The organism is Marinobacter sp. P4B1, assembly GCF_001447135.1.
Taxonomy (GTDB): Bacteria; Pseudomonadota; Gammaproteobacteria; order Pseudomonadales; family Oleiphilaceae; genus Marinobacter; species Marinobacter vinifirmus.
Genome location: NZ_LLXM01000006.1, coordinates 114,882 through 172,552, shown reverse-complemented (window position 1 = coordinate 172,552; position 57,671 = coordinate 114,882). Strand labels below are relative to the sequence as shown.

General features: G+C 58.1%; 44 protein-coding genes and 3 tRNA genes (2 of these 47 cut by a window edge). 16 read left to right on the top strand and 31 right to left on the bottom strand.

Annotation, left to right across the window (positions count from 1 at the left end):
- A protein-coding gene (locus AQ621_RS05220) for a c-type cytochrome (RefSeq protein ID WP_058340565.1) crosses the window boundary here: on the top strand, positions 1-717 show its 3' portion. The gene continues 297 nt to the left of window position 1, outside the view; 717 of the gene's 1,014 nt are visible here — the last part of the coding sequence; its start codon lies off the left edge, out of view; it ends in the stop codon at positions 715-717.
- Positions 718-806: 89 nt separating this feature from the next.
- Positions 807-1,748 carry an AEC family transporter gene (locus AQ621_RS05215; RefSeq protein WP_227508246.1) on the top strand — a complete coding sequence of 314 codons (942 nt, stop codon included), beginning with the start codon at positions 807-809 and terminating at the stop codon, positions 1,746-1,748.
- A gap of 32 nt (positions 1,749-1,780) precedes the next feature.
- Here AQ621_RS05215 and AQ621_RS05210 read toward each other — a convergent pair whose 3' ends face one another.
- The gene (locus tag AQ621_RS05210; protein ID WP_058340564.1) at positions 1,781-2,899 is read right to left on the bottom strand and encodes a porin; all 1,119 of its coding nucleotides are present in this window, start codon (positions 2,897-2,899) and stop codon (positions 1,781-1,783) included.
- Between the two features lie 193 nt (positions 2,900-3,092).
- Positions 3,093-3,183: transfer RNA gene (locus AQ621_RS05205), tRNA-Ser, on the bottom strand.
- 189 nt (positions 3,184-3,372) lie between these two features.
- Between AQ621_RS05205 and AQ621_RS05200 the strand changes: the two genes are divergently transcribed.
- Together AQ621_RS05200 and AQ621_RS05195 are read left to right on the top strand one after the other, a co-directional pair.
- Positions 3,373-3,903, top strand: a complete 531-nt coding sequence (locus tag AQ621_RS05200) for an isochorismatase family protein (protein WP_022989254.1) — start codon at positions 3,373-3,375, stop codon at positions 3,901-3,903.
- Between the two features lie 19 nt (positions 3,904-3,922).
- Entirely contained in the window at positions 3,923-4,585 is a 663-nt protein-coding gene (locus tag AQ621_RS05195; RefSeq protein WP_058340563.1) for a cupin domain-containing protein, read from the top strand.
- Here the strand turns inward: AQ621_RS05195 and AQ621_RS05190 are convergent.
- The 3 genes from AQ621_RS05190 to AQ621_RS05180 form a co-directional block, all read right to left on the bottom strand.
- The gene (locus AQ621_RS05190; RefSeq protein ID WP_022989252.1) at positions 4,539-5,738 is read right to left on the bottom strand and encodes an MFS transporter; all 1,200 of its coding nucleotides are present in this window, start codon (positions 5,736-5,738) and stop codon (positions 4,539-4,541) included. The genes AQ621_RS05195 and AQ621_RS05190 overlap by 47 nt on opposite strands.
- Before the next feature lie 84 nt (positions 5,739-5,822).
- The gene (locus AQ621_RS05185) at positions 5,823-6,527 is read right to left on the bottom strand and encodes a cyclic di-GMP-binding domain-containing protein, MshE-related (RefSeq protein ID WP_058340595.1); all 705 of its coding nucleotides are present in this window, start codon (positions 6,525-6,527) and stop codon (positions 5,823-5,825) included.
- Between the two features lie 75 nt (positions 6,528-6,602).
- Positions 6,603-7,184 carry a hypothetical protein gene (locus AQ621_RS05180; protein ID WP_145840249.1) on the bottom strand — a complete coding sequence of 194 codons (582 nt, stop codon included), beginning with the start codon at positions 7,182-7,184 and terminating at the stop codon, positions 6,603-6,605.
- 213 nt (positions 7,185-7,397) lie between these two features.
- Between AQ621_RS05180 and AQ621_RS05175 the strand changes: the two genes are divergently transcribed.
- Entirely contained in the window at positions 7,398-8,006 is a 609-nt protein-coding gene (locus tag AQ621_RS05175; protein WP_058340594.1) for a peptidylprolyl isomerase, read from the top strand.
- Between the two features lie 4 nt (positions 8,007-8,010).
- Positions 8,011-9,888 carry a bifunctional tRNA (5-methylaminomethyl-2-thiouridine)(34)-methyltransferase MnmC2/FAD-dependent 5-carboxymethylaminomethyl-2-thiouridine(34) oxidoreductase MnmC1 gene (mnmC, locus tag AQ621_RS05170; RefSeq protein ID WP_058340561.1) on the top strand — a complete coding sequence of 626 codons (1,878 nt, stop codon included), beginning with the start codon at positions 8,011-8,013 and terminating at the stop codon, positions 9,886-9,888.
- Between the two features lie 44 nt (positions 9,889-9,932).
- Here mnmC and AQ621_RS05165 read toward each other — a convergent pair whose 3' ends face one another.
- From AQ621_RS05165 to sdhC, 18 genes are all read right to left on the bottom strand, one after another.
- Complete coding sequence (locus tag AQ621_RS05165) at positions 9,933-12,581, bottom strand: hypothetical protein (RefSeq protein WP_058340560.1); 2,649 nt, start codon at positions 12,579-12,581, stop codon at positions 9,933-9,935.
- A 150-nt stretch (positions 12,582-12,731) separates the two neighbouring features.
- A complete protein-coding gene (gene ligA / locus AQ621_RS05160; protein ID WP_058340559.1) occupies positions 12,732-14,768 on the bottom strand; it encodes an NAD-dependent DNA ligase LigA in 2,037 nt (678 codons plus the stop codon).
- A 24-nt stretch (positions 14,769-14,792) separates the two neighbouring features.
- Entirely contained in the window at positions 14,793-15,791 is a 999-nt protein-coding gene (gene zipA / locus AQ621_RS05155; RefSeq protein WP_058340558.1) for a cell division protein ZipA, read from the bottom strand.
- A gap of 121 nt (positions 15,792-15,912) precedes the next feature.
- Positions 15,913-19,407: a chromosome segregation protein SMC gene (smc, locus tag AQ621_RS05150; RefSeq protein ID WP_058340557.1), complete on the bottom strand. Its 3,495-nt coding sequence runs from the start codon at positions 19,405-19,407 to the stop codon at positions 15,913-15,915.
- A gap of 1 nt (position 19,408) precedes the next feature.
- Positions 19,409-20,089: a GntR family transcriptional regulator gene (locus tag AQ621_RS05145; RefSeq protein WP_058340556.1), complete on the bottom strand. Its 681-nt coding sequence runs from the start codon at positions 20,087-20,089 to the stop codon at positions 19,409-19,411.
- A gap of 127 nt (positions 20,090-20,216) precedes the next feature.
- The gene (gene rluB / locus AQ621_RS05140; protein WP_058340555.1) at positions 20,217-21,179 is read right to left on the bottom strand and encodes a 23S rRNA pseudouridine(2605) synthase RluB; all 963 of its coding nucleotides are present in this window, start codon (positions 21,177-21,179) and stop codon (positions 20,217-20,219) included.
- Between the two features lie 37 nt (positions 21,180-21,216).
- Positions 21,217-21,828: an SMC-Scp complex subunit ScpB gene (gene scpB, locus AQ621_RS05135; RefSeq protein WP_058340554.1), complete on the bottom strand. Its 612-nt coding sequence runs from the start codon at positions 21,826-21,828 to the stop codon at positions 21,217-21,219.
- Between the two features lie 15 nt (positions 21,829-21,843).
- Positions 21,844-22,671 (bottom strand): segregation and condensation protein A, encoded by an 828-nt coding sequence (locus AQ621_RS05130; RefSeq protein WP_058340553.1) that lies wholly within the window; start codon positions 22,669-22,671, stop codon positions 21,844-21,846.
- Between the two features lie 36 nt (positions 22,672-22,707).
- The gene (locus tag AQ621_RS05125; protein ID WP_082640904.1) at positions 22,708-23,922 is read right to left on the bottom strand and encodes a tryptophan--tRNA ligase; all 1,215 of its coding nucleotides are present in this window, start codon (positions 23,920-23,922) and stop codon (positions 22,708-22,710) included.
- A 202-nt stretch (positions 23,923-24,124) separates the two neighbouring features.
- The gene (gene sucD, locus AQ621_RS05120; RefSeq protein WP_058340552.1) at positions 24,125-24,997 is read right to left on the bottom strand and encodes a succinate--CoA ligase subunit alpha; all 873 of its coding nucleotides are present in this window, start codon (positions 24,995-24,997) and stop codon (positions 24,125-24,127) included.
- Positions 24,997-26,163 carry an ADP-forming succinate--CoA ligase subunit beta gene (gene sucC, locus AQ621_RS05115; RefSeq protein ID WP_058340551.1) on the bottom strand — a complete coding sequence of 389 codons (1,167 nt, stop codon included), beginning with the start codon at positions 26,161-26,163 and terminating at the stop codon, positions 24,997-24,999. The genes sucD and sucC overlap by 1 nt, the downstream gene beginning before the upstream one ends.
- Before the next feature lie 94 nt (positions 26,164-26,257).
- The gene (gene lpdA, locus AQ621_RS05110; RefSeq protein WP_058340550.1) at positions 26,258-27,700 is read right to left on the bottom strand and encodes a dihydrolipoyl dehydrogenase; all 1,443 of its coding nucleotides are present in this window, start codon (positions 27,698-27,700) and stop codon (positions 26,258-26,260) included.
- A gap of 35 nt (positions 27,701-27,735) precedes the next feature.
- The gene (gene odhB / locus AQ621_RS05105; RefSeq protein ID WP_058340549.1) at positions 27,736-28,950 is read right to left on the bottom strand and encodes a 2-oxoglutarate dehydrogenase complex dihydrolipoyllysine-residue succinyltransferase; all 1,215 of its coding nucleotides are present in this window, start codon (positions 28,948-28,950) and stop codon (positions 27,736-27,738) included.
- 25 nt (positions 28,951-28,975) lie between these two features.
- Positions 28,976-31,813 carry a 2-oxoglutarate dehydrogenase E1 component gene (locus AQ621_RS05100; RefSeq protein ID WP_058340548.1) on the bottom strand — a complete coding sequence of 946 codons (2,838 nt, stop codon included), beginning with the start codon at positions 31,811-31,813 and terminating at the stop codon, positions 28,976-28,978.
- Between the two features lie 318 nt (positions 31,814-32,131).
- The gene (locus AQ621_RS05095) at positions 32,132-32,836 is read right to left on the bottom strand and encodes a succinate dehydrogenase iron-sulfur subunit (RefSeq protein WP_058340547.1); all 705 of its coding nucleotides are present in this window, start codon (positions 32,834-32,836) and stop codon (positions 32,132-32,134) included.
- 15 nt (positions 32,837-32,851) lie between these two features.
- The gene (gene sdhA, locus AQ621_RS05090) at positions 32,852-34,624 is read right to left on the bottom strand and encodes a succinate dehydrogenase flavoprotein subunit (protein ID WP_058340546.1); all 1,773 of its coding nucleotides are present in this window, start codon (positions 34,622-34,624) and stop codon (positions 32,852-32,854) included.
- Positions 34,625-34,627: 3 nt separating this feature from the next.
- The gene (sdhD, locus tag AQ621_RS05085; RefSeq protein WP_082640909.1) at positions 34,628-34,969 is read right to left on the bottom strand and encodes a succinate dehydrogenase, hydrophobic membrane anchor protein; all 342 of its coding nucleotides are present in this window, start codon (positions 34,967-34,969) and stop codon (positions 34,628-34,630) included.
- A complete protein-coding gene (sdhC, locus tag AQ621_RS05080; RefSeq protein WP_058340544.1) occupies positions 34,966-35,343 on the bottom strand; it encodes a succinate dehydrogenase, cytochrome b556 subunit in 378 nt (125 codons plus the stop codon). Before sdhC ends, sdhD begins: the two co-directional genes overlap by 4 nt.
- Positions 35,344-35,824: 481 nt before the next feature.
- On the opposite strand from sdhC, the gene gltA reads away from it, so the two are divergent.
- Together gltA and AQ621_RS05070 are read left to right on the top strand one after the other, a co-directional pair.
- Positions 35,825-37,099, top strand: coding sequence for a citrate synthase (gene gltA, locus AQ621_RS05075; RefSeq protein ID WP_058340543.1), 1,275 nt, complete (start codon positions 35,825-35,827; stop codon positions 37,097-37,099).
- 104 nt (positions 37,100-37,203) lie between these two features.
- The gene (locus tag AQ621_RS05070) at positions 37,204-38,073 is read left to right on the top strand and encodes an NAD(P)-dependent oxidoreductase (protein WP_058340542.1); all 870 of its coding nucleotides are present in this window, start codon (positions 37,204-37,206) and stop codon (positions 38,071-38,073) included.
- A 125-nt stretch (positions 38,074-38,198) separates the two neighbouring features.
- On the opposite strand, the gene topA is transcribed toward AQ621_RS05070, so the two are convergent.
- The 3 genes from topA to fadB form a co-directional block, all read right to left on the bottom strand.
- Positions 38,199-40,838, bottom strand: a complete 2,640-nt coding sequence (gene topA, locus AQ621_RS05065) for a type I DNA topoisomerase (protein ID WP_058340541.1) — start codon at positions 40,836-40,838, stop codon at positions 38,199-38,201.
- Positions 40,839-41,105: 267 nt separating this feature from the next.
- Positions 41,106-42,281, bottom strand: a complete 1,176-nt coding sequence (gene fadA / locus AQ621_RS05060; protein ID WP_036219550.1) for an acetyl-CoA C-acyltransferase FadA — start codon at positions 42,279-42,281, stop codon at positions 41,106-41,108.
- A 32-nt stretch (positions 42,282-42,313) separates the two neighbouring features.
- Positions 42,314-44,461 carry a fatty acid oxidation complex subunit alpha FadB gene (gene fadB, locus AQ621_RS05055; protein ID WP_058340540.1) on the bottom strand — a complete coding sequence of 716 codons (2,148 nt, stop codon included), beginning with the start codon at positions 44,459-44,461 and terminating at the stop codon, positions 42,314-42,316.
- A 326-nt stretch (positions 44,462-44,787) separates the two neighbouring features.
- Here fadB and AQ621_RS05050 point away from each other — a divergent pair, with 326 nt between their 5' ends.
- Positions 44,788-45,606 (top strand): hypothetical protein, encoded by an 819-nt coding sequence (locus AQ621_RS05050; RefSeq protein ID WP_022989224.1) that lies wholly within the window; start codon positions 44,788-44,790, stop codon positions 45,604-45,606.
- 148 nt (positions 45,607-45,754) lie between these two features.
- The gene (locus tag AQ621_RS05045; RefSeq protein ID WP_022989223.1) at positions 45,755-46,186 is read left to right on the top strand and encodes a universal stress protein; all 432 of its coding nucleotides are present in this window, start codon (positions 45,755-45,757) and stop codon (positions 46,184-46,186) included.
- Between the two features lie 21 nt (positions 46,187-46,207).
- Here AQ621_RS05045 and AQ621_RS05040 read toward each other — a convergent pair whose 3' ends face one another.
- The 4 genes from AQ621_RS05040 to AQ621_RS05025 form a co-directional block, all read right to left on the bottom strand.
- Positions 46,208-48,136: an ATP-binding cassette domain-containing protein gene (locus tag AQ621_RS05040; protein ID WP_058340592.1), complete on the bottom strand. Its 1,929-nt coding sequence runs from the start codon at positions 48,134-48,136 to the stop codon at positions 46,208-46,210.
- 5 nt (positions 48,137-48,141) lie between these two features.
- Positions 48,142-48,939 carry an MOSC domain-containing protein gene (locus tag AQ621_RS05035; protein ID WP_058340539.1) on the bottom strand — a complete coding sequence of 266 codons (798 nt, stop codon included), beginning with the start codon at positions 48,937-48,939 and terminating at the stop codon, positions 48,142-48,144.
- Positions 48,940-49,067: 128 nt separating this feature from the next.
- Positions 49,068-49,143, bottom strand: a tRNA-Gly gene (locus AQ621_RS05030).
- A 94-nt stretch (positions 49,144-49,237) separates the two neighbouring features.
- A complete protein-coding gene (locus tag AQ621_RS05025; protein ID WP_058340538.1) occupies positions 49,238-49,840 on the bottom strand; it encodes a DUF924 family protein in 603 nt (200 codons plus the stop codon).
- A gap of 93 nt (positions 49,841-49,933) precedes the next feature.
- On the opposite strand from AQ621_RS05025, the gene AQ621_RS05020 reads away from it, so the two are divergent.
- From AQ621_RS05020 to AQ621_RS05010, 3 genes are all read left to right on the top strand, one after another.
- Positions 49,934-50,311 carry a sirohydrochlorin chelatase gene (locus AQ621_RS05020; protein ID WP_058340537.1) on the top strand — a complete coding sequence of 126 codons (378 nt, stop codon included), beginning with the start codon at positions 49,934-49,936 and terminating at the stop codon, positions 50,309-50,311.
- A gap of 29 nt (positions 50,312-50,340) precedes the next feature.
- On the top strand, positions 50,341-51,243 hold the full coding sequence (locus tag AQ621_RS05015) for a TIGR01777 family oxidoreductase (protein WP_058340536.1): 903 nt from the start codon (positions 50,341-50,343) through the stop codon (positions 51,241-51,243).
- 87 nt (positions 51,244-51,330) lie between these two features.
- Positions 51,331-51,406 (top strand) — tRNA-Glu (locus AQ621_RS05010).
- A gap of 33 nt (positions 51,407-51,439) precedes the next feature.
- On the opposite strand, the gene AQ621_RS17975 is transcribed toward AQ621_RS05010, so the two are convergent.
- Positions 51,440-51,544: a hypothetical protein gene (locus AQ621_RS17975; protein WP_413772289.1), complete on the bottom strand. Its 105-nt coding sequence runs from the start codon at positions 51,542-51,544 to the stop codon at positions 51,440-51,442.
- A 290-nt stretch (positions 51,545-51,834) separates the two neighbouring features.
- Here AQ621_RS17975 and AQ621_RS05005 point away from each other — a divergent pair, with 290 nt between their 5' ends.
- The 3 genes in view from AQ621_RS05005 to pta are tightly spaced (at most 33 nt apart) and all read left to right on the top strand, a layout consistent with a single transcriptional unit that may run on beyond the window.
- Positions 51,835-54,285 carry a bifunctional diguanylate cyclase/phosphodiesterase gene (locus AQ621_RS05005; RefSeq protein ID WP_082640908.1) on the top strand — a complete coding sequence of 817 codons (2,451 nt, stop codon included), beginning with the start codon at positions 51,835-51,837 and terminating at the stop codon, positions 54,283-54,285.
- An 18-nt stretch (positions 54,286-54,303) separates the two neighbouring features.
- Positions 54,304-55,488, top strand: a complete 1,185-nt coding sequence (locus AQ621_RS05000; protein ID WP_058340535.1) for an acetate kinase — start codon at positions 54,304-54,306, stop codon at positions 55,486-55,488.
- A gap of 33 nt (positions 55,489-55,521) precedes the next feature.
- A protein-coding gene (pta, locus tag AQ621_RS04995; protein WP_058340534.1) for a phosphate acetyltransferase crosses the window boundary here: on the top strand, positions 55,522-57,671 show its 5' portion. 4 nt of this gene lie beyond the right edge of the window; 2,150 of the gene's 2,154 nt are visible here — the first part of the coding sequence; the start codon lies at positions 55,522-55,524; its stop codon lies off the right edge, out of view.

The window sequence follows — 57,671 nt, the reverse complement described above, 5'->3', positions numbered from 1 at the left end:
GGTGAAGGCCGTATGCCGTTCAGCGCGCCGATCTGGCCAGCAGCCGTTACCCTGCCCGGTTACCGGGGCAAGAATGGCCATGTAAACAACCTGGAAGAACGTATTGCCGGTTGTTTTACTTACTCCATGAATGGCAAGCCGCTGGAATACGGCAGTGACAACATGCTGGCACTGTCTGCCTACCACCAGTGGCTGGCCACCGGCGTGGAAATGTACCCGAAGCAGCCCATTTACGGCCGCGGCTTCCCGGCACCAGAGCGCCCGGCGGAACTCAGCTACGCTAACGGTGAAAAGCTGTACGAGGAAAACTGTGCCGTTTGCCACCAGGAAGATGGCTCTGGCCTGCGCGTAGATGGCCACACCGTATTCCCGGCACCCTGGGGCGATATGTCCAACAACTGGGGTGCGGGCATTGTGCGCCTGTTCACCGCAGCCGGCTTTATCAAGAACAACATGCCTCTGGGCCAGCCCAACTCCCTGAGTGACCAGGAAGCCTGGGACATCGCCTTCTACATGGACAGCCAGGAGCGCCCGCAAGACCCGCGCTACACCGGCGACGTGAAAGAAACCCTGGAGCAATTCGGGCCTACCTTCCACAAGCACTCCATGTACGGCCAGGTTCGCGAGCACGACGGCAAGGTGCTGGCTGACCACGACAATACCGGCGAAAAGCCTTTCCTGAAGCCTGATACCATCCGCTCAAGGAACTTCGACTGAAAGACCGGTTATAATGCCGACACAAGGCCTCCCTAGCGGAGGCCTTTTTCGTTGATTGTTCCAGAGGAGTACGTTGTCCCTTGAGCGGCCTGTTAGCAACCTTCGCCCACACCCTTGAAACCACCCTGCCGGTTTTTGCCATGGTCTTTATCGGCATCGGCCTGCGCCGGATTGGCTGGATAGACCAGAACTTTGTCAGCACCGCTTCCGCCTTGGTGTTCAAGGCCACGCTGCCAACCCTGGTGTTCCTCAGCATCATCCGGGCAGATCTGACGACGGCATTCAACGTCAAACTGCTGCTGTTCTACCTGGCGGCAACACTGGCCAGCTTCGGCGCCGTCTGGTTCTGGGCAATCCGGCGAGTGAGCAAAGATGACAGGGGCGTCTATGTGCAAGGTGCGTTCCGGGGTAATTGCGGGATTGTCGGCCTGGCCTTGGCGGCCAACCTTTATGGCGATTACGGCTTGTCTGCCGGCGGCATATTGCTGGGGCTGGTGATTATTTCCTACAACGTGCTGTCTGTTGTGGTATTGCTGGCGTATCAGCCGGGTAAAAGCATGAGCTTCTCGAACACCGTTAAAGACGTGGTTCGCAATCCGCTGATTATTGCCGTGGTTATCGCCATTCCCTTCGCAGCCTGGGAGGTCACCCTTCCACAATGGGTGATGACCAGCGGTAATTACTTTGCCTCTCTCACCTTGCCACTGGCCCTGCTCTGCATTGGCGCCACCGTTTCCCTGAAAGCCATCAGAACGGACAGCGGCCCGGCGCTGGGAGCGTCGGTATGGAAAATGGTGAGTTTGCCGGCCCTGTGCACACTGGCGGCCTGGTTGGCGGGATTCGAAGGCCGGGAACTGGGCCTGATGTTCCTGTTCTTCGCCAGCCCGACGGCAGCGGCGAGTTTTGTCATGGTGAAGGCTTTGGGCGGGAACGACCGCATGGCGGCCAATATCATTGCACTGACCACCTTACTGGCCAGCGTAACGGTAACAGCGGGGGTATTCATACTGCAGTCCACCGGGCTGGCGTAATGCCCTGCCCGGTTGACTGAGGTTTCAGGCGATCAGAACTTCAGGCGGCTGCCGATCATGGCGATGTTTACATCGTCATAGTCGCCGTTGTCAGCATCCAGCGCGAAGTTGTTGTAGGCGAAGTATACGTCCAGGCGCTTGATGGGCTGGTAGACGTAGGCGGCGCCGTAGATTTCTACGTCGGAGCCGATGACTTTATGCTCAACAACACCATCAGCATCCTTGAAAACCGGGTCAAAATCCTGGCCCTCAGCACGGTGTACTGTGAAGGAATGTTTGCCGGTCTTGTAGCCCACCTTGAACATATTGAAATCAGAATCGCGACCGGCATCGTTCTCGACATTGGAATATACGGCCGTCATGTTCACACCGGTATCATGCAACCAGGAAACTGAGCCGCCAATATTTTCAACATCGCCTGCTGCGCCTCCAACATCTTTTGTGGAGTAACCAACAGCTGCTGACAAGCGGCCAAGGCCGTCAATCGCGGTGTTATAGGTGGCAGCAACTTCCGTAATATCCTGGTCACCCTTATAGCCCTGACTTACTGCCAGTTTGACCGGGCCAAAGGCGGGTGCGTCGTAGCGTACCCGGTCATAACGTGCCTCAAAGTCCTGGTTACGCACAGACTGGAACAGAGTCGGGTTCCAGCCGCTGTCATTCTTATCGATAAACTTCTGTGCACCACCTACCAACGCCAGATCCGGGAAGGAGGCCACCTTGGTGCCAGACAGATCAGATTCGGTTGCCCCGTCGGCCGCACCTGAACCCTGCCCTACAGAGATTTTGCCATAACGGCCTGCAGCAAACAGGTTAATGTGCCGCTCGTCCCAGTTACCCTTGATGGAACGTTTATCGGGCGTGACCAGATTCGAAGGATTGTGCTGATACTCAAATTCAACGTGCGCACCCACCTTCAGGTCGATGTCTTTCAGGTCAGTGCTGATGCGAGCACCTACACGGCTGGAGGCATAGTCGTTGTCCACGATGTACTGCTCGGAGCCTTCGCCAGTATCGGCGTGCATAACCGCCATGTTGATGTGGCCGTAGAAATCCACGTCCAGCTCAGGGACTTCAGCCTTCTGGGCAAAGGCCGGTGTAGAGGCCAGGCCGGCAGCAGCGACGAACAATGCAAGTTGGTGTTTTTTCATTCTGATTCTCCGGTTTTGGAAGATATTTCATTTCCGTGGCATGGAGAACAAGTTAGGAAGTTCAGGGAGGTGGCGATTTGACTGATGTCAGTTTTGTGGGGGCGTTTGGTGTGGCGTAGCGGTTAATGCTTACGGCTGGAGGGATTATTCAGCCCAATAAAAAACCCCGGCATGTCTGCCGGGGTTCTTTTATTGGCGGAGAGGGAGGGATTCGAACCCTCGATACGCTATTAACGTATACACACTTTCCAGGCGTGCGCCTTCAGCCACTCGGCCACCTCTCCAATAAACTGTTTCAAATCAGCTACGTTGTCGCTCATTTGAGGGCGCAAACTTTAATAGTTTTGCTGGCGTTTGGCAACCGCAATGAAGCGATTCCTTTAAAAAAATCCTGAAAATCCGTGTTGGCGGATTTCCGGCGACTAAATTGGCTATCCTTGTCATCAAACACCCACAATATCCGGAGCCTCTTTATGTTAATGAAAGCCGAACAGTCCACCCTGCTTCTTGTCGATGTACAGGCCAGGCTGATGCCTGCAATCAGTCAGGGAATGGAGGTGGTCGACCGCTGCACCCTGCTGGCGACAATTGCGGGCTTGCTGGAGGTGCCGGTCATCGCCACGGAGCAGGTTCCGGACAAGCTGGGGCCGAATGTGGAAAGTGTTCGGGAGCTTTGCCACCACACCGTCAGCAAATACCATTTCGATGCCTGTCCGGACGGGCTGATCGATGCCCTGCCGGAGGGCCGCCAGCATATTGTCATCGGAGGCTGCGAAACCCACGTATGTATGCTGCAAACGGCCCTGAGCCTTCTGGATGCCGGTTACAAGGTCTGGGTGGTTGCGGATGCAACCGGTTCCCGAAATGATTTCGACCGGGACGTAGCGCTGGACCGCCTGCACCAGAGTGGCGCCCGGATAGTTACCACAGAGATGGTAGCGTTCGAGTGGATGGTAGACTGCCGCCATCCGAGGTTCCGGGACGTTCAGGCACTGATCAAATAGCACTTATTCGAGGTTTTTCATGCTGAATATGGATTTCTCCCAGCGAGTGGTTGTTCATACCCGCGAACAGGAATGGCAACCCAGCCCGGCGGCGGGCGTGGAGCGCAAGCCGCTGGCACGGGAAGAGGCCGAACGGGGCCATGCCACCAGCATAGTTCGCTACAAACCCGGTTCTTCCTTCAAGCGGCATGAGCACCCACTGGGCGAGGAAATCCTGGTATTGGAGGGGGTATTCTCCGACGAGACCGGCCATTACCCGGCCGGCACCTACCTCCGGAACCCGCCCGGCACTGGCCACGCGCCCTTCAGCGAAGAAGGTTGCACCCTGTTGGTGAAGCTGCACCAGTTTGATCCGAAGGACACCGCAACCGTTCGTGTCGATACCAATCAGGCTGAATGGTTGCCGGGCATTGGCGGGCTGCAGGTAATGCCCCTGCACGATTTCGAGCATGAGCATGTGGCCCTGGTGAAATGGCCGGCCAATGAGGCCTTCCAGCCCCACCGGCACTTCGGTGGCGAGGAAACCCTGGTGCTGTCCGGCGAGTTCTGCGATGAACACGGCCGTTACCCGGAAGGCACCTGGATGCGCAGCCCGCACCTGAGCCAGCATCACCCGTTCGTAGACCAGGAAACCGTTATCTGGGTGAAGACCGGCCACCTGCCCCTGCCGGCTGGCGCCTGAGCAGCCAGGCTGCCATCAACAAAGCGTGCAGCACCAGCAGCGGCACGGCAACCATTAACAGCGAAGCCCAGCCCAGGGCTGTCAGCACGGCTCCGGCACTCAGCGCCGCCGTGGCCTGGGCGCTGAATACCATGATGTCATTGAGGCCCTGTACCCGGAATCGCTCTGAATCCCGATAGCCCTGAGGCAACAGGGTGGTGCCGCCAACAAACAGGAAGTTCCAGCCCACCCCGAGCAGGATCAGGGCCCATAAATAATGGTGGAAGCTGATGCCTGCCGCGGCCAACAGAATACACCCCAGATAGGCCAGCAAGCCGACAGTCATCATCAAGGGGATGCCCACCACCCGGATCAGCCGTCCGGAGATAAGAGACGGCAGGTACATGGCCATGATGTGCAGCTGGATTACCCGCTTGGCGTCGTCAAAATCGTGCCCGGCCATTTCCGTCATGCTCAGGGGCGTTGCAGTCATGATAAAACTCATCACCGCATAACCAATGGCTGCACCACTGATCGCGGTCCAGACCAGGGGATTGGCGAGAATCTCACGCATGGGGCGACCACCACCCACGACAGTCTCGGCCACCCGTTCCCCGGAAGGCCGATAACCGACCGCCACCACAACCAGGGCCATGGCTTGCACCACCGCCAGTCCGGCCCAGCTCAGAAGAAATGGAAAACGTTCGCCGGTACCACTACCCAGTCCGGCAACTTCCGGCCCGAGCCAGGCAGCTACCAGGCCACCAAGCAATACCCTGGCGGCCGCTGTACCCGCCATGTCCGAAGCTACCGATTCCATGGCCGCAAACCGGTATTGATGCACCACCGCCAACCCGGAGCCACCGATAACGGCGGCAAGGCACATGGTGACAAAGTCCGATTGCCAGGAGGCAAACATACCCAGCCCGCCAGCGATCATGCCCGCCAGCGTGCCCAGCAACATCACCTGCTTGCGCCCTACCCGCTCCATCAGCCAGGTAGCCGGCTTGATAGCCAGAACTGTGCCGACCACCACCAGTCCTACCGGCAAGGTGGCCAGTTCCGGTGCCGGCGCCAGCAGCCGCCCCTGAATACTTCCGATAAATACAATAAAAGGAGCCGTGCACATGGCCAGCGCCTGAGCCGCTACCAGCACCCATACATTCAAAGGCATGAAACTGTCCCGTCAGAAATGCGAAAACGGCACTCTATCACTAAATGACAGGCTGGCAAGCAAGGCTCAAAGCCGCAATGACGGCTAATGCAGGTGAATCGTCATCCGGGAATCCGGATGGAAACGGATATCCTGAATGCTGATATTGCCAATAGGCGGTGTCTGACTGTTGGTGACACGAATATTGTCGAGACGAACTTCCTCGATGCGCTCCGGCTGCAGCAACTGAAGTGCACCGTCATCGCGGATACGGTATTGGGGTTCGCCTTCCCGGTAATGGACGCCGGAAATACTGAGGTCCGAATCGACGAAGCTCAACACCGGAGAGAATATGTGGGAGGCCAGTTTCAGGGTGTTAACCGGGTCCCGGGCGGTTTCCGGATCAGCGACGGTCTCAATACGCTCCAGAAGCCCAATCTCGCTCCCCGCTGTTATGCTGGCCATTTCCTCTTCGGTCATGGGCGCAAAGCCGCCATACATCTCACCCGCCACCACCGGAGCCAGGGCGGCATTGGAGTTGCCTGAGGCAAAGGTGACCAGGGGCTGGAAAGGGACGGTGACCATGGCCACCAGTGCGGCGGCGTTGCGGTAACGGGCCTGGTGTTTGAGAACCCGGTGCAGTTCCCGCTCGGTAAGCCAACCGGCTTCTACGAGCACCTCACCCAGGCGTTGGCCGGTGTCATGCTGGATTTTCAGGCCGGCTTCCAGCTGGCCTTCCGAGATATAACCCCGGTTGATCAGCAACCGGCCAAGCCGGGACTTTTCCTCAAACCCTTTGTGTACTTTCACTGGCAAACGCTCCCGCTGGTACAGTTTCAACCGTACAACCCGGCCCGGCACGAACGAACCGCACCCGGCTGAGCATTATTCTCCCTGGATGCGGATTCTGGAATCCCGGTGAAAGCTTAGATCATAGAGGTTGATATCGCCTAGTGGCGGGCCGTCTCCACCGCCTACGTTAAGATTTTCGATGCTGACCAGGTCCACGGTCTCCGGGAAGGCAACATGGATTGCGCCATCACTGCCCAGAGTGACGACCTCTTCGCCCGGCCGGTATTTGATGCCGACAATCTTGAAGTCCATGTCCAGCAAATCGGGTAGCGACGCCAGCAGGTCTTCAAGGACATTGGCCACGTCTACACCGGCAGTACCCAAGTCCGCAAGGCTGTCTCCGCTAACCTCACCGGATGGCGCATTCACACGGGTGACATAATCCGGGCTCTCGAGATGGGCCGGCTGGGTGCCACCACCCGCCCGCAGCAACTCCTGCAACCGCACACTGCCGTGAGCGGACACCGCAGACATACCGGCTTCTGATACCGGCAGAAACGCCGGTGTGTAGCTCCAGTTTTCCTGCTCTGAAGCCAAGGCCATTGGCGAGGAAACGGCAAAGACGGCGAAGGCAGACGCCACCGCTCCAGCCTGCGTTAATAAACGGAATCTCACCAGACTTCTCCTGTACTCAAAGTGATTACCGTACAACCCGAATCGGCAACATGACTTCCAAATCTACACATTTGAAGGATAACCCAGCTTATTCAACTGTCTACCATCGTGGGCATTCAATGGTTAAGTATCTGTTAGAATTGTGCACAGGTTACGATTTCAGACATTATGTCAGCCAAGCGATCCATTCCTGAAACCGCGAGTACTGTTGAAATGACAAATACCGTAAAAAGCCTGTTTAATGTGAAGCCCGTCCTGTTTGCCCTCGCACTGCCCCTGATGGCTGCCGCTCCGGTGCAGGCAGAAGAGCCTTCCAACAATCGCCCGGAAGTGCTGTTTGAAACCTCTCACGGTGATTTCTCTCTGGAGCTGCGCCCGGATGTCGCTCCGAAAACGGTCGAAAACTTTCTGGGCTATGTCGATAAAGGCTTCTACAACGGCACGATTTTCCACCGCGTAATCGCCGACTTCATGATTCAGGGCGGCGGATTTACTGAAGACATGTCCCGCAAGTCCACCGAAGAGGCCATTGTTAACGAGGCCTCCACCGAGCTGCCTAACGAGCGGGGCACCATTGCCATGGCCCGCACCAGCGCACCGGATTCCGCTACCTCCCAGTTCTTCATTAACGTGGTCGACAATCCCTACCTGAACCCGGGCGCCAACGGTGCCGGATATGCGGTATTTGGCAAAGTCACAGAAGGCATGGATGTGGTGGACGCCATTGCCGGTGTTAAAACGGCCCGCGTTCGTGGCATGGCCGATGTGCCCGTTCGCTCTGTGATCATCGAGCAGGTAACCCGGGCTGCTGCCGAAGACTGACTCTATGACCAACCCTGTTCTGCCGCCGGCCATGGAGCCGGCGGATCTTGTCTGGCGCGATGGTGTGCCGGAATCTGCCCGCTTTGGTGATGTGTACTTCAGTCGCGACAACGGGCTGGAAGAAACCCGCTATGTATTCATCGGCCGCAACCGGCTCCGGGAGCGTTTTGCTGAGCTGGCCGATAACCGGCATTTTGTGGTTGCAGAGACCGGCTTTGGTACCGGGCTGAACTTCCTGGCCGCCTGGGCCGAGTGGCTCGACTGCCGGCCGAAAGATGATTCTGCCATTCTGCACTTTGTGTCTGTGGAGCGGTTTCCCCTGACCCGGAGTGACCTGGAAAAAGCCCTGTCTTTCTGGCCGGAGCTTGCCCCCCAGGCTGCCGAACTCATCGCCCATTACCCACCACTGATTCAGGGTACTCACCGGCTGGTACTGGCGGGCGGGCGAATCCGGCTGACGTTGTATTTCGGTGATGTTCTGGATGCCTGGCGAGACCTCTCCTTCCAGGCGGATGCCTGGTTCCTGGACGGCTTTGCCCCGTCGCTGAATCCGGAGATGTGGCTGGAAGGCGCCATCGGCCAGATTCGCAACCACAGCAAACCCGGCACCACGCTGGCCACCTTCACCTCTGTGGGTCGGGTGCGCCGGGCACTGATCGATGCCGGGTTTTCCATGCAAAAGGTACCGGGCTTCGGTCGCAAGCGGGAAATGCTGACCGGCCAGCTTGAGGCTTCCGGGGCTGACTCCGGAACAGCTTACCGATCAACAGTGGCGATCATCGGTGCCGGAATTGCCGGCACCACCCTCGCCCGCAACCTTGCGGAACGGGGTGTTCCCGTCGTGCTGATTGACCGGGCCGATCAGCCCGGCGCCGGTGCCTCCGGTAATGCCCAAGGCGCGCTCTATGTGAAACTGGGCGTGGAATACAATGCCCAGACCGAACTGGCCGCAACCGCGTTGAGTTTCAGCCAGCGCTATTACCGGCGCTGGGCCGGACAGTTCTGGCACCCCACTGGCCTGCTGCAGCTTGCTTCCAACGAGCAGGAGCAGCATCGTCAGCAGAAATTCCTTGAACGCTGCCAGTACCCGGTCGAACTGCTGGAACCGGTGGATGAAGAGCTTGGTTCGAAGCGCGCCGGCCTGAAGGTAACGGCCAGCGGCCTGTGGTTTCCCGGTTCCGGCTGGCTTGAGCCGGCAAAGGCCTGCGCTGCCCTTGCCGACCACCCGGGAATCCAACAGGTATTTGGTTTCAATGTACGCACGGTGAGGTCTGACGGCAAAGGCTGGACGATTGAAAGTCTGGAAGGCCAGCGGCTGAGCGCAGCGAGGCTGGTGATTGCAGGCGGTCACGAGTCCGCCAGCCTGAACCCGGCCAACGGTAAACTGCGGCTGAAGCCCATCCGGGGACAGGTCACCTGCTTGCCCGCAGAAAAATACAACCTGCCAGGGGCGGTCATCTGTGGAACCAAGTACCTGAACCCGGCCGTGAGTGGAATCGCAGTAACCGGTGCGACCTTTGACCTGAGAGACAACAACCCGGACGTTACACTGGAAAGCCACCAGGAAAATATCGATCAACTGGCAGAGCTGCTGCCTGCCGTCATGGGCGACCATGGGCCTGATGCCAGCGAGCTTGCAGGTCGGGTTTCTTTCCGTTGCGCCAGCCATGATTATCAGCCGGTGGCTGGCGAACTCAAGGATGAAAACGGGCAGGAAGTGCCTGGCGCCTACCTGCTGACCGGATACGGCAGCAAGGGCCTGACCTGGGCACCACTGATGGCAGAGTACCTGGCGGACCGGATAACCGGCCAGCCATTGAGCTTGCCGGAGCCGCTGATCCGCCGGGTGGAAAGCTCGAGGTTATACCCCAAGCCGGACTGACTTGCGGCTCAGGGTAACCTCGACCCACTTTATGGATCTTCAGCTCATGGATTATCAGCCGGAGCTGTCAGCAACCGCCCTTCCGGGCTGAACAGAAGAATCTGGTGTCCGGCATCGGAGTTCACCAGGGCCACAATCTCATCATCCCGGTAGTTGCCGAGGCCCAGGAACTGCACACCCGGCTCCGCCAGCGCTTTTTGCCAGCTCTGATAAAGCTCCGGCTCCTTCTGGGTGGTCACCCGTGCCAACAGGCCCTGGCCACCATCCAGCGTTCCGGCAGCAATCACATCACTTGCCAGTGCGACGCCCTTGTCCAGAGAGTTCACAGCGGCGTCTGCAACGGAGGCAAGGGTGAACGCAGCCTTGGGCACACCGGTGCTGGTAAAGCCCAGCACAAACCCGGCCGTTGCACCTGTTGTACGCTCCAGCTCGTTATCGCCCTCTTCCACTTCGGTAACACTGTAGCTCCAGGGGCCGTCACCGATCAGCCATGCGGTACTGTTTGCATACAAGCCGTGGCGGAGTTGTTCCGAGGCATCACCACCAATACCGTATACCGCGCCGTCTGCCGTGCCCGAATAGAAGAACGGACCCACAGCACCGTTGCCATCAACCACGCCGGGTGCGTAGCCAAACAGCATAGGAGTTGAGAACTCGGTGCTGGCGCCGGCTACCCTGTCATTGCCGGTTGAGCCTTCCTGGCGGACTTCCTTAAGCTTGAGTTCCTCACCGATGGTTTCAACCACTGCCAGGAAGGTGTCGATGCCACCGGAATTGCTCTGTCCACCCCAGGCGCCGTCGGATTCACCGGCAACCACCAGTTCGGCATTGGTGCCCTGATAGCCCACTCGTTTGACGGCATCATTACCGGAGGAGCCAAACGCCAGCCTGTAGTTGTCGAATACCGGTCCGTAGGCACCGGTGTCCCCGTCTTTGCGGTATAACTCCACAACAGCCTGACCAGCGTCAGAATAAGCCACCACCAACTCTTCGTAGGTTGTACTGCGACCGTCAACCCGCTCGGTTCGCTTACCCAGGGCCAGGTACACTTCCACCTCCGTGGCCGCTGCCGTTGCCGTTGCGCCGGCATTCAATTCAAGCGTGGAGCCCGACTGCGCGCCTTTCTGGTCGTAGATCCGCACCTGCAATACATCATCGGAGCCACGACCCGCCACATACAGTTCACCCTGCGAGCCAGTGGCCATGTCTGTGGGCACAAATCCGTCCGTCCAGGTCAACGGCGTTATCTGTCGGTTAAAGCTCAGGGTCATCAGCTCGTCGCTCTCGCCCCGGGCAAAGTTCTCGAGGCCGGCCTGACCCTTAACATCAACAACCAGGATCGCGAGGCGGTCATGCAGGCTTTCGGCGGTGTCTGCGTAGTCCTTCGCGGTAATACTGAACTGCACTTCGTTCACGCCTGCCGGGAACACCAGTTCATTAGCGCCTGGCTCAGGATCCAGCGTAAGGCCCTGAAGAGTCTCAGGGGCCTGAACAATCACAAAATCTCCGGTTCCGACGGTAGAACCCTGTTCGCTAACCGTCAGTTTTACATTTACCTGCCCTTCCCGCTCGCCAGTCAGGATGGCAGCGTAAACCTGCTCCTCGTTGTAACCCGCAGAGGTTACATCGGTCACCTCCGGGTCAACATTCAGTGTATCCCGGGTGCCGCCGTTCAGGGTTCGCAGGGCAACCATCGGTTCGTTATCGGCAATGGCCAGGTTGGTGCTGATACCGGCGTTATTATTGCCAAGAGACGCCAGGCCCTGGCGAACCTCCGTCAGGGCCAGTCGAGCCTGCTCGGTGGGTTCCGCCACCTTGTCATCAATCACTTCCAGCGGGATATAGCATTCACTGATACCGGGCTCCAGGGTAACGACACCCCGGTCGTAGAAGCCTTCGGGGCCTTCCTGGTACGTTACATAGCCCAGCTCATTGCCCTCTTCATCAACCGGATGGTCCGAGCCGCTGCCAAGAGCCACAATGTCCTGCCCGACAATCGCGCGGCCCATATTGCTGTCGGCGGAATGGCATTCCCGGGAAATAGCTCCAACGGGATCTTCACAGGTGAAATCCGACTCCAGCTGGAAGGCAATGGAAACTCGGGTAACAGATGGCCGTTCAAGCCGGACTTTGGCATACACCCGGCGGGTTGGCTGGGCAGCCGTTTCGGAAACACTGTGGGCGCCTTCCGGCTCAAGCTCCGGCAATGCACAGTGTTCACCCCTGGGAGCACTGATCTCCGGTGATTCACCTTCGGTAAACTCCGGCGCCTCCACTGAAACCAGGTTGTGCTTCACTTCGATATCAAACGGCTGGAATCCGGCCATGCGACCATCAGTGGTCACGATATCGATATCTTCAGTTTTGCCAAGGTCGTCCAGGCCGCGCTCGCCGCCGGTCAGCCCCGGCACACCGCGCATGATGACGCCCTGCCGGGCCTTGTTGCTGGTATCTTCCAGGGCCAGCCAGGCCGGTGCATTGGTGAGGGAATAATCGAGGATGCCTTCGCCGCCGTAGGCACCCCAGTTGTAGTAGTACTCAACGCCGATGTATGCCGTGGTAGGCGGTGCGCCCAGCAATGTGGGGTCGTCCGGATCCTTTTCGGTTTTACAGCCGGCCGCAGCCAGGGCAACCAGAGCCAGGCCCGCAAGCCGGCCCGTCGAAAAAGTGCGGGAGAACAAATCGGCGCGCATGCAAAAATCCGTTTCAAGACGTTGTTGTTATGGCGGTGTCCGGTTGCGTACAGCCAACCGGTTTACACACCGTTACAGGTCAACGCCATGGTAGCCAATTTGTTCTCCGGGGGATCTGCGCGAGTTCTCAGATTCACCGGCCAGCGGCCTTCAGGCCTCTAAGCCGTGCTCCTTGAGCAGGGCCAGCAATCCATCTTCGTCCAGCACCGGCACACCCAGTTGCTCAGCTTTTGCGAGCTTGGAGCCGGCCGCTTCTCCCGCCACCACGCAAGCGGTCTTTTTCGAGACGCTGCCAGCCACCTTGGCACCCAGGCGCTCCAGCTTTTCCTTGGCCTGGTCCCGGGTCATTTGCGACAAGGTGCCGGTGAGCACCCAGGTTTCACCCGCCAGCGGCTGTTCTTCAGCAGCTACTACTTGCTCTTCCTGCCAGGTAACACCGGCGTCTTTAAGCGCTTGCAGGGTTTCCTGGTTGTGGGGTTGATCAAAGAAGCTGCGGATATGGCCGGCCACGATCGGGCCGACATCCTGAACCAGCTTCAGGGCTTCCTCATCCGCCCCGGCAATGGCCTCCAGGGTTCCGAAATGGGACGCCAGGGACTTGGCCGTGGCCTCCCCCACTTCCCGGATGCCCAGCGCATACAGGAAGCGCCAGAGCACCGGGTTACGGGAACGGTCGATAGCCGCCACCAGGTTTCCGGCAGACTTGTCGCCCATACGCTCAAGGCTGGCCAGCTGGAATTTGGTCAGCCGGTACAGATCCGCCACCGTACTCACCATGCCTTCATCCACCAGCACTTCGATCAGCCGGTCGCCAAGGCCTTCAATATCCATCGCCTTGCGGGAGGCATAATGGCGGATGGCTTCTTTGCGCTGGGCCGGGCAATACAGGCCGCCGGAGCAGCGTGCTACCGCCTCACCCTCAATCTGGACAATGTCGGAACCGCAAACCGGGCAATGCGCCGGCATTTCAACGGAAGGTGCGTTAGCCGGGCGTTTTTCCGGCACCACCTTCACCACCTGCGGAATAACATCGCCTGCCCGGCGAATGAACACGGTATCGCCGATGTGCACATCCAGACGGCGGATTTCATCCATGTTGTGCAGGGTGGCGTTGGACACCGTGACGCCGCCGACAAACACCGGTTTCAGCCGTGCCACCGGGGTAACAGCGCCGGTGCGGCCCACCTGGAACTCCACATCTTCAATGACCGTCAGCTCTTCCTGGGCCGGGAACTTGTGGGCAATCGCCCAGCGCGGTGCCCGGGAGACAAACCCGAGCTGTTGCTGGAGATCCAGCCGGTTTACCTTGAACACAATGCCGTCGATTTCATAGGGCAGGCTGTCACGCTTTTCCATCAGCTCGTTGTAGGCCCGCAGGCAGTCTTCCGCACCCTCGGCCTTGCGCATTTCCGGGTTGATCCGGAAACCCCAGTCGGCCACCAGCTGTAGGCTGTCCCAGTGGGTGCCGGGCAGCACACTTTCGTCTGTTACTGCCATGCTGTAGGCGCAGAACTCCAGCGGGCGCCTGGCGGTGACGGTAGATTTCTTCTGGCGCAGGCTGCCGGCGGCGGCATTACGCGGGTTCACAAAGGTCTTCTCGTCCTGCTCTGCCAGCCGCTGGTTCAGCTTCTCGAACCCGGCTTTGGGCATGTACACCTCACCACGCACCTCTACCAGCTCCGGATAGCCGCTGCCCCGAAGCTTCAGCGGTACAGACGGAATCGTTCGGATGTTGGCGGTGATGTCTTCTCCGGTGTAGCCATCGCCCCGGGTGGCGGCGCGGGTCAGCAGTCCGTTCTCGTAATGCAGGCTGACCGCAAGGCCATCGAGCTTGGGTTCGCAGACGTATTCAATGGAGTCTTCGGTGTTCAGGCGGTCGCGGATCCGGCGGTCGAAGTCCCGCAGTTCGTCTTCGCTGAAAGCGTTGTCCAGCGACAGCATGGGCAGCCGGTGGGTCACTTCGGCGAAGCTGGTGTCGCGGGTGCTGCCTACCCTGCGGGTAGGCGAGTCGTCAGAAGCCAGCTCCGGATGTTCGCGCTCCAGTTGCTGAAGCTCCCGGAACAGCCGGTCGTATTCCGCATCGGGGATTCTGGGCTCGTCCAGAACGTAATAGTAGTAATTGTGGTCTTCAAGATTGACGCGTAGCTCAGCTACGCGCTGCTGGATTTCTGCAGAAGCTTTGGTCATCAGGTCGGGAGTCCTGGCTGGGTGTTAGGCCCGATGGGAACGTTGTTTACGCTCGAATTCACGGATGCGCTGGCGGCAATGCTCGATGGTTTGCGGTGTCATCACACTGCGGCGCTCGTCTTTCAGCTCGCCACCCATGTTGCGGACCACGGTTTGGGCAGTTTCCAGCATGAATTCGAATGCCTGCATGGCGTTTGACGGCCCGGGCAGGCTCATGAAGAAACTGATACCCGGCGTTTTCATCCCGGGCATGTCCTGCGGCCGGAAGGTACCCGGCTCTACCGCGTTCGCCACACTGAACTGCACCGGCGTGGTGGTATCGGAGCCTTCGTGGCGATGGTAAATATCCATGTCGCCGTGCTCCAGGCCACAGGCTTCGAACAGATTTTTCAGGACCGGGCCCGAAAATTCCTCGCCACTGCGGGACAACACGTTGATGACCAGTACTTCCCGGGCTTCCGGGCGGTTGGCGCCGGCCAGCGGCTGATTACCACGGGGTTTCACTGGCTCCCTGCGGGCGGTATCTTCTTCCACCTCGGAGGTGACAACCGGAGGCTCCTGCTCCTTGACCGGCTGTGACGGCTGGCGCACTTCCGGTTGTGGCTCAGGAGCAGTTTCAGATTCGGGCTCCGGCTCAGCCATCGGCTCCGGTTCCGCAAACTCCCGGGGCTGTTCCTGCCGGGACTGCACACGTGTCTGAACAGGCTCTTCGGGTTCATCATCAATGGCACCCCAGCCCGTTTCGGGTTCCACGTCATCGTCGTAACTGTCAGGTTCGGAGGTATCGCGGGTGACATAGCCCCGCTCTTCCAGGTTACCCCGGGAAACTATGCGGGCTCCGCCATTCGGCAGTTCCGGGTTGTATTCGTCATCCAGCGGGGACTCTTTAAGTTCATCGGCACCCATGCCAGAAGAAATCGCCATGGATTCCTTGCGGGCTCGATGCATGCGACGGATACCGTCGACCACGATTACAATAATTACCAGGGTACCTATGGCGATTAACCATTCCCTAAGTGACATAAGCTGCTGTCCTGTTTGCAGTTCGGAACGTTGTTACTCTAAGAAAAGCCCGTAATGAATACAACGCACACCGGGCCCAGATGGCGTTATTGTCATGGTTGGCGGCTTTTTCGCCAACCCGTCAGGCTTCGGCCAGGGCCGCTGCCTCGTCTACGTCTACCGATACCAGTCGCGAACAGCCCGGTTCGTGCATGGTCACCCCCATCAACTGGTCAGCCAGCTCCATAGCGATCTTGTTATGGGTAATGTAGATGAACTGTACCTGTTTGGACATCTCTTTGACCATATTGGCGTACCGGCCAACGTTGGCATCATCCAGCGGGGCATCGACCTCATCCAGCATACAGAAAGGCGCCGGGTTGAGCTGGAAAATGGAGAATACCAGGGCAATGGCCGTCAGGGCCTTTTCACCACCGGACAACAGGTGAATGGTGCTGTTTTTCTTCCCCGGGGGCCGGGCCATGATGGCGACGCCGGTTTCCAGGAGGTCTTCCCCGGTCAGCTCCAGGTAGGCATTACCTCCCCCGAACACTTTCGGGAACAACGCCTGCAAGCCACCGTTCACCTGGTCAAAAGTTTCCTTGAAACGCTGACGGGTTTCCCGGTCGATCTTGCGGATCGCATTATCCAGGGTTTCCAGCGCTTCCATCAGATCATTGTGCTGCTCATCCAGGTAGTTCTTGCGCTCACCCTGAACCTGATACTCCTCGATGGCAGCCAGGTTGATGGCCCCGAGCCGCTGGATGCGATTGCCGATCTTTTCCAGCTCTTCGGCCCAGACTTTTTCCTCGGCGTCCTCTGGCAATTGCTCAAGTACCACCTGAAGTTTAACGTCTAACTCTCTGAGTTGTTCAATATAATTTCCAGCGCGAATCTCCAGCGCCTGGGATTCCATCTTTAGCTTTTCGAGCTGTGCACGGACGTCCTGCACCACGTGTTCGGTACGGCTGCGGCCCTGCTCCCGATCCCGCACTTCCCTGTCAATATCTTCCAGGGCATCCCGGGCGGCACCCAGCTTTTCTTCTTCCGCCAGCCGGCGCTCCAGCAGGCCTTCGAGTTGCATTTGCAGGTCTTCCACAGGCTCTTCGGCGGTTTCCCGGGCCTCCCGGAGCACGTCCAGCCGCTCTTCCAGGCGCTCTTTCTGGAGCTGCATCCGGTCGATGGTCTGTTTCAGGCCGTCACGCTGGCTTTGCAGGGTCTGCAGTTGCAGCTGCAGCTGGTGGGTGTGGTCACGATCGTGGCGGGCATCCTGGCGCAGGCGGTCAAGGTTCTCCCTGAGGCTATCCCGCTGTTCCAGCAGGCGTTCTTTTTCTTCATCGGAGTCTTCGCTGGAGGCCAGCGCAATATCCCATTCCTCCCGGGCTTCCAGCAGACTTTCCTGCTGGCCTTCCAGGCTCGCGGTCACTTCTTCAATATCGTCGCGAATGCGGGACAGCCGGGCATCAATCTGCTCTGCCCGGGCTTTCAGGCCGCTGGCGCGGGATGCCAGCGCTGCCAGATCGCGCTCGGTTTCGCTGATTCTGGCCTGGGCTTCTTCCCGGGCGGTCTCTGCCCGTTCGCCCTGCTCCTGCAAAAGTTCCAGTTGGTCAGTAGCGGCTTCAAGCTGTTCTTCGGCTTCCGCCAGCAATGCTTCAAGCTCGGTGACCTTTTTCTGGCGCTCGATCACGCCCACCTGGCCGGCGTCGGAGTCCGGCATCAGTACCCAGTCCCGGGCAACCCAGATCCCTTCACGGGTAATCAGGCTGGCGGCCGGCGCCAGTTGCTCACGGCGCGCGAGTGCGTCAGCGGCAGATTCCGCCACATCAATGTTTGCCAGCATGGCATCCAGCGCCGGGACGCCAGATACCTTGGCGGCAAGCCCGGAGCTTTCCGGGCTGCCATTTCCATTTTCCGAAACGACCGCCAGGCCTCTGGGAGCCTGTTCCAGCGCGCCCGTCAGCTGATCAAAGCCGGGCAACGAAAGGCCCTGGGTGAACCGGCCTATTACCTGCTCAACCGCAAACTCCCAGCCGTCTTCGATCGCCAGGCGGGTCGCCAGCCGGGGCGCATCGGAAAGGCCGTTATCTGAAAGCCATTGTTGCAGCGCATCGTCCTGGCTGCCCATCTGTTCATCCAGCAGGGATTGCTGGGACTCCAGGGAAGCCCGCAGGCTTTGCACCCGCTGGCGATGCTCCTGTACCTGCTGTTCGGCATCGCGGAGTTTCTGGCGGGCGTTATAAACGTCATCCTGCAGAGACTGAATACGCTCCTGCACTTCTTCCCGCTGGAGCTCCAGGGTTTCCTGCTGTTCCAGCAGGTCTTCCAGCTCTGCCCGGTCCAGCTGGCCTTCCAGCAGTTCGTTTTCGTCGTGAAGTTTCTGTTTGCGGTTGCGCAGCTGCTCGATGGCGTCTTCCAGCGAACGGATGCGGGACTGGGCAAGTTCTGCCTGGCGGCGAGCGTCGGCGGATCGGGTGCTGAATTCATCCCAGCGATGCTGCCAGTCGCTCATGGCATCCTCGGCCTGCTGGAGCTTCTCGCCGGATTCCTCGGCCCGGATGGCCAGGCTCTCCTGCTCGGGCTCCAGCATATCCAGTTCTTCCTGGATGCCCGCCAGCTTGTCTTCGTCCTGTTCCAGCTCCCGGGCCAGTTCCCGCTGGTTGGCCATGGCCTGGTCCAGCTCGGCAGCGGTCTGGCGGCTGCGTTCCCGTTGGTGTTCGATGCTCTGCTCAATACGGGCAATATCCGCGCCGGCTTCGTAGTAGCGGGCCTGGGCTCGGTTAAAGTGTTCGGTGCGTTCGTGGTGGGCTTCCCGCAGGGATTCCAGGGAGGTTTCCAGGTTCACCCGCTCGGTCAGGAGTTTTTCAAGCTCCAGTTCGGTATCGCGGATCTTGCCTCGCGAGGTTTGCAGGTCGTTATCCAGGGCCTTCCAGCGCAGTACGGTAAGTTCCGCTTTTTTCTGGCGCTCTTCCTGCTTGTAGGTTTTGTACTTTTCCGCTGCAGCCGCCTGTCGCTCCAGGTGCTGCAATTGCCGGCCCAGTTCTTCCCGCAGGTCAGTCAGGCGATCAAGGTTTTCCTGGGTACGCTTGATGCGGTTTTCGGTTTCCCGGCGGCGTTCCTTGTACTTGGAAATGCCGGCCGCTTCTTCGATGTAGACACGCAATTCCTCCGGCTTGGCTTCGATCAACCGGGAAATCATACCCTGTTCGATGATGGCGTAGCTTCGCGGCCCCAGGCCGGTGCCCAAAAACAGGTCTGTAATGTCTCGACGGCGGCACTTGGAGCCATTGAGAAAGTATTCGGACTGGCCTTCCCGGGATACCCGTCGTTTTACCGAAATTTCGTTGAATTTGACGAACTCGCCCGGCGCCTTACCCTCGGTGTTATCAAACACCAGCTCGATGGAGGCCTGCCCCACCGGCTTGCGGGCGCTGGAGCCGTTGAAGATAACGTCTGTCATGGATTCGCCCCGCAGGTACTTTGCGGAGCTCTCGCCCATTACCCAGCGAACGGCGTCAATGATGTTGGATTTGCCACAACCGTTCGGCCCCACTACCGCCGTCATATTCGACGGGAACGGTACGGTGGTTGGATCAACAAAGGATTTGAAACCGGCCAGTTTAATGGACTTGAGCCGCATGTCAGGCGTTCTCCTCCGTGAGAATGCTCAGTACCTGTTGGCGCTGGTGTTCACCGAAGTCCTGGATAACCTTCTGCAGGCGCTCGGCATCACCGGCTACGGCCGCATCGGCCAGGTTTCGGAAGAAGGTACCGGTTTCGGCAATTTCACTGCGGAAATGATCCAGCGCCACGTAGTAGGTACGGCTGATGGCGGGCCGGAAGTTTTCCAGGGTTTCTTCCAGAAACGGGTTTTCAACAAGGCTGTAGGCGTAGCGCATGACGCCAAAACCAGCCTCGATCACCCGTTCGGCAGCGTCTGGCGCCTGGGAGTTCAGGGCGTCGATGACTGCCTGCATCTCCCGTACCTGGCTCATGACGCCGCCAAGCTCGTCGCCGGACCAGCGTTCCAGCACCTTGCGCCCGAGCATGCACAGCAGGTCGATGTAGATGTCGTAGAGGGCATTCACAGAGGCCGGAGTCAGGTCAGACACCACGGCACCACGGCGCGGGTAGATTTCCACCAGGTGCCGGCGCTCGAGAATCAGCAGCGCCTCACGCACGGAGCCGCGGCTGACGTTCAGCTCTCCGGCTACCTTGAGCTCCTGAATGCGCTCGCCGGGCTTGAGATCCCGGATAACGATTCTCTGGCCAATATGCTGGGCGATCTGTTCGGAAAGACTTTCCGGTGCCTGAAATCTCATAGACCTGATGCTCACCTCTGCCAACGCGGGACAATCAAACGCAGGAGTTTATCACAGGCTTTTGCCGGCCCCACCCCCTTGTCGGACATTTTGATTGCCGGCAGACAGGGGCGGGACCGCTGAGGGATCAGCTACGAGGTTTGCGTTGGGGACGGGCCGGGGCGGAATCAGAGACCTGCCAGCTGCCTTTGCGGGCACGCTGCAGCGATTTACCCGGGCTCTTGCGGCGTCTCCGATCGTGTTCAGCCTGTTCCCCAGGCGTTTTCTGGGGAATGCTCACCGGTGCCAGGTCGACCGTGCGACTCAGGGTATCGACCGCTTTCTGGTCCAGCTCTTCCCATTTGCCCAGGGTCAGACGGCTGGGCAGGAAGATCGGCCCGTAACGGACACGCTTCAGGCGGCTTACCCGCACACCCTGGGATTCCCACAGACGGCGTACTTCCCGGTTGCGGCCTTCCAGCAGGGTTACGTGGAACCAGCGGTTCATGCCACTGCCGCCGGCGGGCGCGATATCGGAAAACTTGGCCATGCCATCTTCCAGCAACACACCTTCACGCAAGCGTTCCAGCATGGCGTCGTCTACTTCGCCAAACACCCGCACCGCGTATTCACGGTCAATCTGCCGGGACGGATGCATCAGCCGGTTCGCCAGTTCACCGTCGGTGGTGAACAGCACCAGTCCGGTGGTGTTGATATCCAGGCGGCCAATGGAAATCCAGCGCTGATCTTTCAGCCGTGGCAGCCGGTCAAATACCGTCGGTCGGCCTTCCGGATCTTTCCGACTGGTCACTTCGCCTTCGGGCTTGTTGTAGATCAGCACCCGGCGAACCACCTGGGCGGCCGAGCTTACGTCCAGAACCTTGCCGTCCAGTTCGAAGGAGTCGTCAATGGTGGCTTTCTGCCCGGGCTGTGCCGGCTGGCCGTTGACCAGCAGGCGGCCGGACTCCATCCAGCCCTCGATTTCCCGGCGTGATCCGGCACCGGCACGGGCCAGGAGTTTCTGAATGCGCTCCGGGCCTTCACTCAGGGCCTGGTCGCCGCGGGCCGGTTTCTTTGCTGCGCCTGGTTTTCCGGGGCTAGATGCCGCCATGTATTACATCCTTACTGAATAGCTGATGCCGGTGGCATCAGTGAAGTGTCTGGTCGGGCGCATCGAGTTCGATTTCGCCCTGCATATTGCGTCCTATCTCCCGACCGATCTCTTCGAGATCCCGCACTTCCGACAACGGAGGCAACTCATCGAGCCCGGTCAGGTTGAAATAATCAAGAAATTGTCTGGTGGTGGCATACATGGCCGGCCTGCCCGGCACATCGCGATGGCCCACTACCCGCACCCACTCTCGCTCAAGCAGGGTGCGAATGATATTGCTGCTTACCGTAACGCCACGGATTTCTTCAATCTCGCCCCGGGTAATCGGTTGCCGGTAGGCAATCAGTGCCAGGGTTTCCAGCAACGCCCGGGAATACCGCTGCGGCTTTTCCTCGAACAGCCGGCCAACCCAGGGCGCGAACTCTTCCCTCACCTGCAACCGGTAACCGCTGGCAACTTTCTTCAACTCGAATCCGCGGCCTTCACAGGACTGCTCCAGCAGCACCAGCACATGCTCCATAACCTGCCGGGCCGGACGATCGCCTTCGTCGAACAGCTCCCGGAGCTGATCCAGCGACAGGGGCTTTCCGGCGGCCAGCAGGGCGGCCTCGGCAATACAACGAATGCGGTCCAACTGTTCTTCGTTCATGGTTCCGAATATCCCTTAGCTGGCAGCACGGGCGCGCACGTGAATGGACCCGAGAACCTCTGCCTGCACAATTTCAATCAGCTGTTCCTTGACCAGTTCCAGCGTCGCCAGAAAGGTTACCACCACACCAAGCCGGCCTTCTTCGATGGTGAACAGGCTTTCGAAGGTCACGAACCGGTCTCCCTGAAGGCTGGCCAGGATATGGGACATGCGTTCCCGGGTAGACAGCCGTTCCCTCTCCACATGGTGGCTGGTAAACAGGTCGGCCCGTTGCAGTACGCCACGCAGCGCCAGCAGAAGCTCCCTCATATCGACATCCGGGTGCGGCTGGGACGACGGCAGCTTCGGCAGTGCGGCAGAACCGGCAAAGGTGTCCCGCTCCATGCGGGGCATTTCGTCGATATCTTCTGCCGCCTGCTTGAACCGCTCGTATTGCTGCAGCCGGCGGATCAGCTCTGCCCTCGGATCGACATCATCCTCATCGTCAGTTTCCTGGCGAGGCAGCAGCATCCGGGACTTGATCTCCGCCAGGGTGGCGGCCATTACCAGGTACTCCGCCGCCAGTTCGAAGCGCATGGCTTCCACGGCACCGATGTAATCCATGTACTGCCGGGTGATCTCGCTGACGTCGATATCCAGAATGTTCATGTTCTGGCGGCGAATCAGGTACAACAGTAAATCCAGGGGCCCCTCAAAGGCCTCCAGGAAAACCGCCAGTGCATCCGGTGGAATGTAGAGATCTTTCGGCAGGTCGACCAGGGGCTTGCCGGACACCCGTGCAAGGGGCTCCTGCACCGGGGTATCCGCCGGGGCGTCAGCTAATTCCGTGCTTTCGTCCGTCATACCTTTTCACCTCTGGTCGGGGTTGCCCGGCCTGGCTCAGCGGTAACTGAGCCCCATGGCCGCGCGGACTTCCTCAAGGGTATCGCGGGCCGCATCACGGGCCTGCTCACGCCCTTCTTCAAGGATGGAGCGAACCAGGTCCGGATTGCCCTCATACTCCCTGGCCCGGTCGTGCAGCGGTTTCTGCTCTTCGATAATGGAATCGATCAGCGGTTTCTTACAATCCAGGCAGCCAATACCGGCACTGCGGCAGCCTTCCTGTACCCACTGGCAGGTCTTCTCGTCTGAGTACACCTTGTGCATGCCCCAAACCGGGCACTTCTCCGGTTCGCCAGGGTCGGTACGGCGCACCCGCTGCGGGTCGGTCTGCATGGTGCGAATTTTCTGAGCCACGCTGTCCGGCTCTTCCCGCAGGCCGATGTAGTTGTTGTACGACTTGGACATCTTCTGTCCGTCCAGCCCCGGCATCTTGGATTCCGGGGTCAGCAGCGGCTGGGGCTCAGGCAGAATCACCTTGCCGCCGCCTTCGATGTAGCCATAAAGCCGCTCGCGATCGCCCAGGGAAATATTCTGCTGCTCTTTCAACAGTGCCCGGGCCGTTTCCAGGGCTTCTACATCGCCCTCTTCCTGGTAACGCTTCTTCAGGTTGCGGTAGAGCTTGGCGTTCTTCTTGCCCATCTTGACGATGGCCGCTTCCGAAAGCTCTTCGAAATTCGGCTCACGGCCATAGATATGGTTAAAGCGACGAGCGATTTCCCGGGTAATCTCGACATGGGAAAGCTGGTCGGCCCCCACAGGCACTTTGCCGGCACGATACATCAGGATGTCGGAGGACATCAGCAGCGGATAGCCCAGGAAGCCGTAGGTGGCCAGGTCTTTTTCCCGCAGCTTCTCCTGCTGTTCTTTGTAAGTCGGAACCCTTTCCAGCCAGCCCAGCGGAGTGATCATGGACAACAGCAGGTTGAGTTCTGCGTGCTCCGGCACCTGGGACTGAATGAACATGGTTGAGGAACCCGGGTTCACGCCGGCGGCCAGCCAGTCGATGACCATGTCCCAAACACTTTGCTCGATGCCGGAGGTGTCGTCGTACTGGGTGGTCAAGGCATGCCAGTCTGCGACGAAGAAGAAGCACTCATACTCGTGCTGGAGCTTGACCCAGTTTTTCAGCACACCGTGGTAGTGGCCGAGGTGCAGCTTGCCGGTCGGACGCATGCCGGACAACACTCTTTGCTGGGAATCGACAGAACTCAAAGCACGAACTCCTTCTTTCTGTTTATAAAGTGCCCGTTTCGGCCAGAATACATACGGCCACGGGAAACGGGCTGACCGGGCATTATAGACGCAACACTGCCCTGCGTTAAGCAAAGCGAATCAAAAGCCTGGCAACATAACGCAAAACCCCCGGAATTCTCGCGAATCCGGGGGTTTTGTTAAAGGCTTGAAACCGGACTGATTACCAGCCAGTCACTTCCTTCAGGGCCTTGCCGATTTCGGCCAGGCTGCGCACGGTTTTAACGCCGGCGTCTTCCAGGGCGGCAAACTTCTCGTCTGCAGTACCCTTACCACCAGAGATGATGGCGCCCGCGTGGCCCATACGCTTGCCTGGAGGTGCAGTCACACCGGCAATGTAGGAAACCACAGGCTTGGTTACGTTCTCTTTGATGAACGCAGCCGCTTCTTCTTCGGCAGTACCACCGATCTCACCGATCATCACGATAGCTTCGGTTTCCGGATCTTCCTGCAGCAGGGCCAGGATATCGATGAAGTTGGAGCCAGGAATCGGGTCACCACCGATACCGATACAGGTAGACTGGCCAAAGCCGTAGTCAGTCGTCTGCTTCACGGCTTCGTAAGTCAGGGTGCCGGAGCGGGATACGATGCCAACCTTACCCTTCTTGTGGATATGGCCAGGCATGATGCCGATCTTGCACTCGTCCGGAGTGATTACACCCGGGCAGTTCGGACCAATCATGCGAACGCCGGCACGATCAACGTATTCCTTGGCGTACAGCATGTCGATGGTCGGGATGCCTTCAGTGATACATACGATCAGCTTGATGCCGGCATCGGCTGCTTCAATGATGGCGTCTTTACAGAACGGAGCCGGTACGTAGATAACGGTGGCTTCTGCACCGGTCTTTTCTACGGCGTCACGAACGGTGTTGAACACCGGCAGACCCAGGTGCTCGGTACCGCCCTTACCCGGGCTTACACCGCCAACCATCTTGGTGCCGTAGGCAATAGCTTGCTCAGAGTGGAAAGTACCCTGTGCGCCGGTAAAGCCCTGGCAGATAACCTTGGTGTCTTTGTTGATCAGGATGCTCATTATTTACCCCCTGCGGCTTTAACGACTTGCTCTGCGGCATCCGCCAGGCTGGTGGCGGCGATGATGTTCAGGCCACTTTCAGCCAGAACCTTGGCGCCCAGGTCAGCGTTGTTGCCTTCCAGACGAACCACAACCGGCACTTTAACGCCTACTTCTTTAACGGCACCGATGATGCCTTCAGCGATCATGTCGCAGCGAACGATACCACCGAAGATGTTAACCAGAACGGCTTGCACTGCGTCGTCAGACAGGATGATCTTGAACGCTTCGGTAACGCGCTCTTTGGTCGCGCCGCCACCTACGTCCAGGAAGTTGGCAGGCTGGCCGCCGGCGAGCTTGATGATGTCCATGGTACCCATGGCCAGGCCCGCACCGTTAACCATACAACCGATGTTGCCTTCCAGGGCTACGTAGTTCAGTTCCCACTTGGCCGCTTCGGCTTCACGGGCGTCTTCCTGGGAAGGATCGCGCATGTCGTGGATTTTCTTCTGACGGTACAGGGCGTTGCCGTCTACACCGAGCTTGGCGTCCAGGCAGTGCAGGTCGCCAGCCGGAGTGATAACCAGCGGGTTGATCTCAACCAGAGCCAGGTCACACTCTTCAAACAGCTTGGCCAGGCCCAGGAAAATCTTGGTGAACTGACCGATCTGCTTGCCTTCCAGACCCAGTTTGAATGCCAGCTCGCGGCCCTGGTAAGGCTGAGCGCCTACCAGCGGATCGATTTCGGCCTTCAGGATCTTTTCAGGAGTTTCTTCGGCAACTTTCTCGATTTCCACGCCGCCTTCAGTAGAGGCCATGAAAACGATACGACGGGTGCCACGGTCAACAACCGCGCCCAGGTACAGCTCCTGGTCGATGTCGGTGAGGGATTCAACCAGAATCTTGCTGACCGGCTGGCCGTTTTCGTCAGTCTGGTAAGTTACCAGGTTTTTGCCCAGCCAGTTCTGTGCGAAGGCACGGATTTCTTCTTTGTCTTTAACCAGCTTTACACCGCCGGCCTTACCACGGCCACCAGCGTGAACCTGTGCTTTGACAACCCATGCGTCACCGCCAATTTCAGTGGCAGCGTCAACAGCTTCTTGAGGTGTATCGCAGGCGATGCCCTGGGATACCGGCAGGCCATATTCAGCGAAAAGCTGTTTGCCCTGATATTCGTGCAAATTCATAGTTAATGTCCCGTCTTTAGATGGATGATAACCACGTACGGAGAGTAACCGGCAGCGGGGCGCCAAAAGGCGCCCCGCTCAATCCGATAACGAATTACTTCTTCTTGCGACGGTTGGCGACGTGAATCGCTCCACCGGCAACGGCCAGGGCCGCTTCATGCACTGACTCGGACAGAGTCGGGTGCGCGAAACAGGTCAGGGCCAGATCTTCGGCACTGGAACCGAATTCCATGGCGATCACGCCCTGGGCAACGATTTCAGAAGCCTGGGGGCCAACTACGTGGAAGCCCAGAATGCGGTCGGTCTTCGCGTCTGCGATGATCTTGACCATACCACCCGTGGCGTTTGCCGCCATGGCACGACCGTTGGCCGCAAACGGGAAAGTACCCACGTTGTATTCTTCACCTTCGGCTTTCAGCTGCTCTTCGGTCTTGCCAACCCAGGCAACTTCCGGCGCGGTGTAGATTACGTTGGGGATGCAGTCGTAATTGACCTGCGGCTTGTGGCCTGCGATACGCTCGGCAACCATAACGCCTTCTTCAGACGCTTTGTGTGCCAGCATCGGACCACGAACGATGTCACCTACGGCCCATACGCCCGGTGCTTCGGTTTTGCAGTTGTCGTCTACAAAGATGAAGCCGCGCTCATCCATGGTTACGCCGGAATCTTCAGCCAGCGCACCATCGGTGTACGGGCGACGGCCAACAGCGACAATCAGTTTGTCGAACTTGGCTTCCTGCTTGCCCTTGGAGTCTTCGTAGTTCACGTAAACCAGCTTGCGCTTCACTTCAGCACCGGTCATGCGGGCACCGGTGATGATGTTCAGGCCCTGCTTCTTGAACTGCTTCAGAGCATCCTTGGCAACCTGCTGGTCAACAACCGGCAGGAAAGTATCCTGGGCTTCGATCACGGTAACTTCGGCACCCAGGCGAGCCCAGACACTACCCAGTTCCAGGCCGATTACGCCAGCACCGATGATGCCCAGACGCTTGGGAACTTCGGTAAATTCCAGCGCGCCTTCGGAATCGACGATGTAATCACCGTCAAACGGAGCCGGCGGGATTTCGATCGGCTTGGAGCCGGTCGCCAGGATCACATTGTCGGCTTCGTAGGTCTTGGTGTTGCCGTCTTTATCGGTCACTTCAACCTTGCGGCCGGCAAGCAGCTTGCCGTGGCCGTGGATCGGGGTTACACCGTTAGCCTTGAACAGACCGGCGATACCACCGGTCAGCTGCTTAACGATGCCATCCTTACGCTCCATCATCTTGGCAACGTCAATATCAACGCTCTTGGCCAGGATACCCATGGACTCGTAGTCGTGGCTTGCTTCCTCGAACTTGTGAGTCACTTCCAGCAGTGCCTTGGACGGGATACAGCCCACGTTCAGGCAGGTGCCGCCCAGAACCTGGCTTTTGCCGTCTTTGCCGGTCCAGGATTCTACACAGGCAGTCTTCAGACCCAGCTGAGCAGCCTTGATGGCGGCCACATAACCGCCGGGGCCTGCGCCAATGACAATAACGTCGAATTTATCGGACATAATCTTTCCTGTTATCGAATTCGTTGAGTGTCAGCTTACACGTCCAGCAGGATACGGGCCGGGTCTTCCAGCATTTCCTTGATCGCAACCAGGAACTGCACCGCTTCCTTACCGTCGATCATACGGTGGTCGTATGACAGCGCGAGGTACATCATCGGCAGGATTTCAACCTTGCCGTTCACCGCCATCGGGCGCTCCTGGATCTTGTGCATGCCCAGAATCGCAGTCTGCGGCGGGTTCAGGATCGGCGTGGAGATCAGGGAACCGAAAATACCACCGTTGGTGATGGTGAAGGTGCCGCCGGTCATCTCTTCGATGCCCAGCTTGCCGTCTTTCGCCTTGGTGCCGTACTCGACAATCTTCTTCTCGATGTCGGCCAGGCCCATGGCGTCGGTGTCACGCAGAACCGGCACAACCAGGCCACGGTCGGTAGATACGGCTACGCCTACGTCCTGGTAACCGTGGTAAACCATGTCGTTACCATCGATGGACGCGTTAACAGCCGGGAAGCGCTTCAGGGCTTCGGTCGCTGCCTTGGTGAAGAAAGACATGAAGCCAAGCTTGATGCCGTGGCGCTTCACAAAGCTTTCCTGGTACTGCTTGCGCAGTTCCATGATCGGAGCCATGTTCACTTCGTTGAACGTGGTCAGCATAGCGGCGGTCTGCTGGGCATCCACCAGGCGCTTGGCGATGCTGGCACGCAGGCGGGTCATCGGAACACGCTTCTCGGCGCGCTCGCCCTGGGCAACTTCCAGCGCCGGAGCAGCGGCCGGCTTGGCGGCGGCAGAACCAGAAGATTTGTTGCTGTCTACGTGGTTCTGAACGTCTTCCTTGGTAACACGACCGTCTTTACCGGTGCCCTTTACAGCAGCCGGATCAACGTTGTTCTCTTCGGCCAGCTTGCGGGCAGCCGGGCTCAGGATAGCGTCGCCGGAGGAAGCAGCGGCTTCTTCCTTGGGCGCTTCGGCCTTGGCTCCCGGCTTGCTTTCAGCAGGCTTGGACTCGCCTGCGGCGCCTTCCTTGAATCGGCCGATCACTTCACCGCTTTCGCAGGTGTCGCCTTCGCCTTTAACAATTTCTTCAATCACACCATCAGCCGGTGCAACCACTTCAAGCACAACCTTGTCGGTTTCAATATCGACAATCAGCTCGTCACGGGAGCAGGCTTCGCCAGGCTGCTTGTGCCAGGTCGCGACGGTGCCTTCGGCAACCGACTCAGGGAAAACGGGGGCTTTAATCTCAGTTGACATTACAAATCCTTAGTTCGGTAGCTCGTCAGATTCCAAACGCGTCGTTAACCAGTTTCTTCTGCTCTTCGATGTGAACAGACATGTGTCCACAGGCAGGAGCAGCAGAAGCATCACGACCGGCGTACTCAAGGTGCAGTTTCGGGTTCAGGCGCTGCAGTGCGTGCCGCATGTGGTGCTGACTGCAGTACCAGGCGCCCTGGTTCATAGGCTCTTCCTGACACCAGACCGCGCTCTTGAGCTTGGTGTACTGGCCCAGAATTTCGTCCAGATCGTCTGCCGGGAACGGATACAACTGCTCGAGGCGAAGGATGGCCACATCGTCACGCTCGTCGGCTTTCTTCTTCTCCAGAAGATCATAGTAGACTTTGCCGCTACACATGATCACACGGGTGACTTTCTTCGGATCAGAAGGTTCTTTCTCGGGCAGTACTGTCTGGAAGGTACCTGAGGTCAGGTCATCCAGGCCGGAGATCGCCTCTTTGTGACGCAGCAGGCTCTTCGGTGTAATCGCAACCAGCGGCTTACGCAGCGGGCGCTTCACCTGGCGGCGCAGCATGTGGAATACCTGGGACGGCGTGGTGGGCACGCAGACCTGGATATTGTGCTCGGCACAAAGCTGCAGGAAACGCTCCAGGCGCGCAGAGCTGTGCTCCGGCCCCTGCCCTTCGTAGCCATGCGGCAGCAGCAGGGTCAGGCCACACAGACGGCCCCACTTGTGCTCGCCACTGGTCAGGAACTGGTCAATTACCACCTGGGCACCGTTGGCGAAGTCACCGAACTGGGCTTCCCAAACAATCAGTGCGTTTGGCGTGGTGGTGCTGTAGCCGTATTCGAAGGCCATAACCGCTTCTTCAGACAGCAGCGAGTCATAGATTTCGAACTTTGGCTGGTCTTCGGCCAGCTCTTTCAGCGCAACGTGGGTAGAGCCATCCTTCTGGTTGTGCAGTACCGCGTGACGGTGCGAGAAGGTGCCACGGCCAACGTCCTGACCGGTCAGACGGATCGGGTGACCTTCGTTCAGCAAAGTGGCGTAAGCCATCATCTCGCCATAGCCCCAGTTCATGGACAGGGCACCGGCAGTCATCTTTTCCCGATCGTTAACGATCTTGGAAACCTGGCGCTGGATGCTGAAGCCTTCCGGAACCTGGGTCAGCTTCTTGCCCAGTTTCTGGACGGTTTTCAGGGCAACGCTGGTCTTGCACTTGGCCGTCCACTCGTGGCCAAGGTACGGAGTCCAGTCAACGTAGAGCTCTTTGTTGGGCTCTTTGACCAGTGACTTGACCACGTGCTCACCCTTGTCGAGTGCGTCACGGTAGTCGTTCTCCATCTGCTTGGCTTCGTCTTCGCTGATCACACCGGCTTCAACCAGCTGGTCCGCATACAGGGCGCGGGTGGTTTTCAGCTTACGAATCTTGTCGTACATCAGCGGCTGGGTTGCTGCCGGCTCGTCGGCCTCGTTGTGGCCGCGACGACGGTAGCAGACCAGGTCAATCACCACATCGTTCTTGAACTCGTTGCGGTAATCCATGGCCATCTGGGTTACAAACAGAACCGCTTCAGGGTCGTCTGCATTCACATGCAGAATCGGCGCCTGAACCATCTTCGCCACATCGGTACAGTACTCGGTAGAACGGGCGTCTTCCTGCTTGCTGGTGGTAAAGCCAACCTGGTTGTTGATGACGATGTGGATGGTACCACCTACACCGAAGCCCCGGGTCTGGGACATCTGGAAGGTTTCCATCACAACGCCCTGCCCGGCAAAGGCCGCGTCGCCGTGCATAACGATCGGAAGCACAGTGCTGCCGTCGGTATCGCCACGACGATCCTGGCGGGCACGGACAGAACCCTCAACCACCGGAGATACGATTTCCAGGTGTGACGGGTTGAATGCCATTGCCAGGTGCACTTCGCCACCCGGAGTCATCACGTTGGAGGAGAAGCCCTGGTGGTATTTCACGTCACCGGAGCCGGAATCCGCGAGCTTCTTGCCCTCGAACTCGTCAAACAGTTCCTTCGGATTCTTGCCCAGGGTGTTTATCAACACGTTCAGACGGCCACGGTGTGCCATGCCCAGCACGATTTCCTTGGCACCGTAAGAGCCGGCACGCTGAATCAGTTCGTCCAGGCACGGAATCAGGCTCTCGCCGCCTTCCAGGCCAAAACGCTTGACGCCCGGATAACGGGAGCCCAGATATTTTTCCAGGCCTTCGGCAGCGGTGAGACGCTCGAGCACGTGCTTGCGGGTTTCCGCTTCGTACTCAGGGCGGGAGCGTACTGGCTCCATCCGCTGCTGGAACCAACGCTTGATGCGGGTATCCACCACGTGCATATATTCGGCGCCAATGCTTTCGCAATAGGTCTGGCGCAAGCCTTGCACGATGTCTCCGAGCTTCATGGTCTCGGAGCCGAAATTCAGTGAACCTGTCTGGAACTCGAGATCCAGGTCAGACTCGCCCAGTTCGTGGAACGAGGGCTCGAGATCTTCAACAGGCTGACGCTGCCAGACTCCCAGCGGATCGAGCTTTGATTCCTGGTGACCACGGAAACGGTACGCATTGATCAGCTGCAGAACACGGATCTGCTTTTTGTCAGCATCTGACGTGGCGCTTGCAGGCACACCACTGCTGGCAAGAAAACGCTGATTGCGTGAGATATGCTCGAACTGTTCGCGGATGGCCGAGTGAACGATGTCGCGGCCTTTATAGCCATCAACACTCGGAAGCTTGTCGAAGTAGCTTCTCCACTCTTCGGGAACTGAATTGGGGTCTGTCAGGTAGGTCTCAAAAAGCTGTTCAACGTAGGCCAGATTTCCACCTTGCAGGTGGGAAGTCTGCCATAACTGCTCCATGATGCTTTCGTGCATTTTGAATAGCTCACCTTGGGCTGGTGCGGGGGAGCGAGTATGGTCGGCCAGGGGTAAATCTCAGTCAATACGGGTTATTACGGCATGACTTTTGGCCACCACACCCTGCAAGGATGTTTTCCGTCCCCAGTGATTTTTATACTCAGCTGCGCCATCAGCCAGACTGGATAAGCCCAAGCAGACAGCGCGCATAAGTTTGCACCCCGATAAGACTTTTGACTATAAGCCTTTGGTTGAAGGCCCCGCATATAGCGAGGCCTTCGAGGGTACCAACTGGTGTCAGAACACCAGTATAGCTGGTGCTGCAGATTTTGCCGGTCAGGTGGCTCGTTGCAGCAACAGGTTCCGGATATGGCCAATCGCCTTTGTGGGGTTCAGGCCTTTCGGACACACACTTACGCAGTTCATGATGCCGCGGCAGCGGAAAACACTGAACGGGTCATCCAGGTTCGCCAGTCGCTCTGCCTGGGCAGTGTCGCGGCTGTCCGCCAGGAAGCGGTAGGCCTGCAGCAGGCCAGACGGACCAATGAACTTGTCAGGGTTCCACCAGAACGACGGACAAGCGGTGGAGCAGCATGCACACAGAATACACTCGTACAGGCCGTCCAGCTTTTCACGATCTTCCGGTGACTGCAGGCGCTCAATGGCCGGAGCCGGGTTGTCGTTTACAAGGTACGGCATAACTTTTTCGTACTGCTTGTAGAACAGACTCATATCCACGACCAGGTCACGGATAACCGGCAGGCCCGGCAGCGGGCGCAGAACCAGCTTGTTGTTCTTGACCACATCCGACACCGGAGTGATACAAGCCAGGCCGTTCTTGCCGTTCATGTTCATGCCATCAGAGCCGCAAACACCCTCACGGCAGGAACGACGATAGCTCATGGAAGGATCTTTTTCCTTCACCAGGTTCAGAACATCCAGAACCATGAGATCTTTGCCCGCAGGAATCTCGATTTCGACATCCTGCATGTAAGGGGCATTATCGGTTTCCGGATTATAGCGATACAGGCTTACCAACATATTCAGGATACCCCCTTAGTAGGTCCGGACTTTCGGCTGGAAAGTCGGAACCGTTTTCGGTGCAAAGTTCACGTCACGCTTGCCAACACGCTTGTCCAGCGGGAAGTACATGGAGTGCTTCAGCCAGTTCTCGTCGTCACGCTCGGTGAAGTCGTTACGGGCGTGCGCACCACGGCTTTCTTTACGCTCGATCGCAGACTTGGCTGTTGCGTAGGCAACTTCGTACAGGTTATCCAGCTCCAGCGCTTCGATACGGGCAGTGTTGAACGCCTTGCTGGTATCGGCCAGCTTGGTCTTGCGAACACGCTCGCCAATCTCTTCCAGCAGCTTGATACCCTTCTCCATGCTCTCGCCGTCACGGAATACGCCGAAGTACAGCTGCATGCAGTTCTGCAGATCCTTACGAACCTTGGCTACATCCTCACCTTCAGAGGCACTGTCCAGACGCTCCAGGCGAGCCATGGCACGCTTGATATCTTCTTCGCTGGCGCCATCAACCTCGAAGCCGCCACGCAGCTGCTCTTCAATGTGCAGGCCAGCTGCACGACCGAAGACCACCAGGTCCAGCAGGGAGTTACCACCCAGACGGTTAGCGCCGTGTACAGATACACAAGCCGCTTCACCACAGGCAAACAGGCCGGGAATAGGCTTGTCGTTGCCGCTTTCATCCTGGGTCAGGGCCTGGCCACCCACGTTGGTGGGAACACCGCCCATCATGTAGTGACAGGTCGGAACGACCGGGATCGGCTCTTTGACCGGATCAACGTGCGCAAAGGTACGGGACAGCTCACAGATACCCGGCAGACGCAGGTTCAGGGTCTCTTCACCCAGGTGATCCAGCTTCAGCAGTACGTGATCCTTGTCGGGACCGCAACCGCGACCCTCCAGGATTTCCAGAACCATGGAACGGGCCACAACGTCACGGCCAGCCAGGTCTTTCGCGTTCGGAGCATAGCGCTCCATGAAACGCTCACCTTCGGAGTTGATCAGGTAACCACCCTCACCCCGACAACCTTCTGTAACCAGGGTGCCAGCACCGTGAATACCGGTCGGGTGGAACTGCCACATTTCCATATCCTGCACCGGGAACCCGGCACGCAGCGCCATGCCGATACCGTCGCCGGTGTTGATCATGGCGTTAGTGGTAGAGGCGTAGATACGGCCAGCACCACCGGTAGCGAGAACGGTGGCCTTGGACTTGATGTAAGCCACTTCACCGGATTCGATCTCGATGGCTACAACACCAACCACTTCGTCTTTGCTGTTCTTGACCAGGTCTACGGCATACCACTCGTTCAGGAAGGTAGTGCCGCCCTTCAGGTTGGCCTGGTACAGGGTGTGCAGCAAGGCGTGACCGGTACGGTCAGCGGCGGCACAGGTACGGGCTGCCTGGGTGGGGTTGTCCGGACCCTTGGACTGGCCACCGAACGGACGCTGGTAGATACGGCCCTGCTCGGTACGGGAGAACGGCAAGCCCATGTGCTCCAGCTCGAACACAGCCTGGGGGCCTACAGAACACATGTACTCGATAGCGTCCTGGTCACCGATATAGTCGGAGCCCTTGACGGTATCGTACATGTGCCAGCGCCAGTCATCATTGGGATCAGCGCTTGCGATCGCACAGGTAATGCCGCCCTGGGCAGACACTGTGTGCGAACGGGTCGGAAAGACCTTGGTGATACACGCGGTGTTGATACCGGCTTCTGTCAGCTGCAGGGCGGCACGCATACCGGCACCGCCGCCACCGATAACAATCGCGTCGTAAGACATGGTTTTGATGTTAGCCATCGATTAAAGCCCCCACAGAATCTGAATGCCCCACACGACATATACGAACATCGCCAGAATGCAGGCTGCCTGCAGCAGGAAGCGCGGCATTGCTGCTTTGATGTAGTCGGTGGATACGGTCCACAAGCCTACCCAGGCGTGTCCGGCAATGGACAACAGCGCCAGCAGGCTGAAAATCTTGAACCAACCCTGGCTGTACAGGGAAGACCACGCCTGGTAGTCCACGTCTGTAGTTACGAAGAAACCAAGGAGAAACAGCGTGTACAGAGCCAATACGTAGGCAGTAACCCGCTGGATGATCCAGTCCTGAATCCCGTTACGACCAATATTCGTTACACTGTTCATGCCCATACCCAGACTCCTGCCAGAATGATGAGAACAATGGAAACCACAAGCGTGATTTTGGCGGCAAGGCGGCCACTTTCCAGCTCTTCAGCAATACCCGCATCCATCAGCAGGTGCTTGATACCTGCAACAAGGTGGTAAAGCAGAGCAGACAGGATGCCCCAGATAATCAGCTTTGCCAGGAAGCTGTCCAGCAGTTCGTTAACCCGGTTGAAGCCATCTTCCCCGGACAGGGAAAGATCCAGGCCGTACATCAGGAATGCAACACCAACAAAAATGATGATGCCGCTGATACGATGCAGGATCGAAGTAATGGCTGGCAGCGGGAAATGGAACTTGCCGAGATCGAGATTTACTGGTCGTTTGCTATTCACAGCGCTCTCACACTCTCTCTTGGTACCGCGAAACCGGGAAAACCGGCGGCGGTTGGTTGGTATGTTAGGTCCGGAGAATCAGTACGATACCGGTAACCGATTGGTTCAGGAGGGCGGATGACAACCCGGTAGCTTGCTACGCTGAAGCATGCAAGAAAACGGCGCATCCCCGATTCCGGGCTACGGATTATAAGGAGACACCCCGGTAATTACAAACTTGCAACAACCGCCAAACCCTTACGAGGCGCTGCCCTGCCCCATCTATAAGGATTATTGACAAACCGGAATTCAGGGCAAAAGCGCCGTCATTCGGGATATCCCTCATTTACACCGGATGTTAATTTGGTGCTTTTCGCACCCAGCTCATTGACAAAAAAAGCTGACGCCCTATATTTTGCGCCCAGTTTTGCGATAATACGCGCTTTCTGGCGCATCTACACATGCAAATCAGCTGTCACAGCTAATCAAACGGGAGAGCACCATGACCGACAGGAAAGCCACGCTCTCGGTGGGAGACAAGTCCATTGAGCTACCGGTTTACTCCGGCACCGTCGGCCCTGACGTTATAGACGTACGCGGCCTCGTCCAGGAAGGCGTATTCACTTACGACCCAGGTTTTGTATCTACCGCAGCCTGCGAATCTGCCATCACCTACATCGATGGTGCCAAAGGCGTCTTGCTGCACCGGGGTTACCCGATCGACCAGCTGGCCGAGCATTCCGACTTCCTCGAGGTCTGCTACCTGCTCCTGAACGGCGAACTGCCGAGCGCTGAAGAAAACAAGCAGTTCCACGACACCATCAAAAACCACACCATGCTGCACGACCAGATGCGCAACTTCTTCAACGGCTTCCGCCGTGATGCGCACCCCATGGCCATCATGTGCGGCGTTGTGGGTGCCCTGTCAGCGTTCTACCATGACCAGATGGATGTGGCTGATCCCAAGCAGCGCGAGATTACCGGCCATCGCCTGATCGCCAAGATGCCGACCATCGCCGCATGGTGCTACAAGTACTCCATGGGCCAGCCGTTCATGTATCCGCGTAACGACCTGTCCTATGCCGAGAACTTCCTGTACATGATGTTCGGCACCCCTTGCGAGGACTACAAGCCGAACCCGGTTCTGGCCAACGCGATGGACAAGATCTTTATCCTTCACGCTGACCACGAGCAGAACGCCTCTACCTCCACCGTACGCCTGGCGGGCTCCACCGGCGCCAACCCGTACGCGTGTATCGCCTCCGGCATCGCCGCCCTTTGGGGCCCGGCACACGGCGGTGCAAACGAAGCGGTTCTGGACATGCTGGCTGAAATCGGCGACGAGTCCAACATCGAGAAATTCATCGCCAAGGCCAAGGACAAAGACGATCCTTTCCGCCTGATGGGCTTTGGTCACCGGGTTTACAAGAACTTCGACCCGCGCGCCAAGGTAATGGCACAGACCGCTCACGAAGTGCTGAGCGAGCTTGGTCTGGAAAACGATCCGCTGCTGAAGATTGCCCAGCGCCTGGAAAAGATTGCCCTGGAAGACGAATACTTCGTTCAGCGCCAGCTGTACCCGAACGTCGACTTCTACTCCGGCATCATTCTGAAGGCCATCGGTATTCCGACTTCCATGTTTACCGTGATCTTCGCAATGTCCCGCACCATCGGCTGGTTCTCTCACTGGAACGAAATGGTCAGCGGTGCCAACCGCATCGGCCGTCCGCGCCAGCTGTACACCGGCTCGCCGAAGCGCGACTACCCAAAGAAGTAAGCTGCAAGCTTGCTTCACCCAGAAAAAAGCCGCTGAATCCAGCGGCTTTTTTCGTATCATGGCACGACAAATTCAACCAATCCGACAAGAACCAGGAGCAGACCATGGCAACTATCGCGTTTATCGGGCTCGGAGTAATGGGCTACCCGATGGCAGGCCACCTTGCCCGGGCCGGCTATGACGTCAGCGTTTGGAACCGCACCAGCGAAAAGGCCCGTCAGTGGGCCGAACAGTATCCGGGGAAAGCCAGTGACAGCATTGCAGATGCGGTCGCCAACGCAGACGTGGTACTGACCTGCGTGGGCGCCGATAAAGACCTGGAAGAAGTCTACACCGCCCCGGATGGCATCATCAGCAACGCCCCGGCCACAGCCACCCTGGTAGACCACACCACTGCATCTGCCGGCATTGCCGAGACACTGGCACAGGCGGCCCGTGCACGGGGCCAGGGCTTTATCGACGCCCCGGTTTCCGGCGGCCAGCAAGGTGCCGAAAACGGCCAGTTGACGATCATGTGCGGCGGCAGTACCGACGATTTCAGCAAGGTTAAGCCGGTACTCGAATGTTACGCCCGGGCCCTGAACCTGATGGGCCCTGTGGGCAGCGGCCAGAAGACCAAGATGGTTAACCAGATTGCCATTGCCGGGCTGGTACAGGGGCTTTCAGAAGCCCTGCACTTTGCCGAACAGGCAGAGCTGGACGTGCGCAAGGTGGTGGACGTGATCTCCAAGGGCGCGGCCCAGTCCTGGCAGATGGAAAACCGCTCCGGAACCATGATCGACGGCGAATTCAACCACGGCTTTGCGGTGGACTGGATGCGCAAGGACCTGGGCATCTGCCTCGAAGAAGCCCGCAGAAACGGCTCCAGACTGCCGGTAACGGCACTGGTGGACCAGTTCTACGGAGATGTGCAGGAGATGGGCGGCAACCGCTGGGATACGTCTTCGCTGATTCAGAGGCTTCGTAAGAAATGAGCATCACGAGCAAGACCAACTGATCAAAAGCATTTTTTTGCCACGGAAGAACACGGAATTACACGGAAAAATAAAAGCGAAACAATATCTTTCCGTGTTTTTCCGTGGATTCCGTGGCTAAAAACCTACTTCTTCTTGTCCCGAGGCACCCAGCGGCCGTTTTCGTACCAGGCGGACCAGCCGGTGGCCTTGCCGTCCTGTTCCGACATAACATACTGCTCTTTCGACTTACGGCTGTAGCGGATCACCGTCGGGTTACCCTCGGGGTCTTTCTCCGGGGCGTCCATCAGGTAATCGTATTTCGGGTCGATTTCCTTGCGGTGTGGTTTGATTTCCATCACCAGCGGTGGCCGGGTTTCCCGGTTTTTCGGGAATTTGCTGGCCGCCAGGAACAGGCCGGAGGCACCGTCACGCAGTACGTAGGTGTCGTCCACCTTCTGGCACTGCAGCTCCGGCATGGGCACCGGGTCCATTTTGGGGGGCGCAGGCTCGCCGTTCTTCAGCAGTTTGCGGGTGTTCTTGCACTCGCTGTTGGTACAGCCGAAGTACTTGCCGAAACGGCCGGTTTTCAGCTGCATTTCGGAACCACACTTGTCGCATTCCAGCGTAGGGCCGTCGTAGCCCTTGATGCGGAAACTTCCCTCTTCCACTTCGTAGCCGGAGCAGTCGGGGTTGTTACCGCACACGTGCAGCTTGCGCTTTTCATCAACCAGGTAGCTGTCCATGGCCGTGCCGCATTTCGGACAGCGGCGCTTCATGCGCAGCAGACGGGTTTCGCCCTCGCCTTCCACGTCTTCATCGGCACTGACCACTTCGTCGCCAGACACCAGGTTAATGGTAGTCTTGCAACGCTCCTTGGGCGGTAATGAATAGCCGGAACAGCCCAGGAATACCCCGGTGCTGGCTACCCGGATCTGCATATTACGGCCGCAACTGGGGCAAGGAATGTCGGTTTCCGTGGGTGTATTGGCCCGCATGCCGCCGTCGGTCTTTTCCGCACTTTCGAGCTGGTTACGGAACTTGGCGTAGAAGTCGTTCAGCACCTTCTTCCACTGAACGTCGCCTTCGGCAATCTCGTCCAGCTCGCCTTCCAGGCGTGCGGTAAAATCGTAATCCATCAGGTTCGGGAAAGACTCTGCCAGCCGTTCGGTAACAATCTCGCCCATCTTCTCGGCGTAAAAACGGCGGTTCTGAAGCCGCACGTAACCACGATCCTGGATGGTGGAAATAATGGATGCGTAGGTAGAAGGACGACCAATGCCCTGCTTTTCCAGTTCCTTGACCAGGCTGGCTTCGGTATAGCGCGGCGAAGGCTTGGTGAAATGCTGGGTCGGATCCAGCTTCTTGAGATCCAGGGGCTGATCTACCTTGATGTCTGGCAGCGCCACGTCTTCGTCTTTCTTGGCTGACTGGGGCGCAGCTTTCAGGAAACCTTCGAACTTGACGATGCGACCACGGGTACGCAGTTCGTAGTCACCATTGGCCACAACGATGGAGGTGCTGAGGAATTCGGCATCCGCCATCTGGCAGGCGATAAACTGGCGCCAGATCAGGTCGTAAAGCTTCTCCGCATCCTTTTCCAGGCCACTGATATCGGTAGGCCTGCGGGATACGTCAGTAGGCCGGATGGCCTCGTGGGCCTCCTGGGCGCCTTCCTTGCTACCGTACACGCGGGGCTTCTCAGGCAGGTAGCGATCACCGAACTGTTTCTGAATAAACTCGCGACAGCCGGTTACGGCATCCTGGCTCAGGTTGGTCGAGTCTGTACGCATGTAGGTGATGTAGCCCGCCTCGTACAGGCGCTGGGCCAGCATCATGGTTTTCTTGACACTGAAGCCCATGCGGTTGCTCGCCGCCTGCTGCAGTGTCGAGGTAATAAAGGGAGCAGAGGGCCGTGAACGGGTTGGCTTGTCTTCCCGCTTGGCCACCTTGAAGCTACCGGCTTTCAGACGGTCAACATGTTCCTTGCTCTGAACATCATTAACCGGACGGTAGGGCTTGTCGTTGTAGCGGGTAACCTCGAACCGAACCGGGTCCCTGGTTCCTTCTGCGGTCAGGTCTGCGTGCAGCTGCCAGAATTCCTCCGGCACGAACTTGCGGATTTCCCGCTCACGCTCAACGATCAGGCGCACGGCAACCGACTGAACCCGGCCAGCAGACAGGCCCCGGGCAATCTTGGCCCAGAGCAGCGGCGAAACCATGTAACCCACAACGCGATCCAGGAACCGGCGCGCCTGCTGGGCATTTACCCGGTTGTTATCCAGCTCACCGGGGTCCTTGAACGCTTCCTGGATGGCCCGCTTGGTAATTTCGTTGAACACCACGCGGCGATACTTTTCCGGCTCGCCGCCAATGGTCTCCTGAAGGTGCCAGGCGATGGCTTCCCCTTCCCTGTCCAAATCCGTTGCCAGATAGATGTGGTCGGCATTCTTGGCCAGGCGCTTTAGCTCGCTGACGACCTTTTCCTTACCGGGCAGGATCTCGTAACGGGCGCTCCAGTCGTTATCGGGATTTACCCCCATGCGGGCAACCAGCTGTTCACGGGCCTTACGCTTCTTGTGCTCGGCTTTTTCGTCCGGGCTCATCTTGCGGGTGGCAGCGGCCTGCCTGGCGCGCTCTTTCGGGTCTGACTGGCTACCACTGCCACTGACTGGCAGGTCACGAATGTGGCCAACACTGGACTTAACAATAAAATCCGAGCCCAGGTACTTGTTGATGGTCTTCGCTTTCGCTGGAGACTCGACAATAACGAGACTTTTACCCATATCGGAGATCTGTATCCTTGGCGATCAATCGGTCAAGTTCTGGACAGAACCGTAAACTCGCATAAAAATCAGGCAACTGGAAAACACAGGGGCTGCCATTGTGTATAGGCTCACTGTTTTACAGGGTCAAGAATGGCAAAACAACCCATTCTTTGATTTCAGTCACCGTTTTTTGGGATTTCCGGGCCGTTTTACAATCCCTGAAACAGGAAGGCCCGGCGAATTGCCGGGCCTCCTGATTGAGCGTTACTGATCCGGACTAACCGATCAGAGGCGCTCCCACACAGTGGCAATGCCCTGACCCAGGCCGATACACATGGTGGATACACCAAGCTTACCGCCTTTGGCCTGCATGATATTCAGCAGTGTGGTGGAGATACGGGCACCGGAGCAGCCCAGCGGATGGCCAAGGGCAATCGCGCCGCCGTTCAGGTTAACCTTCTCTTCCATAACACCCAGCAGTTTCAGGTCTTTCAGGACCGGCAGGGACTGGCCTGCGAAGGCTTCGTTCAGTTCCCAGAAGTCGATATCTTCAACTTTCAGGCCTGCACGCTTCAGTGCCTTCTTGGTGGCCGGAACCGGGCCGTAGCCCATGATTGCGGGATCACAGCCAGCAACAGCCATGCTGCGGATCTTGGCAATCGGGGTCAGACCCAGTGCTTCTGCCCGCTCAGCGGACATCAGCACCATGGCAGCCGCGCCATCGGTCAGCTGGGAAGACGTACCGGCAGTTACGGTACCGTTCTTCGGATCAAACGCCGGACGCAGCTGGCCCAGGGACTCAGCGGTCGTTTCCGGACGAATGGTCTCGTCTTCTTCGATCAGCTTCACAAAGCCGTTTTCGTCGTGGCCTTCAATCGGAACGATTTCGTTCTTGAAGCGGCCTTCAACAGTCGCTTCGTGGGCCAGGCGATGGGAACGGGCACCGAACTCATCCTGCTGCTCGCGGGTAATACCGTGCATTTTCGCCAGCATTTCTGCAGTCAGGCCCATCATGTTGGACGCTTTTGCAGAGTACTTGGACGCAGCCGGGTTGTGGTCGAAGCCGGCAGTCATGGGTACGTGGCCCATGTGCTCGACACCGCCTACCATGAACACGTCACCGTTACCGGTCTGAATCGCCTGGGCGGCAGTGTGGATGGCGCTCATGGCGGAACCACACAGACGGTTAACGGTCTGGGCAGCAGACTCGTGCGGGATACGGGTCAGCAGGGAAATCTGCCGCGCCACGTTAAAGCCCTGCTCTTTAGTCTGGTTTACACAGCCCCAGATTACGTCTTCTACTTCTTTCGGATCGAGCTTCGGGTTGCGCTCAAACAGTGCTTCAATCAGCGCAGCAGACAGAGTCTCGGCGCGAACGTTGCGGAAACAGCCGTTTTTGGCACGACCCATCGGAGTCCGCACGCAATCGACGACGACAACGTCTCTCGGATTAAGGCTCATAGATCTTTCTCCGTTCGGAAATCTCGTTAGGGTTAGCCAAAGAACTTCTTGCCAGTCTTGGCCATTTCACGCAGCTTCTCGGTCGGCGCGTACAGCGGGCCAAGATCTGCATACTTGTCTGCCAGTTCGACGAACTTGTCGACGCCCATGTCGTCGATGTAGCGCAGGGCACCACCACGGAACGGAGGGAAACCGATACCGTAGATCAGACCCATGTCTGCATCGGCCGGGTCTTCAACAATGTTGTCTTCCAGGCAGCGAACGGTTTCCAGGCACAGAGGAATCATCATACGGGCGATGATGTCTTCTTCGTCGAAGTCCTTGCTGCCGTTAACCACAGGCTCGATCAGCTTGTAGGTTTCTTCGTCGACAACCTTCTTCGGCTTGCCCTTCTTGTCTTCTTCGTACTTGTAGAAGCCCTTGTCATTCTTCTGGCCGTAACGGTTGTTCTCGAACATCACGTCGATGGCAGACTTGAAGTCAGCCTTCATGCGATCCGGGAAGCCGTCTGCCATCACTTCGTTGGCGTGCTTGGCAGTGTCCATGCCCACTACGTCGAGCAGGTAGGCCGGGCCCATGGGCCAGCCGAACTTTTCCATCACCTTGTCGATCTTCTGGAAATCGGCACCGTCACGTACCAGCGCAGCAAAGCCGCCGAAGTACGGGAACAGAACACGGTTAACCAGGAAGCCCGGGCAATCGTTAACCACGATCGGGGTCTTGCCCATGGCCTTGGCGTAGGCAACGGTGGTCGCGATAGCGCGGTCACTGGTCTTCTCGCCACGGATAACCTCAACCAGCGGCATCATGTGTACCGGGTTGAAGAAGTGCATGCCGCAGAAGTTCTCCGGACGCTTCAGGTTCTTGGCCAGAAGGTTGATGGAGATGGTAGAGGTGTTGGACGTCAGGATGGCGTCTTCGCGAACCGCGTCTTCGGTCTCGCGCAGAACGGCATCTTTCACCTTCGGGTTTTCAACAACCGCTTCAACAACCAGGTCTACGTTCTTGAAATCACCGTAGTTCAGGGTCGGCGTGATGTTGTTCAGAACGTCGCCCATCTGGCCAGCGTCCATCTTGCCCTTGGCGACACGCTTGGACAGCAGCTTCTTGGCTTCACTCAGGCCCAGCTTGATGCCGTCCTGATTGATGTCCTTCATAACAATCGGGGTGCCTTTCAGCGCCGACTGGAAGGCTACACCGCCACCCATGATACCGGCGCCCAGTACGGCAGCCAGGTTCACATCAGAGGCTTCTTTTTCCCAGGCACTGGCTTTCTTCTTCAGGGCCTGGTCGTTCAGGAACAGACCAACCAGACACGCGGCAACGTTGGTCTTGGCCATCTTGGCGAAGCCCTTGGCTTCTACTTCGATCGCCTTGTCGCGGGTCATGCCGGCATGCTTCTGCATGGTCTTGATGGCTTCCACCGGCGCCGGATAGTTCTTGCCAGCCTTGCCGGCCACGAACGCCTTGGAAATCTCGAACGCCATCATGCTTTCCATGGCGTTGAGCTTGATCTTGCCTTTCTTCTCTTCACGGCGCGCCAGGTTGTCCAGCTTGCCTTCGTTGCACTGATTGATAATGGCAACGGCTGCGTCGACCAGCTTGTCGGCTTCAACCACGGCATCAACAGCGCCCACTTTCAGAGCGGCATCAGCGCGGTTTTCAGTACCACCGGCAATCCACTCAACCGCGTTATCCACACCCACCAGGCGGGACAGGCGAACAGTACCGCCGAAGCCCGGGAAGATACCCAGCTTCACTTCCGGCAGACCTACCTTGGCCTTGGGAGCCATAACCCGGTAGTCGGTGGAAAGGCACATTTCGAAGCCACCACCCAGAGCGATACCGTTAATAGCGGTAACGGTCGGGAACGGCAGGTCTTCAATGGCGTTGAATACTTCGTTGGCCTTCATGCTGTTGGCCACGAGAGCTTCTTCGGAACCTGCGAACAGCTCGGTAAACTCGGTGATATCGGCACCGACAATAAAGCTGTCCTTGGAACTGGTAACCACCAGGCCCTTGAGGTTCTTCTGGGATTTGAGTGCTTCAGCTGCGGCGCCCAGCTCTTCGATGGTGAGACGGTTGAACTTGTTGACTGACTCGCCCTGCAAGTCAAAGTTCAACTGAGCGATCCCGCCTTCGATCTCTTTAACCGTGATGGCTTTACCTTCGTAAATCATCAACTGATCTCCAGTCTGTGTTTGGAACTGCTGACAACCGGCTGACAATAGCTGCCGGGCCGGCTGTTTGTGCAGCGAGATTTCGGTCACTGCCCGATCTTCCGATCCAAAATTCATACAGTCGTTTGAATCGTGAGGCCACACGATGGAAAAAAACGGAGCGTTTGTCAATTTGTTTCTGCAGGGAACCCGGAGAAACTCTTGATAAAAAAGTGAAGTGGTACCGGTAACAGCCGGAAATTAGTTGATTAGGCTGCGTAGTTACTTTAACTTCGAGTTGAGACTTTAGTCCACAATAATAAAACGGCATTACGGAGACTGATCCGATGAAAGACGCCCACCTGCGAATCCGCTCACTTCTGGCAGCCCTGATCCTGTTGTCCTTTACCGCGTTCGGCGCCAAGGCACAGGAATCCGGTAACGAGTTCCTCGCAGACCTTCATGATTTCCGCATCAACAACTACCTGGCGCTGGACGCCTTCTACGCCTTCAGCGCAACCTCCGACACCGAATTGCTCAACCGTGTCGTGGTTGGAATCAATAGCGCCAACGACGCCATGAACTCTGTGGTCGGCAGCAACAGTGGCGTGCTTTCAGACGAACAGGTCGAGGAACTGAACCGGTCATTCGACAGCTTCAAGGACCTGATGCGCAGCAACATCAACGAAGTACGGGATCGCGGTTACCCTGACCTGCGCCTGATGGCCGAGCTCGCCAATCAGGGGCAGTCGATGAACGATACCGCCACAGAGCTTTACGACCTCGCCAGGGAAAGCAGCGGAACCGAAACCAACCCGCAAGTGGAATCGGCGCGCTCAGCGGCAGTGCTGATGGCTCAGATGATGGCCCGCTACGCCGCCCGTACCCACTCTTCTGTCTCCCAGACGTTCCAGGGCGCCGCCAACGAAGTGTCGCTCGACCAGCAGGCGCTGATGTTTGACGAGCTTCTGGCGCAGGCGCGCTCCGGCTCCGCGACCGGCGAACTGAAAACTGCCCTCGATGATGTGGCCGCCAAGTGGCAGTTCATTCGCGGCTCCTACATCAACTACAACGACAACAACGTCAGCTTTATTATCGACCGTTACTCCAAAGGCATTATCCAGGGCCTGGACGACGCCATCGTAATGCTCCGCAATAACGCCTGATTCCTGCCTGGCCGGCCGGGTTAACTCATTGCCCGCCGGCCAAAAACTTCCCTTTCCGCTTGATGCCGGTCAGAATGGCTATACACTTGATTGGTATACAATCCAGAGTCATTCAGGATTATTTCCCAGCGCAAAGGAGCAAGACCCCATGTCCACCTACAAAAAAGTTCTGGTTGCCATCGACCTGACCGAAGAAGCACCGCAGGTCCTTAACAAAGCCAAGTCCATTGCCGAGTCACAGGCGGCGGAGCTGTTGCTGGTTCACGTAGTGGAGCCTGTCGGCTATGCCTATGGCGGCGACATCCCCATGGATCTTTCTGAATTGCAGGATCAGCTGGACAAGGCCGCCCATGACCAGCTTGGGCAATATGGCGAGCAATACGGCGTAGCCAAGGACAGCCAGATTGTGACGGTTGGCCGTCCGGAATCTGAAATTCACCGGCTGGTGAAGGAACAGGGAGTGGACCTGGTGATTGTCGGTAGCCACGGACGCAAAGGTTTCCAGCTGCTGTTGGGCTCTACCGCCAATGGCGTGCTGCACGGCACAGAATGTGACGTTCTGGCAGTGCGCATTCACTGATAATGGGCGATGGCGGGGCTGCTACTGCCCCGCCTGCTCTTCCAGCTCCATCCAGCGCTCGATGACCTGCTCAAGGCGGGCTTCTGCGTCAGACAACTGCTCCAGTGTCTTCGAAACCTTCTCCGGATCTCCGGAATAAAAATCCGGCGCGGAGATCGCTTGCTGAAACTCCGCCACTTCCTGCTCCAAAGCCTCGATTTTACCCGGTAACTGCTCCAGTTCGAGCTTGAGCTTGTAACTCAGTTTCACCGGTTTGGACTTTGCTGCGGGAGCTGCAGAAGCCTCAGGCTTCTTTGTCGTTGCCTCAGTCTTTTCCCGCTTATCCTGTTTGTCCGGCCGACTGCCGGAAGACTCCGCCGGAAACACCCCGCCTTGCCGGCGCCAATCGCTGTAACCGCCAACGAACTCGCGCACCCGACCGGTGCCATCCAGGAAGATCGTGTCGGTGACCACGTTATCCAGGAATTCCCGGTCGTGACTGATCACAATCACCGTACCCTTGAACTCCGAGAGCTGTTCTTCAAGCAGTTCCAGGGTTTCCACATCTAGGTCGTTGGTTGGTTCGTCCAGAACCAGGATGTTGGCAGGCTTGCTGAACAGCTTGGCCAGCAACAGACGGGCTCGCTCACCACCCGAGAAAACACTGACCGGCGAACGGGCACGTTCCGGGGTGAACAGGAACTCCTGCAGGTAACCCAGAACGTGTTTGCTTTGGCCGTTGATATCGATAAATTCCCGGCCCTCGGCCAGGTTATCCAGAGCGTTGCTTTCCAGGTCCAGCTCACCCCGCAGCTGATCGAAGTACGCCACCTGCAGATTGGTGCCCAGCCGGATGCTACCATCGGTAGGCTCAAGCTCACCCAGCAGCAATCGCACCAGCGTGGTCTTGCCGGTTCCGTTCTCCCCCACCAGGCCGATCTTGTCGCCTCGCAGAATGGTCAGCGTCATATCCCGGATAACCGGCTCACTGCCCGGGTAGGCAAAGCCTGCCTGCCGGGCTTCGGCCACCAGCTTGCCGGAACGGGCCGCCTCTTCGACTGAGAAATTGGCAGTGCCACCGCGAACCCGGCGCTGGCGATGTTCTTCCCGCATGGCCCTGAGCGCCCTTACACGGCCCATATTGCGGGTTCTGCGGGCCTTGATGCCCTGCCGGATCCACGCCTCTTCCTGTTTCAGGCGCTTGTCGAACAAGGCGTTCTGGCGCTCTTCATCTTCCAGCGCCTTTTCTTTCAGCTCCAGGTACTTGTCATAGTTGGCCGCAAAACTGATCAACTGCCCCCGGTCCAGCTCGACTACGCGGGTCGCCATGCGCCGGATAAAGGCCCGGTCATGGCTGACAAACAGCATGGCACCCCGAAACTGGCCCAGAGCCTCTTCCAGCCAGGCAATCGCGGGCACATCAAGATGGTTGGTTGGCTCATCCAGTAACAGGATGTCCGGCTCTGCCACCAACGCCCTTGCCAGCAAAACCCGGCGCTGCCAGCCGCCAGACAAGGTATTGAGCGTACGGTCCGGATCTACGCCGTACTGGGCCAGGATCGTGGTGACCTTCTGGTCCAGGCGCCAGCCATCCAGGCTCTCGAGGCGCTCCTGAACCTTCATCATCCGGTCCAGGCTGGCTTCATCTGCCTGCTGGGACAAGCAGTGAAACTCCGCCAGCAACTCGCCGGTTTCCGGAAACGCCGAAGCCACCACATCGTAGGCGGTGCGGGTGTCGCCAGACGGCAGGTTCTGGGGCAATACCGCCAGCACCGAGCCCTCTTCCAGGCGAACAATGCCTCCATCAGGAGTCACATCACCGCTGACGATTTTCAGGAGCGTCGATTTACCTTCGCCATTTCTCCCTAACAGACACACCCGCTCACCCGGTTCGATGGTCAGCGAGGCCTCATCCAGCAAGGGATGCATGCCGAAGGAAAGGGAAATTTTATCCAGGTTCAGTAAGGGCACCTTGTTCACGACTCCTGTTGGGAAATGGCAACACTGTCTCCAACCGAGATTCTGCCGCTACTCAAATGAATGGCATTCTGGCCGAAGATTACGCCATCAGGCGTTTTACGATAGGTAGAAAGCGTTTTCAGGGGTTCGGTTCCGGCATCTTTGATGCCCGTTTCGGGATCTACGGTTGTCAGAACGCAGCGGGAACAGGGTTTGACGACTCGAAATCCTACAGACCCGATCACCAGCGATCGCCAATCATCCTCGGCCCATGCCGGCACGCCGTGTATAACAATATTGGGCCGGAACCGTGTCATGGATACCGGCTGCGTCAGACGGGTGTTCAACTCATCCAGTGACGCCTGATTGGCGAGCAGAAACGGAAAGCCGTCGGCAAAGCCCACGCGCCGGTTATCGGCAACCCGCTCCGGATCGACCCGGCGAAAACTGGAATCGGGCATATAAACAAAGCGAAGCGGGACACCACAGAACTCACTTAACGCCGCACTTGCTGCAGGGTCACCCATCAGGGCATCGGCGGTATCACGCCAGACCACGACCCGAACCTGTTCCTCCTGCGGAACCAGGGGAAAACGCCCCTGATCCGGAATCTGCACCTCTACCCCGTCATCGCTCATCACCGCACTGACCAGGGCAAGCCTGGGCATCTGGCGCTGGGTTACAAACCGGTTCTGATCGTCCACGATCATCCAGCGGCGATCCCCTTTCGGGCCAAAATCGTCCAGATCAAAGCCTGGAACTTCAACGCCTGCCAGGGATTTTACGGGATACAGGTAAAGTGACTGCACCTTCATATCGAGCGCTCCTACAGATCAGATTCAAAATGAGGATGCCGAGTATAGCTGACACAGACAATAGAAAAGGGAGTTATCCGGAGCCTGAAAGCAAAAAACCCGACACTGGGGTCGGGTTTTTCGGAATCTGGAGCGGGAAACGAGATTCGAACTCGCGACCCCAACCTTGGCAAGGTTGTGCTCTACCAACTGAGCTATTCCCGCAGATCTTTGGGAGGGCGTTGCCTCTCAACGGCTGCGTATTCTACTGATCGATCGCAGCGCGTCAACAGTTTTTTTAAGAAATTATGAAAGCGGATTATTGGCCAAACCTCCGCCCTCCCTCCAGATATTCCAGCTCCTGCTCCGTAGACTTACGCCCGAGGGCACGGTTACGGTGGGGAAAACGGCCAAACCGGGCAATGATGTCGTGATGGTCCCGGGCTGACTGCAGGAAGCTCTCAAGAAAATCTCCCAGCAAGCCGTTGTGGCTTGCCGCCAACTGCCGATAGCACTCCACCGACAGTTCCTGGTCCTTGATCTTCTCAGAGTGCTGGAACGGCATATACAGAAAGGCGCGTTGAACCGCCGGTAACTGAACATCCTGGCCCTGGTCCATCGCCCGCCGGCACAATTGTCTGGCCAGGCGATCGTGCTCGAAAGCCAGCGCAGCGCCCCGGAAGATATTCCGGGTAAACTGGTCCAGCAACAGGATTTCCGCCAGGGCTCCGCCGGCAGCTGTACGCCAGTGCTCCAGCCCCTCCTCGGAGGCAAACAAAACCAGGGACAAAAAGCGGCGGCGAATCTCCTGGTCAAACTTTCTGTCAGACCGGAACCAGCGATTACGATGAAATGCATCCGGCAGGCCCTGCTCATCCAGGGGGCCAAACCAGTAATCCAAAAGCTCTTTCCAATCGAACATTCAACCACTCCCTGATACATTTAGGGCAACAGCATCGTATAACTTTGCAGTCATTACGTAGCAGCCAATCCATCTGATCATTCCGGAGACCTCATGGCAAATCCTCACCGCATTATTCTGCTGGCTCACGGCAGCAGCGACCAGCGCTGGTGCGATACCTTTGAACAACTGGCCAAGCCTACCCTCGAGTCAGTCGAAGACTCGTCCATTGCCTATATGGAGCTGGCCGAGCCTTCCCTGGAGACGATTGTCGCCCGGGGCAAGGAAAGCGGCGCCACCAGCTTTACCATCATTCCGTTGTTCCTGGCTGCGGGCCGGCATTTACGCAAAGACGTCCCGGCCATGATTGAAGAGCTCGAGAAACAGCACGGTGTAGAGATCCGGCTGGCAGACCCTATTGGTCAAAACCCGCATCTGGGTGAAGCCATCCGGGACGTTGTCCAGGACGAGCTGGGCCGCGCTGCAGTCTGATCACCCGGTTTGCATCGAGGGAAGCAGACATGGAAAAGCGAATTCTGATAACCGGCGGTACCGGCTTCATTGGCCAGGTTCTTTGCCAGGAACTGGCCAGCCGGGGCTGGTCACTGACAGTGCTGAGCCGACAGGCACCCAACATCGTCAAGGACCTTTGTGGCCCCGTTCAGGTAATTGGCGACCTTGGGCAGACTTCCGGTGGCCCCGGCTTTGATGCGGTCATCAACCTGGCCGGCGAAGGCATTGCAGACAAGCGCTGGTCTGGCAAACGAAAACAAGCCCTCAGGGACAGCCGCATCGCACTGACCCATAACCTGGTCAGCGCCATGGAAAGCTGGGCGACCAAACCCGGGGTACTCGTATCCGGTTCTGCGGTAGGTTTTTACGGAAACCTGGATGATCAATTAGTTACCGAAGAGACCTCACCCAATATCGAGTTCACCCACGAGCTTTGTCGCGATTGGGAGCAGGCGGCTCTGGAGGCGGAGAAACTCGGTGTACGGGTATGCCTGTCCCGTACAGGCGTGGTGGCGGGCTCCGGTGGAGGCTTCCTGCAGCGAATGCTGCTGCCCTTCAAACTGGGGCTGGGCGGCAAGCTTGGAAGTGGTCGCCAGTATATGCCCTGGGTGCACAGAGACGACGTTGTCGCCGCCCTGATCTGGATGCTGGAAAACGAACAGGCTCGCGGCCCCTATAATGTAGTCAGCCCTGCACCGGTAACAAATGCTGAATTTACCAGGGCGCTGGCACAGGTGCTGAGCCGGCCCGCGATACTGCCTGCGCCTGCATTCGCATTACAGTTGATGCTGGGGGAAATGGCCCGGCTGTTGCTCACCGGCCAACGAGCGGTTCCGGTAAGACTGGAAAAAGAAGGATTCCGGTTCAAGTACCCGGAGTTAACGGATGCCCTGCAAGAAAGCGTGAAGTGAATTTTTTTGAAAAAAAGCGTTGACAGGCCCAAGGCCCTTACTTAATATACGCGCCACCTCGACGAGGCAAGCTTTTGAAAACGTTGCGTCCCCTTCGTCTAGTGGCCTAGGACTCCGCCCTTTCACGGCGGCAACAGGGGTTCGAACCCCCTAGGGGACGCCAATTTTTCCCAAGCTTTGATAGCACCCGAAGGTGCTATCCGCCATGGCTTCCATGATGATGCTTGGCGGCACCCTTCGCACCGTGGTGCTTCTGATCTTTCATGATGAAGACACCAACGCCTACGAAAAATCCGATCATCAGCAACACTGTTACGATACCTGCGATTACTACAGCGTCCATATACATGGCCGTTCTCCTGTTTGATTCCGAACTTGACTAAGCTCAGGTTACGCCCCTACCGCCCACACCATCTTGACCTGCATCAAGCCCGAAACACCGTTGCAATAAGTGTCAAACTGAGACTTCTTCCGGCAATTCTTCCGATTTATCCTGAGTTTGCAGGGCAGTTGTCATAAACTGTTGCTATAGTCGTTTGCAGGGAAGCTGGGTTAACGCCCAAATCACAACACGGTTTGCAGCGCCTGGTTATGTCAGATACTTCACAAGGTGGCCTGGTCACTGAAATGCCAGACATTACGACACGTCTGAAACGTATTCGTACGGCCTCTCCTCTCTCTATCAGGCTCCTGGCATGGATCCTTCTCTTCAGCTCGGCCTTTACTTTGCTGGCGTCCGGCATACAGATCTATTCGGACTACCGCCAGGACCTCCACAAAATCCAGCAAAGGCTCGATGTGATCGAAGCAGGCTACTCGTCCAGCCTTGCCCGCAGCCTCTGGGCCCTCGACCAGAAATCCCTGCAAACCCAGATGGAGGGCATTCTCAGCCTGCCCGATATTGATCACCTGCGCCTGCGCATAGAGCCGGATTCCGAACTGGTCATGGGGCAAAGCCCCCGCGGCGACTTGCTCAGCCACAGCTTTGACCTGGTTTACCGGGATGACGAACCTTTCAACCTTGGCCGAATTACCATCACCGCCGGACTGGAGCGGGTATACCAGGATCTCAGGCACCGGGTGGGCGTCATCATTGCCACCCAGTTCTTCACTATTTTCTTTATTTCCATCCTCATTCTCTGGATTTTCCGCCACCTGGTTACCCGGCACCTGACCGCCATGGCCGGTTACACCCGCGATCTTTCCCTGAAAACCCTGTCGCGGCCGCTCAAACTGGAACGGCCGGACACCCCGGGCAATCGCCGGGACGAACTGGGCCTGGTAACAGACGCCATCAACGAGATGCGTGAGCGGCTGAACGAAGATGTGGCACGCCGTGAGCGGGACGCTGCCGATATCCTGAAGTTCTCCCAGGCCATCGAACAGAGCCCCTCTTCTGTGCTGATCTGCGACCGGCAGTGGCACATTGAATACGCCAACCAGAAATTCAGCCAGCTCACCGGCTACACCCAGGACGACATCATCGGCAAACACCCGTCCGCACTGGTGGACCAATCCATGAACAGCCGGGAAGCGTGGCACCTGTGGCAGGCAATACGGCTGCAGGTGAAGCGGGTTGGCGTTTGGCAGGGTGAAGTGAACAGCGTAAGGCGCAATGGTGAGCGTTACTGGGAACAGCTGGTGGTAACACCCATCAAGGATTCCAACAGCGATACCACCGGCTACCTGATTCTCGGTGAAGATATCAGCATCCGTAAACGCTACGAACAACAACTGTTGCGCCAGGCCAACTACGATGTGCTTACCGGCCTGCCGAATCGCATGCTGGCACTGGATCGCCTGAAGCTGGCTATCGCCCAGGCCCGCCGGGATGAAACCCAGGTTGGCGTTATGTTCCTCGACCTGGACAACTTCAAACACATTAACGACACCCTTGGCCACGATGCCGGGGACACCCTGCTGATTGAAGCCTCCAAAAGGGTCTCCAGCTGCCTTCGCGGCACCAGTACCGTCGCCCGCCTGGGCGGCGATGAATTCCTGGTGGTCCTGCCCGGCCTCAGTGGCCCCGATGCCGCATGCCAGGTGGCTGATCGCATCCTTCAAACCTTCTCGACCCCGTTCATGCTGGGCGGGCAGGAAGTGTTCGTTACCACCAGTATTGGTATCGCCACCTTCCCACAGGACTCCGATAACAGTGGCACCCTGCTCCAGCACGCCGATGCCGCCATGTACGAAGCGAAGCACAAGGGCAAGAGCGCCTATTCCCGCTTCACACCGGAAATGACCGAGATCTCCCACGAGCGGCTGCAGATGGAATCCTACATGCGCAAGGCCATGGAGCTCGGCGAGTTCGAACTCTATTTCCAGCCAATCATCGATACCCACTCCGGCAAGCTGGTGTCTGCCGAAGCCCTGCTGCGCTGGAACAACCCTGCCCTGGGCATGGTGATGCCGGATCGTTTCATTCCGCTGGCCGAGGAAACAGGGCTGATCATTCCTATTGGCGAGTGGGTCATCCAGGAAGCCTGCAAAGCCGCGCGAAACTGGCAAACCCTGACCGGAAACCCGATCGGTGTGGCGGTGAATGTGTCACCGCGCCAGTTCAGGGATCCGGGCTTTACCGATGCCGTCATGCGGGCGCTCGACGCCAGCGGGCTGAGCCCGGAGCTGCTGGAGCTGGAAATCACCGAACGACTGATTCTGGACAACTCCATTGAAACCGCTGATATCCTTCGCAAGCTTGACCGTTCCGGAATCCGCCTGACGGTAGACGATTTCGGTACCGGCTACTCAGCTCTGAGCTACCTCAAGAGCTACCCCTTTGATACCCTGAAAATCGACAAGTCCTTCATCCAGGACGTGCTTACCGAAAACGACGATGCCTCGCTTGTTCGCGCCATTATCACCATGGCCCACAGCCTTGGCCTGAAAGTGGTGGCAGAGGGCGTCGAAGCCGAAGCCCAGACCCACTTCCTGAAGGATGAACATTGCGATTACTCTCAGGGCTACTTCTACAGCACTCCGCTCCCGGAACAGGATTTCATCCAGTGGCTCGACACCAACGAACGGGCCAGCACCTAGAACCAACACGGCGAGAACATGGAAGAATCAATACTGGTTGTGAACTGCGGCAGTTCCTCCCTGAAACTTGCACTTTTTGATCAGAAAAACCGGAAAATCGCTTCGGCGCTGGCCGAAAAGCTGAACAACAGCGATGCCTTTGCACGGATTTCCGGTGACGACAATCCGGTGAAACTGCCGGCCGGAGCCAGTCACGAACAGGCCCTGCAGGCGCTGGTGAATGAATTCCGGAACCGGCAATTGCTGACCGGCACACCCAAGGCTATCGGCCATCGGGTTGTACACGGTGGCGAAACCTTCCGTGAAGCCGTCCTGGTGGATGATGCCACCGAACAGGCCATCGAAGCCTGTGCTGAACTGGCCCCCTTGCACAACCCGGTCAACCTCGCCGGTATCCGTGCCATGCGAGCCCTGTTCCCGGACCGCCCCCACGCCGCCGTCTTCGATACCGCCTACCACCACACCCTGCCTGAGCGGGCTTATCGCTATGCGCTACCCGAGCATTGCTATACCCAATGGGGCATCCGGCGCTATGGCTTTCACGGCACCAGTCATTACTTTATGGCCCGGGAGGCCGCACGTCTGCTGGGTAAAACACCGGCGACCACATCGATTATCTCGGCACACCTGGGCAATGGCTGCAGCATCACCGCCATCCGCGATGGCCTGAGCGTTGACACCAGCATGGGCCTTACGCCCCTTGAAGGCCTGGTGATGGGCACCCGAAGCGGCGACGTCGACCCCGGCCTGTTCGACTACCTGGCTACCCGGGGAGTCAGTGCCACCGAAGCCCACCGTATGCTCAACAACGACAGCGGATTGCTGGGCCTGTCCGGGCAAACCAACGATATGCGATCCCTGTGCGAGCTGGCTGATCACGGCCACGAACCCTCACAACTGGCAATCGATGTGTTCTGTTTCCGCCTTGCCCGCTATGTCGGTGCCATGACGGCCTCGCTGGCACAACTCGACGCCCTGGTGTTTACCGGCGGTATCGGCGAGAACAGCCCCCGCATCCGACAGGAAACCGTCAAACACCTGGGGCTGCTCGGAATTGAACTGGACACCGGCCTGAACCGTGATCATGGCAGGATGAGCGACGGCTTTGTCAGTAGCCCCGACTCACGGTTCCCGGTGCTGGTGATTCCCACCAACGAAGAACTGGTTATTGCCCAGGAAGCCGAGCGCCTGGCCTCCGCCTGAACGACCGAACCCGACAGATTTACAGGACAACCCATGGCAAAAAGTCTTTTTATTGCACCTACCTCGATGGAATCCGGCCTGACCTCCGTTTGTCTTGGCTTGCTCCGGGCCCTCGAGCGTGAAGGCGTGAGCGTTGGTTTCTACAAACCGTTCAGCCAGTCGGTACACCGCGGCGAAGCGATCCATAACGACGGCCGCGATTCTTCCACGGCGTTTGTCACCGCCCGCAGCCACCTGCAACCACCCGATCCGATTCCCCTGAAAAAAGCCCAGCAACTGCTGAACCGGGGCAAGGGAGACCTGCTTCTGGAAAATATCGTTGGCGAGTACCAGAAAGTCGCCAACCAGGTCGATATCGTTATCATCGAAGGCCTGGTGCCGGACCGGAGCGAAGCCTACATCGCACGACTCAATGTGGAGGTAGCCAGGAACCTGGGCTCCGAGGTGATCCTGGTGAGCGCGCCAAGAAGCTGTTCCGCCTCTGACCTTGACGAGGAACTGGATTTCTCCGCGCGCCTGTTTGCCGCCCCCTCAGATCCGGACGTCATTGCCGTCATCCTCAACAAGATTGGCGCGCCGGAGAAATCCGGCATGACCCTGGACCACCACCGTCCGGCGAAGGGTGACGTTATTGATTACCGCTCGGCCTGCAAGGTGTTCACGTCTGGCCGTTTCCACTTGCTGGCCGAGATTCCCTGGCAGCCACACCTGCTGGCGCCACGTGTGTCCGATGTTGCAAGGGAGCTCGGGGTGCCGGTATTGCACGAAGGCCACATGCACAGCCGTCGGGTTCAGAAAGTGTCTGTGTGTGCCCGCACTATCAGGAATATGACGGACACCCTGAAGCCTGGTACCCTGATGGTCACCCCCGGTGACCGCGAAGATATCGTGGTGACCACGGCCCTGGCGGCCCTTAATGGTGTGCCCCTGGCGGGCCTGATGCTGACCGGCGGACTGATGCCGGACAGCCGGGTCATCGACCTCTGCCGCAGGGCACTGGATACCGGCCTTCCGGTACTCAGCTCCGATGCCAACACCTATGAAACCGCCCATATGCTGGCCAGCCTGTCGTCGGCCATCCCGATTGACGATCCGGAACGGATCGAGGAATCCATGGAGTCGGTTGCCCGCCGCGTGGATACCGACTGGCTCCAGGAACACCTTAAGGTTCAGCGCCAGAGCCGGCTGTCACCACCCGCTTTCCGTTATCAGCTGTCGGAGCGGGCGAGGTCTGCCAATAAACGTATCGTATTGCCGGAGGGCTGCGAGCCCCGTACCGTGCACGCAGCCATTATTTGCCATCAGCGCAAACTGGCCCGCTGCGTGTTAATCGGAAATCCCCAGGAAATCCGCTCGGTAGCGGCAGCACAGGGGCTTGAGTTACCGGAAGACCTGGAGCTGATGGATCCTGCCTCGGTCCGCGACCGCTACATCGCACCGATGGTGGAGTTCAGGAAGCACAAGGGGCTTACCGAAGACATGGCAGAAGCCATGCTGGAAGACAACGTGGTGCTCGGCACCATGATGGTCGCCATGGATGAAGCCGATGGCCTGGTTTCCGGTGCCATCCACACTACCGCAAACACCGTGCGCCCTGCCCTGCAGCTGATCAAAACCCACGACAACGCCAAGGTGGTGTCGTCGGTATTCTTCATGCTGTTGCCGGAACAGGTGCTGGTATACGGAGACTGTGCCATCAACCCGGACCCGAACGCGGAAGAGCTGGCCGACATCGCCATCCAGAGCGCCGAATCGGCGGAGGCCTTCGGTATCCAGCCAGTGGTTGCCATGATCAGTTACAGTACCGGCGAGTCCGGAAGTGGCCAGGATGTCGACAAGGTACGTGAAGCCACCCGCATTGCCCGGGAACGTCGTCCGGACCTGCTGATCGACGGCCCGCTGCAATACGATGCCGCTGCGATTGAAAGTGTCGGCAAATCCAAGGCACCAGACAGCAAGGTAGCCGGTAAGGCCACGGTGTTCGTGTTCCCGGATCTCAACACCGGCAACACCACCTATAAAGCCGTACAGCGCAGCGCAAATGTGGTCAGCGTCGGCCCGATGCTTCAGGGTCTGAGAAAGCCTGTGAACGACCTGTCACGGGGTGCGCTGGTGGAAGATATCGTGTTTACCATTGCCCTGACAGCCGTTCAGGCGCGCCAGGTAGAGGAAGCGGGAGTGGC

What these genes read in the sequence shown, in the direction of transcription:
- AQ621_RS05210 (WP_058340564.1), bottom strand. Translation starts at nt 2,899, where the DNA reads ATGAAAAAACACCAACTTGCATTGTTCGTCGCTGCTGCCGGCCTGGCC.
- AQ621_RS05200 (WP_022989254.1), top strand. Translation starts at nt 3,373, where the DNA reads ATGTTAATGAAAGCCGAACAGTCCACCCTGCTTCTTGTCGATGTACAG.
- AQ621_RS05195 (WP_058340563.1), top strand. Translation starts at nt 3,923, where the DNA reads ATGCTGAATATGGATTTCTCCCAGCGAGTGGTTGTTCATACCCGCGAA.
- AQ621_RS05190 (WP_022989252.1), bottom strand. Translation starts at nt 5,738, where the DNA reads ATGCCTTTGAATGTATGGGTGCTGGTAGCGGCTCAGGCGCTGGCCATG.
- AQ621_RS05175 (WP_058340594.1), top strand. Translation starts at nt 7,398, where the DNA reads ATGACAAATACCGTAAAAAGCCTGTTTAATGTGAAGCCCGTCCTGTTT.
- mnmC (WP_058340561.1), top strand. Translation starts at nt 8,011, where the DNA reads ATGACCAACCCTGTTCTGCCGCCGGCCATGGAGCCGGCGGATCTTGTC.
- AQ621_RS05165 (WP_058340560.1), bottom strand. Translation starts at nt 12,581, where the DNA reads ATGCGCGCCGATTTGTTCTCCCGCACTTTTTCGACGGGCCGGCTTGCG.
- ligA (WP_058340559.1), bottom strand. Translation starts at nt 14,768, where the DNA reads ATGACCAAAGCTTCTGCAGAAATCCAGCAGCGCGTAGCTGAGCTACGC.
- zipA (WP_058340558.1), bottom strand. Translation starts at nt 15,791, where the DNA reads ATGTCACTTAGGGAATGGTTAATCGCCATAGGTACCCTGGTAATTATT.
- smc (WP_058340557.1), bottom strand. Translation starts at nt 19,407, where the DNA reads ATGCGGCTCAAGTCCATTAAACTGGCCGGTTTCAAATCCTTTGTTGAT.
- AQ621_RS05145 (WP_058340556.1), bottom strand. Translation starts at nt 20,089, where the DNA reads ATGAGATTTCAGGCACCGGAAAGTCTTTCCGAACAGATCGCCCAGCAT.
- rluB (WP_058340555.1), bottom strand. Translation starts at nt 21,179, where the DNA reads ATGGCGGCATCTAGCCCCGGAAAACCAGGCGCAGCAAAGAAACCGGCC.
- scpB (WP_058340554.1), bottom strand. Translation starts at nt 21,828, where the DNA reads ATGAACGAAGAACAGTTGGACCGCATTCGTTGTATTGCCGAGGCCGCC.
- AQ621_RS05130 (WP_058340553.1), bottom strand. Translation starts at nt 22,671, where the DNA reads ATGACGGACGAAAGCACGGAATTAGCTGACGCCCCGGCGGATACCCCG.
- sucD (WP_058340552.1), bottom strand. Translation starts at nt 24,997, where the DNA reads ATGAGCATCCTGATCAACAAAGACACCAAGGTTATCTGCCAGGGCTTT.
- sucC (WP_058340551.1), bottom strand. Translation starts at nt 26,163, where the DNA reads ATGAATTTGCACGAATATCAGGGCAAACAGCTTTTCGCTGAATATGGC.
- lpdA (WP_058340550.1), bottom strand. Translation starts at nt 27,700, where the DNA reads ATGTCCGATAAATTCGACGTTATTGTCATTGGCGCAGGCCCCGGCGGT.
- odhB (WP_058340549.1), bottom strand. Translation starts at nt 28,950, where the DNA reads ATGTCAACTGAGATTAAAGCCCCCGTTTTCCCTGAGTCGGTTGCCGAA.
- AQ621_RS05100 (WP_058340548.1), bottom strand. Translation starts at nt 31,813, where the DNA reads ATGCACGAAAGCATCATGGAGCAGTTATGGCAGACTTCCCACCTGCAA.
- AQ621_RS05095 (WP_058340547.1), bottom strand. Translation starts at nt 32,836, where the DNA reads ATGTTGGTAAGCCTGTATCGCTATAATCCGGAAACCGATAATGCCCCT.
- sdhA (WP_058340546.1), bottom strand. Translation starts at nt 34,624, where the DNA reads ATGGCTAACATCAAAACCATGTCTTACGACGCGATTGTTATCGGTGGC.
- sdhD (WP_082640909.1), bottom strand. Translation starts at nt 34,969, where the DNA reads ATGAACAGTGTAACGAATATTGGTCGTAACGGGATTCAGGACTGGATC.
- gltA (WP_058340543.1), top strand. Translation starts at nt 35,825, where the DNA reads ATGACCGACAGGAAAGCCACGCTCTCGGTGGGAGACAAGTCCATTGAG.
- AQ621_RS05070 (WP_058340542.1), top strand. Translation starts at nt 37,204, where the DNA reads ATGGCAACTATCGCGTTTATCGGGCTCGGAGTAATGGGCTACCCGATG.
- topA (WP_058340541.1), bottom strand. Translation starts at nt 40,838, where the DNA reads ATGGGTAAAAGTCTCGTTATTGTCGAGTCTCCAGCGAAAGCGAAGACC.
- fadA (WP_036219550.1), bottom strand. Translation starts at nt 42,281, where the DNA reads ATGAGCCTTAATCCGAGAGACGTTGTCGTCGTCGATTGCGTGCGGACT.
- fadB (WP_058340540.1), bottom strand. Translation starts at nt 44,461, where the DNA reads ATGATTTACGAAGGTAAAGCCATCACGGTTAAAGAGATCGAAGGCGGG.
- AQ621_RS05050 (WP_022989224.1), top strand. Translation starts at nt 44,788, where the DNA reads ATGAAAGACGCCCACCTGCGAATCCGCTCACTTCTGGCAGCCCTGATC.
- AQ621_RS05045 (WP_022989223.1), top strand. Translation starts at nt 45,755, where the DNA reads ATGTCCACCTACAAAAAAGTTCTGGTTGCCATCGACCTGACCGAAGAA.
- AQ621_RS05035 (WP_058340539.1), bottom strand. Translation starts at nt 48,939, where the DNA reads ATGAAGGTGCAGTCACTTTACCTGTATCCCGTAAAATCCCTGGCAGGC.
- AQ621_RS05025 (WP_058340538.1), bottom strand. Translation starts at nt 49,840, where the DNA reads ATGTTCGATTGGAAAGAGCTTTTGGATTACTGGTTTGGCCCCCTGGAT.
- AQ621_RS05020 (WP_058340537.1), top strand. Translation starts at nt 49,934, where the DNA reads ATGGCAAATCCTCACCGCATTATTCTGCTGGCTCACGGCAGCAGCGAC.
- AQ621_RS05015 (WP_058340536.1), top strand. Translation starts at nt 50,341, where the DNA reads ATGGAAAAGCGAATTCTGATAACCGGCGGTACCGGCTTCATTGGCCAG.
- AQ621_RS17975 (WP_413772289.1), bottom strand. Translation starts at nt 51,544, where the DNA reads ATGATCGGATTTTTCGTAGGCGTTGGTGTCTTCATCATGAAAGATCAG.
- AQ621_RS05005 (WP_082640908.1), top strand. Translation starts at nt 51,835, where the DNA reads ATGTCAGATACTTCACAAGGTGGCCTGGTCACTGAAATGCCAGACATT.
- AQ621_RS05000 (WP_058340535.1), top strand. Translation starts at nt 54,304, where the DNA reads ATGGAAGAATCAATACTGGTTGTGAACTGCGGCAGTTCCTCCCTGAAA.